The sequence below is a fragment of the Verrucomicrobiota bacterium genome (genome assembly GCA_016871495.1).
In the GTDB taxonomy this organism is placed as follows: Bacteria; Verrucomicrobiota; Verrucomicrobiia; order Limisphaerales; family VHDF01; genus VHDF01.
This window is the reverse complement of the sequence record VHDF01000024.1, coordinates 1-57,671: the sequence shown is the minus strand read 5'-3', so window position 1 is coordinate 57,671 and position 57,671 is coordinate 1. Positions and strand designations below refer to the sequence as shown.

Below are 57,671 nucleotides of genomic sequence, written 5' to 3'. Positions count from 1 at the left end.
CGCGTCCACCCGATCCAAGACTTGTCGAGTCCGCACCCGAAACAGCGCCGCGTTCAACGGTGCGTCAGCCCCTTTCGCCACACCTTCACGGAAAGCCCCTTCATCGGGCGCCGCGCCGAGACGCACACTGTGTCTCAAAACGCTGTGCTTCGCCAGCAGATCAAAGAGTTCTCCGGTCATGTAAGTTCGAAAATGCGTCACCCTTCCCGCTTCCACCCACAGGTGCTTTGAATGTGTGCCCGGCAGGACCAGAAGGGTGCTTTCGTTTGCCTTCCCCACACCTGTGAACGCCCATCCCACCGCCTGAGTCTCTTCTCCCCGCATCACCTCCTCGTCCGAGCACACACCGCCAATCAGAAATACTCCCGGTTCAACCTCGTGCCACGATACCCGGGTCCCATCGAGTGGGAACGGCAGTCCCGCATAGGGCAACTCCTTCCACCCGATCGAAGCACTCGCCATCCCCGAAATCACCACCGGCAAACCCGGAGGCGCGCCCACGCTTGCCATCCCCGCCGCCAACACCGACTTGAACCGTGCGGCCCTGTCTCCTCCTTCGGCGGCGATTTTGCCCGCGCCTTCCTCGGAATGGTAAACACGATGCATGCCGCGACCGGTCCAGCGCAGCCGGAAGTTGGAGGTCCCCCAATCGCAGCTCAAAAATTCCATGCCACTTCAATGCTTCAGGATGACCTGGGCCGGATTGATCGCGTGGTACTTGCCCTTGTTCGCCGTGATGGTGAAGGCCTCCGGAACTTTGTCCAATCCCTCCAACGCATGCGTGAGCGTCGGCTTGATTCGCACCCGACCGGTCGCGGCCAGCCTCACCGTGTGCTCCAAATGAGCCAGCGTGCTGATGTCGGGAAATACATAACGCAAACTCCGCTCGCGCATCCCATCGATATCCACCTCAAAGGGCGCTCCGAACCACGACACCCCCACCAGCTTCCCTCCCGACCGGACCGCCTGCATCGCCTGCCGCACGGTGGCCGTTCCAGCCAATCCCTGCTTCGGGCTTCCCCCGGCACACTCAAAAACCACATCCGCCCCATTCCCCTCGGTCAACTCGCGAATCGCCTCCACCACATCAACTTGTCGCGCGTTCAAAGCATGATCGGCTCCCAGTTCGACGGACATCCGGCAGGCCTCGTCCCTCACGTCCACCGTGATGATCCGCCCCGCGCCGCTCAGGCGCGCAATTTGGAGGCATTCCAAGCCCATGCTCCCCTGGCCGAAAATCGCCACCGTGTCGCCCATGGCCAGTGAGGCCGTTTCCACCGCCGCCACACTGTCACTCAACGATTGCAAACACGCCGCCTCCCGGTTGTCCAACCGGTCGTCCACTCGAACCAATGCCAACTCCGGCAGAGAGGCGACCTCCGCGAAACACCCGGGTAGATCGAATCCGATCACCGGGCCGCTCCGGCACCGGTTGCCCTGTTCGGACCGGCACATTCCACATTGGCCGCACGGCAGTTTTGCGCGGGCGGCAATGCGGTCGCCGCGCCGAAATCGCGTCACTCCAGGCCCGGTTTCCAACACTCGCGCACAGAATTCGTGTCCAAACAATGCAATCGGCGCTTCCGTCTCAAGGCGTCTCTTCACGCGCTCATACGCCAGCGTGGGAATGCCAAAGGCCAACTGCGCCTCCGTCACGCTCGGTTGCACGCACAACGGCTCCACCAGGACATGGCCCGGCTTCAACTCGGGCACAGCCACCTCATCCAGCCGCATGTCTCCAAACGCGTGAAATCTCCAGGCTTTCATAAACGAATGAACTTCTGCACCGCGTGGCATTGAGGGGAAACCATACCTCTCCTCCCTCCCGCCGACCAAGCGACCTCGACCACGTACAAATCACCCTTCGAATCCAAAGCCAGGTCGTGCGGTGCAAAGAAATCGCCCGGCGCCTCAGGCTCAGCCCCCCCACCCCAGCGGGACAACAGTCGGCCTCCTGGATCAAACACGCTCACCCGCCCTCCGGTCGCGCCCGGCTCAGCCTCTCCCGTCCCCGGCCATCGCCCCGCGAGGTAACCCAACTCCACCACCCACACGTTTCCTTCCGCGTCGAAGATCATCTGACTCGGCCGCGCCAGTTCATCCCAAATCTCCAGCACCTCGCCCTCAGGCGAGAACCATTGCAGCCGATCGTTCTCCCGATCCGCCACACAAATCCGCCCCCTCTGGTCCACCGCGATACCGTGCGGAACATGGAACTGCCCCGGGCCTGTTCCCGGCTCTCCCCACGACAGCTTCAATGCCCCGTCCGCGGAAAACCGGTGCACTCGCGCATTCCCATAGCCGTCGGCGACGAACAAATCCCCATCCGGCCCCACCGCCAAATTCGTCGGGTAGTGAAACGGCGGACCCGCCTGCCGGATGGTCCGATAATCCACACTGGTGGCCCCCGTCTCGCTGGGTTTTCCAGACACCCCCAGGGTCAACACCCAGTCCCCTCCGGCGTCGAACTTTTTCACCGTGTGATCCAAATCATCCACGTAATACCTCGAACCATCCGGACCGATCGTCAATCCATGCGCCCGGGCAAACGTTCCGCTTCCCCAAGCCTTCGCAAGGGTGCCGTCTGGCTCGAAAACCATGACTGGGGTTTCGCCACGGCAAAAAAGGTGAACTCGATCTTGCGCATCGCAGGCCACCCCGGGCACTTCCCGCCACGAAAGGCCCTCCGTCAAACGAGGCCACCCTGTCTCCACCCGAAAGCGAAATGCCCCTTGACCAACCACCTTCGGACTCGCCGCCGCGTCGGGCGCTGAATTCAAAATCATAGGCGGGCGGTGAGGTCTCAGCGTCGTGCCAAATGAGGATGAAACCCCAACACTTTGGTTCGAATCCGGTACAACCCCTTGTCGATCGTGACGTAAAGGGAATGCGCATCCTCACCGATGCCAAACTCCACGTTGCTTGGTATGCCCTTCCAATCCTCAAAGAGACCCGATTGGTTGCGCGGTCCCGTTTCGACAAAAGCCAGTTCCTGGCCCGTCGGGGAAACCACCATGATGCCCGGACGCGCCAGACTCCGGCACGTCAGATAAACATGGCCCGACATGTCCACCGTCATGCCATCGCAACCGTTCTCTTTTCCGAAATCCACCAGGGTCTTCCGCGAACCGCTTACCTTGCCGTCCGCACCCAAGGGAAAGGCATACACTTTCATGGCGCCCCGTTTGGGTTCGGGATCCGAGGGACTCAACCGGTTGCCCCCGTTGTTATGATCCCCCACGTACAACGTTCGCCCGTCAGGGCTCAAGACAAGGCCGTTCGGCTTCTCCACTTCCCGTGTGATTTCGATGACGCGTCCATCGGTCTCCAATCGATAGACCGCCTCGCGCTCGATCTCCCGCCGCTCCGTGCCACCATAGCGCGGATCCGAAAAATAGATGCGGCCCGCCGCGTCCACACAAAGGTCGTTCGGGGAATTGAAGCGCCTGCCTTCGAACCTGTCCACAAGGGTCAGCCCCTGCTTGGTGTTCAGATTCCACCGAATCAACCTGCGCCCGCCACCGTCGGCACCATCGCACGACACCATCGAACCATCGTGGAGAAAGGCCAGCCCATTCGATTTCCCGGAGTTCTCAGTGAAGACGGAAACCGCGCGCGTCTTCGGATCGAAAATCAAAATCATGCCGTTGTCCGGTCCAAACGGCATATCGGTGAAGTAGATGCGGCCATCCGCGGCGACCGCCGGCCCCTCGGTCAAGCCGCTGTTCAACTTTGCCTTGCGTGTGTGCAAATGCTCCAGTTTGGCGTCCGCGGGAAAAATGGGGTTTTCCGCGCCCCACCCCGGACCGAGGAGAACCGCGCAAAACAGGGCAGCGAGGGCGAACCAACGTGGCGATCGAATCTTCATGGCGAGTTGAATCCCACGAACCACGGCGGCGTGACAAACACGAAGCCAGACTCAGGGACACGCCATTCTTATCTCCGCGCCCCCCCGAAGGAAACCCCAAAAACTCCGGCGAGCAGGCTGGCAGCACGATCTGCTTCGCGGCCAGCGCCTGTTTCCGGACGTGCGCAGGGATCCTTGATTGTTCGATGCCAACCACCCCGGAGCCATCTGCGGAGCAGGTGTCCAGGTGTGGCCTGAAGGGCCACGATGTGATAGCCCAGGGCAAGCGAGCCCTCCGTCGAGCGCCGCCCTGGGTCAACGATTCCCAAGAACGTCGAAGCCCTGTCAGGGCGTCACGGACTCGCGGGGACGAGTTCGCTGGTGACAGAGATCTCGAATCATCTCCAGGTTTGCCGGTTATAGAGTGCCCTCGTTTCCTTTGCGGCCGTTGCGGACCTTGGGTGAGGCAACTTGCTTTTCCTCGCGCAGAGGCCGCGAAGGACGCAGAGAGGACGTTGAGGGTGGAAGTTCGCTGGGGACTGGGGGCAGCGATCTGGAGCCATCCGACCTCCCGGTCTGACCCAGCAGAGTGTAACTTCATTTACAGGCCGCTCTCAGAGCACGGGCATCACACCGTCTTCCCTCTCGCCCCGCGAGACACGAGTGGGGAGAGAGCCGGAGAGAGGGGCATGCTCAGCCTACCCCTCCTCGGTCCTCTCCCCGCTCATCCTTTGCAGGGAGAGGAAGCAGTTCATTGGAGACAGAGATCTCGATGATTGTTCCTCGGGAGCTCTGACCGTAGCGGTGCCGTTCCGGAAGAGGTCCTTCCGTGCTCCATGCAGGATTCGCTGGAACTCCCGCACCTTCCACGGGACAGGCTGTTCGCAGGCGAATGCGTTCATGCAACATCACTATCGAAGAGGCCGGAGGCCATAGCCGCTCAATCTGATGCGCGCACAGTGATCTCTCGGACACCCGCCTCGACATTTTTCGTGACCACTTTACCGCCAGGCCACCGAACCTGGATCTCCAAAGGCCTTGTCGGTGTCGCCATCACCTGCACAGGTGAGGACTGGGAAGCGTAACCACTTGGCCCGAGCACCTCTCGGAGCGGTCCCCATCCATGCTCGAATCGCAATCGAATAGAGGCACCGATCCCGTAAGGGTTCGCATCCGATCCACGAAGGCTCACTCTCACGCCCTCGCGAGCCGCTCGATTCAGGAAAAGATGAACCGGCCCGCCGTTCTCCGCCACAACGAGGTCCGTCCTTCCGTCCGAATCAAAATCGCCCGAGGCGCACCCTCGCTGCTCGCCGGACAGGCGAACGCCGCTTTGCACAGGTTTAACCGCAGTGAATCTCCCGCCCGGACCTCCTCGAAGCCAAAGTCCGAGGCCTGCATCGAGTCGTGTCGCTTCAGGCCTCACGCTGAAACAGTTCTGGGCCAGGAATGCATCCTCCCATCCATCACCATCTGCATCGGCCACGACGATGCCATAGACAGGGGCGTGTTGGGCTTCGGGAGGAAGTAGCCCGGGGACGAATCGGTTGCCTCGATTCAGCCACAGGCGGGTTTCAAGCGTTGTGACAGAGAGTTTTCGGCTGATCGAAGCCCAGGGCGCAAGGATCTCGCCCGCACTCATGGCCGAGTATTGTGCATGGGTTTGGATCCGATCTTGCAGCGAGGGAATGGCAGCCCGTAACAGAGTCAGGTCCCGCGCGGGAACTTCGAGTTTCCGTGCCGAATCGAAAAGGGTTTCCAAAATCTGAATGGTGCCGTCGCCGACCCAGTCACCGAAGTGGGCGTGGCGCGGGAGCGGGCTCCAGACCTGCTCGGGTCCATTCAAACCCCAGTTGCCCACCAGCAAGTCCATTCGGCCATCTGCATCCCAGTCACCGGCCACGACACCCGACCACCATCCGATGTCCTGTCCCAAGCCCCACTGATCCGTTACATCGTGGAGTGTTCCATTCTGAAAGCGAAGGACGCGCACCGCACCCCAATCGCACGCCACCACCAACTCGGAGGCTCCGTCATTATCCAGGTCGCTGAACACGGCTCCCGTCGCGCGTTCAATCGTTTTCAACGATCCACTCAACACCTCGTCGAACACCCACTGGTTGCCAGCGCGCCGATACAGAACCGAAGACACCGGTTCTGGATAACGGGTGGTCTTAAATGCGGCCCCGACGAAAAGTTCCAGAGAGCCATCGCCTTGAACATCGCCCATCGCGAAACAACCTGGAGTAGCCCCGTTCGGAAGCGGCGGCAGGGGGGCGGCAGGAACGGGCGAACCTTGGCCGAGCTTCCACGTTTGAGCAGCACCTCGCGCATCATCCCTGACTCGATGATTGGCCACTCCCACGATCAGGCCCGGAGTTCCGTCAGCGTCTGTCCATGCCGCGATGCAAGTCCCATCATCCGGCAAGGCTGCAAGCTCACCACGGATCGGAACAAAGCCGCCCCGCCCATCATTGAGCCTGATCGCAATCGGCTGGCCTGCCCCGCCGGCGATCGCGAGATCATCGTGGCCGTCGCGATTGAAATCCCAAGCGCAGATTCCCGGTCCCATCTGACTGAGCTTGCGGGGCAACAGGGGCTGGGCCGCAAAGTCGTCATGGGGCGTTTGAGAGTGAGAAACGCCCAGGGACGAAGTGGCATTTTCGAACCAAGGTGCAGCAACAGGTGTTGGAGTGCTTGGGGTCGAGGACCTGGAAGCCGATGTTTCGTCGATCTCGTAGGCTTGTCCGGGCATGGCGTTGGTGAGCACAGATTTTGCACCGCTTCTCCATCGCACCTCGATGGTCAGGTCCATCGGATTTGAACCGACGGCGAAGGAACGCATCGGTTCGCTACCGCTCAGATAATAACCGCCAGCCAGGATCTCCTGCTCCTGAACGGGAACGGCGCCTCCCAGCACCCGGATCCGTGCACCGATTCCCTGTGTGTTCGGCGCCTTCCCCTTCAATCGCACGGCCACCCGGGGCGCAGTGCTGTCGTTTCGATAAACCAAAGGAGCGGCGTTGATAGCGTTCATGACAACATCCATGTCACCATCATGGTCAAAGTCGATGAGCGCCATACCGTGCGCGATGTCTGTCGAGTTAAATCCCCAAGCATCGCCCACTTCTTCGAATCGCATCTGTCCCTTGTTCCGAAAAGCCCGCTTCGGGCTTTTCAGGGGCGGGTAGTCACCGAGGTTTGCCCGGGCATTCTTTTGCTGCGCCTTCATACGGGCATTGGCCTCACTCACGTCACGAGAATTGACATCAAATAAATTTCCGTTCGAGACCAGCAAATCCTCATAACCATCGAAATCCACGTCGAGAAAAACAGGCGTCCAGGACCAGTCAGACGCCGCAACTCCGCCGAAAAACCCCAGTTCGGCATAGGTCCCGTCCCCTCGATTTTGATACAGGCAGTTCCTGGGCATCTCCTCCCGTATCTCATGGCGTCCAGGAATCCGGCTCAACGGCTGTGTCGGACTCGACTGCCGCAAGTGCCAGCGATGATCCAGACTCAACATCTCGACGGTAATGAAGTCGAGATGACCGTCTCGATCCAGATCTGCGAAGTCCACTCCCATGGAGGCGTAGCTCATGTTTCTCAAGGCCTCACGGGGAATAAGTTGGAAGCGACCCTTGCCCTGATTGATCCAAAAGCGATCGTGCGTTTGAAAGTCATTGCAAACGTAGATGTCGGGAAGCCCATCCCCATTGGTGTCACGGATCTGGACGGCGAGGCCAAAATCGGGCTGAACCGAGTAGGGCCTGCCCTCCTCATCCAAAAACGATTCACCCCAGTTCGCCGCCGTGAATCGCCCGGAGCCGTCATTCCAATAAACTGCGTCCGGCTCGCCGAACTCCACGATATTGCCATCGACGATCTTGATCTTGGCAGCATACCTTCCGGTCACAACGGGTTTGCCGTTCTCCATCCGGGTGGAGATCTGCCCTCCATCCCGCAGGATTGAGAGAGTTCCGAAGTTGCACAGATACAGATCCAAGTCGCCGTCCCCATCCAGGTCGCTCATGGCCATCGAAGTGGAGCCCGTCCGACCGACAAGGCCGGCAGCAACCGTGGTATCCGTGAACTGACCGTCCGCCCCCTGCATCAACAACGCATTGGGTCCTCCAAACGAACTGATGAACAGATCCAGGCGCCCATCGCCATTGAGGTCCGCGAAGGCCGCGCCGCTGGAGATCTGGTTCGTGACCGCAGTCCTGGTCAGCGCGGTGACATTGGTAAAGCTCCCGGCCCCGGTGGCACGGAACAAGGCCGAGGGGCCGTCTTTGTTGCAAAAGAAAAGGTCGCACCAGCCATCTCCATCGAAATCTCCTGCCGCGACACCACACCCGTTCATGGTGTTTTGGAATCTGCGAACCCGGCTGTCGGAAAGATAATTTGTGAAATTGATCCCGAGTTGTTGAGCCGGAAGCTGGGTGAATCCGGGTTTACCGGAGCCTCTCGCGGGCAAGAGTGGAGTGGCGCGGTAACCCGCTGAGTGGGCCAGGGGCGTGACGGTGAGCACCGCGAGCAGTAATCTGCAGATCAGGTAGATTGCCGGCACCCAACCCTGCGGGGACGGAACCGGGCACAACGACTTCAATGGCCGGAGATGACTCCAGGATTCGAACATTCTTTGAGGTGCGGAAAAACCACAAATCGGCTGCAAGTTCCAGGTTAAAACTACGCCTGCGCGCCTCATTCCGGCAACGGCAATGGACCCGCATCGATCTCTCGTAAGATCGCGGCGGCAATGGCCTTTCTCAAGCTTGGATGGATCTTCTCGCGTCCGAAGGAGGTGAGCCTACCCGTCCGGAAAAGCTGGGCAACGAGAAAGCTTCTCTGAACCGGGTGTGGCAGGAGCCATCGTTGAATGGTGAGGTGTGACCCTTGGTCAAGGCTCGCTGCGAACTCGATAGAATCGTTGCGGATCGGAGGCCGGATCCTTGGCCGTCATTCGGCCCCCGTTTCCGTTGGTGCGAATCAACGAGGTCCAAACCGGAGGAAATTGCCTCGTGTATTCGACGAGGTGAACCAAGTTGGACTCCGCATTCCAACTGATCGACGCCCCCCCATCCGATCCCCGCTCAACCGCAACCTGCAGGAGTGTCACGTCGAAAAAGACCAGATCGCCAATCGTCGGCCTCGCCGAAGTGACAGGTAGTTCATTGAGCGGGGAGCCCAGGTTCACTCGAAACACATTGTTCGCGGGAGGCGCGGCCACGAACAAATTCAAGACGTTCGTGCCTCGAATCACCCTCCCAAAGACCGTAAAACCACCGTCCACGCCGTCCAATTCAACATTATGCTTGAGATTGAAAAACCACTGCGAGCTTGCGGAATTCGTCTGCCCCCCAACACGAGCCATCGCGAGGGTGCCGTAGGTGTTGCTGTAAGTCCTGCCCGCGGAGTATTCGTTCACAATCGGCGGCAGGGTTGGAACGAAGTCAAACACACTGTTCGTTGTTCCCCGATGGCGCACCATAAAACCGCCGCCTTGCACGACGAAGTTGGGGACCCAGCGATGAAAGAAAGAATCCCGATACCGCCCTTCCTGAACATACGTCAAAAAATTCCGCACCGTCACGGGCTTGTCCTCGTCCAGAAGCTCGACGTCCACATCGCCCAGGGGGGTTCGAAATCGCGCCAAAGTACCCGCCTCCGCGATCAAACCCATGCTCGCGATCACCCCGATCCACATCCATGACTTCATACATGACTCATCCGCTTTCAAGCATCCCAAGGCCAGTGGGGGGCCACCGCCCGTTCAATCGAGCTTCGCAAGGACCTGTTGCCCGCCAGGACACGATAGCCGTGATCGTTCGAGATCGGCTCCCGCCAAAACTCACCCCCGGCACATTCAACCAGCAATCCTCCCGCCGCGATGTCCCAAATCCGCACCCCACCCTCCAGGTAAGCGTCAAGCCGGCCGGTCGCAACGTAGGCCAGATCCAGAGCCGCCGCCCCCATCATCCGAATCTTCCGCACCCGCGGCAGCAGGCGCTGAAAAACCGGCAGCATCCTTTGAATTGCCGTGGTTCCCTTCGAAAATCCCATCGCGATCACGCACTCTCCCAGCTTCGTTCTCGAGCCGGCGCGGATCACGCGCCCATTCAACCGGGCAGGCCCTCCCCGGATGGCGGTCCACAACTCATCACAAAACGGATCGTAAACCAGCCCCGCCTGCGTCTGATATTCTCCCAACTGACCATTCGTCCCCGGTCGCCCCCGCACCCCACGAACTTCTCGCGGCCGATCCCACTTGCATTGTAAGGCGATCGAAACGCAGGCGTGGGGAATGCCATAAGTATAGTTGACCGTGCCGTCGATCGGGTCCACCACCCAACGCCAGTCCGTCTCGAGATCCCCATATGATTCCTCCTCGCCCAGGATCGCGGCCTCCGGCAAAGCCCGCCGCAAATGCCTTTCGATGAGTCGCTGGCACCGCACATCCAGTTCCAGCTTGATGTCGTGCTGCACCGCCGATTGGACCTTCTTCCCGGCCAGCAAATGCCTCCGCAGCAGGCTCCCCGCCGCCCGGGCGGCCGTTTCGGCCTCACGCAGGGCGGACTTCAGAAAACGAGCTTCATGGGCAGGACGGGAAGATGGATTCATGGGATCACCTCTTGGCGGTCGGAAAGCTCGCCGGCTTGGGCGGCCCTTCGCTCATCGAGCAGTCGATTGCGGGCGGCATCGATAATCTGCAGCAGGTCCGAAGCTTCAGTCAGGCGGGGAACACTCACGTAGCTGGCGCCGGAGGCGTAAAGTTTCGGCACGTCCTCAAACAACTCCGCATGCACCATGACGCGGGCCTGCGGGTTCAATTCGCGGATTTGCTGCAACAGCTTCAAATTCGTCGCCCCTTTCAGCACCGTATTGGGCAAGGTGCAAAGGATGATTTCGGCCGAGGCCAAGCCCGCATGCAACAGGGTGTCGCGCTGGGTGATGTCTCCGTAGATCACACGGATACGGCGTCGCCGCAATTGCTCATGCACGTGAGGATTGAAGTCGATCACACACAGGTCCCGTTCCCACTCCGGACGATGCCGGCGCATCTCCTCCAGCAGCGAACTTGCCGTCCACGAAAAGCCCAGCAAGTAAATCTTGCTGTCATGCCCCTGCTCCGAGGCATCCGGTCCCGGCTCGCCGAGATCCTTCCAGCCCAGCTTCTCAAGGGATGGAACGATCGCGCGCAGCAGACCGCCGGACTGATTCATCGCGTAGGTCGAGGCCACCGCCAGCGTGATGAAGGCGTAGGCGGCCACGCCAACCGTGGCGGGTTGGATGTGTCCGGCCTTCTCCCCCAAGGCCAGGATGACCAGGGACAGCTCGCTCAACTGGGACAAATGAATCGCGGGCAGGAGACTCGCACGATGTCCTAGCTTCAAGATCGACAGCACCGGAAACACGGTGAAAATTCGGCTCGCCACGAGAAATAAGGCCAGGAACGCCGCCCACCCCAATCCATCCCAAGTGGGTGAAGGAACCTTGGTCCCCAGCGCCACAAAGAAAAGCGTGACGAAAAAGTCGCGCAGCGTCGTCACCTTGGCCGAAACGTCCAGCGTGTAGGGAAACGTGGAAATCGCCACGCCCGCGATCAGCGCTCCCATTTCACGCGACAATCCCAGCACTCCCGCAAATCCCGCGATCAAAAAGCACCAGGCCAGCGCCCCGACCAGCACCAGTTCGGGCAAACGCGCCACCGAACGGAAAAGCGGCGGCAATGCGTAGCGGCTGGCGGCAAAGGCTACCGCCACCACCGCTAACACCTTCGCAAACGAGACCAATACCAACCCGACGGAGGGATCCTTGAGGTTCGGCTGAATCGCCAGGAACAGAATCGCAAACAAATCCTGCAACACCAGCACCCCCAGGGTGAGCCGTCCGGGCAAGGTGTCCAGTTCGCGCTTGTCGTAGAGAATCTTGACGACGATGACCGTGCTGCTGAGCGCCGAGGCAACGGCCAGATAAAGCGCGTCAAGCGAGCCTGATTTCAACGGGAATCCGGCCGCCGCAAATACACCGACTCCCAGGGCGCAGCCTCCTCCAATCTGCGCCAACCCCGTCCACGTGATGACCTTCCCCGCCCCCAACATCTTCTTCAAATCGATCTCCAGACCGATCATGAACAAGAGCAGAATCAACCCGAGCTCCGAGATCGTCTGGATCGAAGCCTGGTCGGAAACCAACTCGAATCCCAGCGGTCCCACGGCGAATCCCGCCACCAGATAAGAGAGAATTAACGGCTGCCTCAGCCATTGGGCAACGACCGCTAGAATCCATGCGACGACAATGCAAATGGCAATATCGTTGAGCAGGCCGTGTTCCAATCGCGGCGTAGCCTAGGGGAAAGCGCTCCCGGCTTGAAGAGGTTTTTCCATTCGCTTCGAGAAAAGTTCAATCGTACACTTCGAAGCCAGCGCCCTCTCGATCCCCAACACCCACCCTGCCCCCGCACTCCATGCATCGTCGTGATTTCCTCCTTCGCTCCGGCGCGCTCTCAGTCTCGCTCGCCGCAGGATGCCGCAACGCGTCCCACCTCAAACATCGATCCGTTCTCCGTCCATCCCTGCTTTTCACCTCCGCCGGGAAGACCTGCTGGGTCGATCCCCTCGACGCCCAGGTTCGCCCTCTTGAATTTCATCATCCCAATCAGGCCACTTGGCAGCCCGGACCCATGTTTCAAGACGGACGGCGCATGCTCGTGTTGAGCATGGAACCGCGACGAGACGGACCCGGGCGTCCCTTCGACGAATACTATACTCAGACTCCCACCCACCTCTGGGCTTACGATTGGTCCACCGGCACACTCGCTGAACTTGCCACCCAGGACAGAATGGCCGTGTTCTATACACCCCAGTTGCTGATCAACGACCGGCGCCTGCTCGTCCAGGTCGTCAAAGGTCGCGTCGGCCAAGTCTACAGCATGAACCTGGACGGCACGGAAGCTCTGCCCTTCACGAAGGCAGGCGAAGGGCTGCCCTATGGTTTCAGCCTCAGTCCTGATGGAGGGCGCGTCGCCTACCACATTGCGGGACCGCAGGGTTATCAGATCTGGACCTGCACTTCGGAGGGCGGAGATCGCCGGCTCATTCGAGCTCACCCGGACGCGCTTTACTTCGCCCCCATGTGGTCTCCGGACGGACGCTGGCTGGCTTATCAGGATTGTCGTTTCCGCCAGGATCCGGGCCATGACTGGTCTGATCTCTGGATCAGTCGTCCTGACGGCAGCGAGCATCGGCGGTTGACGGAGCGCCAGTCGCTGTGGTTTGCCGCGAGCTATGGAAACCCAGGCAACAAAGGCAGCGGATCCAATGTTCCAAGCTGGACCCGCCTGGGAACGCTGCTGGCTTCGCAACGACTTCCCGACTCCAAAGTACCATGGGAGTTTCAAGCGGGCCGGCCCGATACCGACCACTTCAACCGGGATTGGAAACCTGCAGAAGCACGCGGGGGAACTTTCTTATCTGAGATCGATCCGCTCAGCGGAAAGTCAACCGCCTTGACGAAGCAAGGCGATGCCGTTTGGGATTTCCGCGGGGTGGAATCTCCGGATGGCCAGTGGGTCGCCTTCTGCCGTTGCGGCCAGGGCGATCCTCCTTCCCTCTGGGTGCTGGACCGCGCTACCGGCACCGCGAGGAAGTTGACCCAAGGGCTCGAGGACCGTGGAGTGGATCATCCCCGATGGATCACGCTCCGACTTCCTCCGGTCTTTCCATCCTGACCAGCGGATCCCAGCATTTCTCATTCTGACTGGCAAAGGTAGGGCGCGCACTCCGCTGCGCGCCGAAACCGGTTGTTTCCAGGGGTGGCGCGAAAGGAGTAACGCCCTACTCAGCGAAATGTGGACCGCTGAGCGGATCCCCTCGTCAACTCAAGGGGCCGGTTTGAGGCCCGGGTATTGCAGCAGGAAGGCTCGGCGCTCATCCGCAAAGGTCTTGATGCTCATGACCGTGTTCGTGCCCCGAACCATGTCGCGTTCCACCAGGGTTTGAAACGCAGCGTAAGAGTCCAGCTTGCGAGTGTCCGCCTTCACGACGGCGTCGATCAGGGCCTGGTATTTTTGCGCGAGTGGACCCAGCGTTTTCCAATCGAGCCATTGGGTCGCCATGTCTCTGAGCAGAGTCAAGTACCTGTTCCTCAGTGCGGGCACCGCCAGCATGCGACTCAATAGCACTCGGTCCGGATCATCCGATCCCGCAAAAGGATCCAACTGGGTGCTTCGCGCCGCCCCGCCTCTCAAATGCGGAGGCAAATCATAGAAGACCTCGTTCCCGTCGTGAGGATAGATCACCATCCGCCCGTCAGAACGCAGGTACAAGTTGTAGTCGCTGGATCGGACCCAATAACCGTCGTCATTGATGAACGCGTTCTCGAGCGCCAGGAACTTGAGTGCCGCATCGATGTCAAAGACCGGCTCGAGCTCTCGTTCCAACCGGTCCAGTGGCGTCTCCGTCAGCACTTTGCAAAGCCGGATCAGCGCTTTCCACGCCTCGGGATTCTCTTTGCTGTGCAGTTCATAGTGCTTGCGATAGGCCTCCACATTCTCGCCAAGGTAATTCAATCCCGCCGTGGCCCAGGGAGAGCCGGGGGCTTTCCAGCGTGCCCCCTTTTTCGTCTTCCACCAGTCCTGGATGAAGTCTTTGTCCTCCTGCTGCACACACGGATAAACGCCCCAGTATTCGCCGTTGATCACCAGCCTGACGAAGCAGACCTTGGGGGCCGCCGTATAAGCGCGGGCCGCATGAAAGTAGAGGGCCGCTTTCAAAAGGGTGGGATCGCCATTCGAATTCAGCAGATTAAAGGTCCGGTATCCCCCGAAATGCTGGCCGCGTTGAACAAAATCCAGTTTCAGATTCAGGGCGCGCTTCCGCCCCTCCGCCACGAACAGAAAAGAAGAGGCGCCGCGGCAATGCACTCCCACGCGCTCAAAAACTTGACCGTCCACCCGCAACCTCGCCGGCACATCCACGTCCGTATACCGAAACTCGGTGAGCGCCCTTTCCCAATCCGGCTCCTCGAACTCGAGGAAAAAAGTGCGCAAAATCTCGGGGTCGAACGCCGGGCGACCCGGATAGGTCTCCACTTCGGACGGAGCCATCTTCGGACCCGGCCCGGTCGGCTCCGCACCGGCTCGAGGCGTGGGGCGCCCGGAAGGCGGACGAGCCGCCGCCTCCTCTCTCAGAGTCTTCCGGGCGGACATTCTTTCTTCAAGGTTGAGCCATCCGTTGCCATCGCGGTCAAAGCGTTGCTGCGCCTTTTCCTCAACGGAAAGACCCGCCACCCATGGGGGAGCCGGTCCGCGGCGAGAGACAGGTGAGCCCCCGGCCGGAGCAGCGTTGAGCATGGCGTGCCAGAGAATCGATCCAAGTAAAAGGAGGAAGGCCAGGAACTTCGGTGGCTGCATCGGCGCAGTCTTGGTGCGCCTCCCGCGGAGTCAAGAGCCTTATTCCAGCCTAAATCCGCGCGTAAGAATTCCGGCGGGGACGCGAAAGGTGGTTTGCGCGGCTGAAAGATGCGCGGATTTAGAAGTGCCCGCTGTCGCGGGCATGATCGATGGAATGTCGATGATGCGAACCTGTCCATCGCACCTCCAGGCGTAGTCAAACCGTGCGTTGCAGCGTATTACCCGTGGATTTGGGTCCAGGGTGCCGACGACAGGGCGCGTCCAAAGGTTGCCGGTGACCGGGTTGTCGTGGTAACGCAGACAGCCCTGTCTGCTGTGGCGCAGGCTGCCCAGCCTGCGGCGCGACGAAGGAAACTAGCCCGCCTATTCATGCACGGGACGCCCGGTGAGGACACCGGGCCTACAAACACAGAGGCAGGCGCGATGGTAGGCCGCGTGCCCTCACGCGGCACACTGTCGCGGATTCAAGCTCAGTATGAATTATCCGGGCTAGCGCGTGGAGAGCATGGCTGGGCCTCGTTCTTCACTCGCCGGGCAGACGGGCCGTCGGCGATACGGCAGGATGGGCAGCCTGCGCCACATTACCGAGAACGGATTCGGGATACACGGCCGACGACGGGGCGCACTGAGCTCAGTGCCTGAGATTTCTGTAGGACCGGATTGCGCGGGTAAGGTGAACTTCGATAAACTCCCCGCGAACCCATGTCTCTTGCACGCCGATCCTTCCTGGGCCACGCCACCGCGCTGGCAGGTTCTCTCGTCATGGCGCCATCCCTTCGCGCCGCGTCCAAATCTTCCCTCCGCAAACGCGTCGCATTCCTGGGCACCGAGGTGCGCACACATTCCCATTCCCAACATTTCCTCGATCGACTGACTTACGGTTATGGGTGGCGAGGCGGATGGCAGCATCCGCGCGTCGATGTGGCCTCGGTGTTCATCGATCAATTCCCGGAAGGAGACCTCACCCCCGGCCGAGTCCGGCGCCACGGACTCAAGCTCTTCCCATCCGTCACGGAGGCCCTCACTTTGGGCACCGGAAAGCTCGCGGTGGACGGCGTGGTCATTATCGCCGAGCACGGCAAGTATCCCAAGAGTCCGATGGGCCAGACGCTTTATCCGAGGTACGAATGGTTCAAGGAATGCGTCAAGGTTTTCGAGGCCAGCGGAAAGTCGGTGCCCATTTTCAATGACAAGCATCTCTCCACCACCTGGGAGCGATGCGCCGAAATGGTCGCCGATGCCCGGCGCCTCCGCATTCCCTTCCTGGCCGGTTCATCCCTGCCCGTCACACGGCGACTCCCCGCCATCGACATGCCTCACAATGTCCCGCTGAAGGAAAGCGTCTGCGTGGCCTATGGCGGGGTGGATAGTTATGATATCCATGGACTCGAGACCGCCCAGTGCATGTCCGAACGAAGGCGAGGCGGCGAAGTTGGCATCCGCAGCGTCCATGCGCTGAAGGGCGCGCCCATGTGGGAGCGCCTGGCTTCGTCCGACCATGCGGACACCCGGCGACTCGTGGTCGCCGCCCTGACCCGCAGCCACAATTTGCCGGTGGAAACCGGATTCTATACCGACCGCATCTCGTTCGAATGGGCGCGCCAAGCCATGCCGGAATGCATCGGCTACTTCATCGAACATCGCGATGGATTTCGCACCACGCTGGTCCTGGCTCCCATCCGGGACTTCAATTACGCCGGGCTGCGGGCCGACACCGGGGAGATCGTGTCCTGCCAAATGTACCTCCCCATGCCGGGCCATGGTTCAACCACCGCGGATTTTTTCCATCCCTTGATCCGTCACATCGAAGACTTGGTTCTCACAGGAAAGCCTGCCTATCCCCCGGAACGGACCCTGTTGACTTCTGGCATGACCCTCGCCGGAGTCGAGTCGCTGCATCGAGGCCAGATCAAAATCGAAACCCCTGCCATGGCCGTCCGTTACAAAGTCGGGCCCGAATCCACGTTCTGGCGCGACTAGCTTTCAAACAGGCGTCGTTCCCTTCCAACACCATTGCACTCGCTTCCGGGTGTTTCTCAGTGCATCCCCAGGTGGTCGTTGATGCGCGCAGCATCGCCGGGGCGCGGCGTTCACGCCGCTTCAAGGCGTGTCTTCAAAGGGGCATGGAGCTTCAACGGGCAAGGGTGCCGCCAGGGCGAAGGCATTCACCAAGAGCGGGCCATGAAGCGGGAGGAGATCGCCGCGGCAGGTTGGCGCGAGCGGAAGCGCCGTGAACGGCGCGCCCCGAAAACTTGCGGATGCACCGGATGTTTCTGGCTCCCTCCCCACTCACTGGATGCTGAAGTTACTCACCCTTCCGCACCCCGGCCCGGCGGAGTTCTAACGCTGGAAAACGCCTTGCTGCCGAACTCCCGTTCTGGCCTCATATCGGAGCCAACCACAGCTTATCCGCCATGCTGACGTTCCAAGATCACTTCCGTCAGGCGGGCCGCTGGCGTCGACGCCAGTTCCTGCGCGCGGGCGGGCTTGGGTTGGGTGGATTGACCTTGGGCGATTGGTTCGCCACCCGTGCGGCCACCGCCGCGGCGAAGACCTCCCCTCTCAAGGATCGCTCGGTCATCTTCCTCTTCATGCATGGCGGACCGTCCCAGTTCGAGACGTTCGATCCCAAGATGGACGCGCCCTCGACCATCCGCAGCGCCACGGGTGAGATCAAGACGACTCTCCCCGGCGTCACCTTTGGCAGCACCTTCACCCAACTGGCCCGGCTCGCACACAAGTTCAGCATCGTCCGCTCCTTCGTCACCGGCGACGGAAACCACGACATCAAACCGGTCCTCGGCGCGGACACACTGCGCGCCAACATGGGTTCGCTTTACTCCAGCATCGCCGGACTGTCGCGCCGCGACACCGCGATGCCGACGAACGTCACCCTGTTCCCGCGCTCCGTGGACCCGAAGGCGCAGGCGGCGGTGACCGAATTCGGCAACTTCGAGGGCACAGGCGAACTCAGCCGCACCTTGGCTCCGTTCGTGCCCGGCTCGGGCGCGGGACTGCAGGGGGACATGCGGCTGAATCTTCCGGAAGGCCGCTTCCACGACCGCCGCGCTTTGCTCGGCGCGCTCGACGACTGGAAGCGCTGGGCTGACGCCCGTGGCGCGGTCGAGGGCTTCAGCGCCTACCAGCAACAGGCCTTCGACGCCCTGCACCGCGGGGTGTCCGACGCCTTCGATTGGTCTCGCGAAGACCCGCGTCTCGTCGAACGTTACGACACCGCACCGCTCCTGCCGCGCGAGCGCATCAGCCCACAGTGGAAGAACATCGATCACTACGCCACGAACGCGCTCACGCTCGGCCGTCAGTTGCTCCTGGCCCGTCGGCTGTGCGAGCGCGGCGTGGGCTTCGTCACCGTCACCACCAGCTTCATCTGGGACATGCACGCCGATGAAAACAACGCTCCGATGACCGTGGGCATGGAGTATGTCGGCAGGCCGTTCGACCACGCGGTGTCGGCGTTCATCGAGGATGTCGAGGCGCGCGGCCTGAGCGAAAAAATCCTGCTGGTCTGTTGCGGCGAGATGGGCCGCACGCCGGCCATCAACAAGCACGGCGGACGCGATCACTGGGGCAATCTCGCTCCGCTCCTCCTCTACGGCGGCGGGTTGAAGATGGGCCGCGTCATCGGCCAGTCCTCGCGCGACGGCGGCGAACCGGCGTCGGACGCGGTGACGATGAAAGACTTGCTCGCCACCATCATGCACACGCTGCTGGACATCGGCGAGGTCCGGCTGATGCCGGGCATCCCCCAGCGCGTCGTCGAGGCGATGACGCGAGGAGAACCGATTCGGGGATTGGTGTGAGTCTGGTTTCCACCCCAAACGCAATCCATCACACGTGCCCGACGCGAAGCCGAAGCTCACCCGCATCTTTCACACTCAACGGGGTTGGGAAACGTCCCCCATCAAGTTTCAGCATTGCGGATTAGATCGAACCGCGCCCGGAAATTCCCGGTCGCGAAACAAGGATGAAATTTCCGGGCTAAGGTCGAGTCAACGGCTCCGGCAGGGCAAAGGCCACGAGATGACCGCCAGCCGGCCGTCCTGATTTGCCGCCACCCGCTGAAATCACGACAAACTGGCGTCCTTGGACCATGTAAGTGCTCGGCGTGGCGTTGCCACTAAACGGCAGTGACGCCTGCCAGAGAACGTTTCCTGTTCTGGTATCAAAGGCACGCATGGTTTCGTCGGCGCTGGCTCCGATGAACAGGAGCCCACCCGCGGTGACGACGGGACCCCCGTAGTTTTCCGTGCCCGTGGGCGGAATGCCACGCGCGGTGAGTTCGCGGTACTCGCCCAGCGGCACCTTCCATTTGATCTGGCCGGTATTCAGGTCCACGGCATTCAAGGTCCCCCACGGCGGTCGAATCGCGGGATATCCACTGGGATCAAGCCAGCGACGAAAACCGCCGAAGGCGTACTCCGGACCTTTCTTCTTCGCGGCCGCCGCCGCTTCGGCACCTTGAGGCGCCGGGGCGGGCGATTCGCCGAGGACGTAATCGAGAATCGCTTCACGCTGCAATTCCGGGATCATATCGAACGCAGGCATGCGCCCGGCGCCCTGTTTGGTGATCAAGGCGATTTGATCGCGAGGGCGTCGCTTGATCACATCGATGAGCGGCGGGAAACCACCTGCCAGATTGCCCGTCTTGTCCAGCCCATGACAGGCCGCACAATAAAGCATGTATTCCCGCTCCCCGCGTGCCAGCGGAGATCCATCCGCATGCCGGGTTTCGACCATTTGCAGGATCCAGGGCATTTCATTGATGTTGACGTAGTAGTTGCCCTCAGGGTCCGCCGCCCCGCCGCCCCATTCCATGCCGCCGTCGAAACCAGGAAACATGATGGTCTCGTTCAGACTCGGCGCCGGGAACGGTCCAAAATTCGGCGAAGCCCGAATCCGATCGCGCGTCATGATTTCGGTCTCAGGCGAGATATTCGACACCTCGGCCTCCGTGTATTGCTGCCGCATGAGCGGAGGGGGCATGGTCGGGAACGGCTGGGTCGGCCAGGACTGCTCGCCACGAAGCGTGGACTGCGGCACCGCGCGTTCCTCGACAGGCCAAAGCGGTTCTCCTGTCACGCGATTGAAAACAAAGAGCAGGCCGTGTTTCGTTCCTTGAGCCACCGCGTCGATTTTCCGGCCGCGATGCGTCACGGTCAGCAAAACAGGCGGACAAGGGAGATCCTTGTCGAGCAGGTCGTGATGGACGATTTGGAAGTGCCACAAGCGTTTTCCGGTGGCAGCGTCCAGCGCCACGAGGCAATTGGCGAAAAGATTCATGCCGTGGCGTTCCCCGCCGTAGAAATCGGGTTCAGCGGTCTTGGTGGCGACATAGACAATCCCTCGCTTCTCGTCGAGGGACTGGCCCGGCCACGGCATCAGGCCGGTGGCCGTCTTGTAAGCTTCCGGCGGCCAAGTGTCGTGGCCGAACTCGCCCGGGCGGGGAATCAGATGAAAGATCCAGCGCCGCTCGCCGGTGCGGACGTCCAGCGCCCGGACGGCTCCCGGTCCGCCCACGCCGCCCAGGATCAACAGATCCTTATGTATGATCCCGGGCGTGTTCAGACTGACGTTCGGTGGATTCTGGGGATCGATGGACGCCCCGAGTCGAACCGACCCATTCTGGCCGAAATCGCGGATCAGCGTGCCGGACTTCGGATCGAGAGCAAACAGATAGGGGCCTGCGGCAGTTAGCAGTCGCTGTTCGCCGCCGGATGCATTCTCCCAATAGACGAGGCCGCGTTGTCGCGCCCCGGCGCTGCCTGGTTTTTCCGAGGAAGGATTCCAAATCCAAAGCTCGCGGCCCGTGGCCGCCTCCAAAGCAATGATGCGCCGGCTTGGGGTCGCCGTGTAGAGCACGCCCCGAATGATGAGATTGTTCGCCTGATACTCGCCCTTCTCCCCGGTGTCATAGGTCCATGCGACCTTTAATTGAGCCACATTGGTTCGATGAATCTGCTGCAGAGTGGAATAGAGGCTTCGCTCCTTGTTCCCGAGATAAACGGGCCAGTCGGCGTCGCGCGATGCTTTGGAGGGTGGGGCACTGCCGGAATCCCCCGCGGCGACAACGCCAGGGATCGACGTCATCAGGATCCGACAGAGCAGCCCTAACGCCGCAGTCTTGGAAATCATCTGAAGCGAGAGTGGGTGCACCCCTGCCTTTTAGAGTCTGAGCGATCGTCTTGTCCATCGGATTGACTCGATTCAAAACCCCGGACAAGGGGATCAGAAATCCGGGTGATGACCGCTGAGGAGAGGATTTCGTCGATCGGTTCCCGAACCCGTCGCAGCACACGAACCGCTGCCAGCATCGCGGTCTCATCGCACCTGGTGGTTCGCGGGAGAGAAGTTCCCTGGGGACAGAGATCTCGAATCATCTCCAGGTTTGCCGGTTGGCGAGTGCCCTGGTTTCCTTTGCGGCCGTTGCGGATTTGGGGTGAGACATCTTGCTTTTCCTCACGCAAAGGACGCGAAGATAGCAGTGAACCCGTCGGAGCCGCTTCGGCCTCACGGTGGGCGCGAGAGACGGCGACGTTCGAGGAATCTCCGAGATGGAGGGTGAACCAATTGCATGTTCCGTACGGAACACACTTGTGACTCGGTCGCATTGGTTAGTATAGATGGTCCACGACCGCGCCAGACATGGAGACTCTCGGACGCTCTCGAGGCTTTCGTCGATCGATTCCCGAATCCGTCGCTGCACACGAACCGCTGCCCCCGATCCCCATTTCCCACGGCATCGTTAAGGCTTGGCGGCCACCGCATTCGTGGGCGGACGCGTCACGGCCAGCCACAATTGGTCCGTCGATTCCACCAGCATCGTATGGTAGCCATTGGGCACTCCATTGTTGATCCCGGTGGTCGTCATCCAATACCGAACCGGAAACCGTCGACCCCCGTCGAGTTCGACGGCTTCCAGCCTGATCGCCTCGCTTCGTAACGACGCCGTCAACTCCGGCACGAACTTCAACTCCATCTCTCCCCCATTTTCCGGCACGGCAACCGGAGCAACCTGCAAACCCTCTCTCCCACCCTCCCATCGCAACTCCACTTTGTTGGTAAACCCATAGAGCCTCGATGCGGTGACTCTTAATGAATTCGTCTTACCGACCTCCACCACCACCTGGTGCTCCGCGACCGAAAGCTTCAACCCGGGCTCCACGGGCTCCACACTGAGGCGGTAACGGCATTCCGACCCGCCCCTTTGGAGAAGTCCTCCCACGACAATCGCGTACTCGCCATCCTCCGGAACCACCCAATCCAGTTGGGCATCCAAACTGTCCGCGTCATCCGTGTGAGCCAACTGTTTCCCTGCGGCGTCGAACACTTTCAACCAGGGATCAAGCGGAAAACCGAATCGAGCGGATTGAGCCCGAAGCAACAAACGCTCGCCCTTGCCAGCCCGCAAGGGCCACCGGTCCTGCTCGCCGGGCTGAGTCAATTCGCCCGTGATCGCGAACGGCGCGCGTGGAGCCTCCCGCGGCAACGTGGTCTCCATCCACTCCGGCCCACGTCCCACAGGCACGGTCAGCGTATTCATTGCAAGAGGCAGATCCAGGTTGGCGTGCCCGTCCCGGCAGGACAGCCACATCGAAGGATCCACCTTGATCTTCGCGCCGCCGGGAGAAAAGTTCCAGCCGACCGCCACCACGTCCGCCGCCGCGCTGGCATTCACACCCAGGGGCAGCAAATGCTCCACCCAAACCCCATCCGTGATCTCCAATCGATACACACTCTTGGAGTCTCCCGAGAAACGCACCGAAGAATCCGCGGGATACTTGAAACCGAAAACCTGCACGAAGACGGTCTCGCTTCGGGAAGCCGTCCAACTCAAGAACGGATCCAGAGTCTTGCCGTCGTCGTGGTTGATGGCCAATTGAAACCCCTTTTCGTCGACCAACCTCAACACCGCATCCATCGATGATCCCAGGACGTAACCCTGCAGACGGGCGATCAAGGTGCGGCCCTTTTCCACCCGGACCCGGTAAACATCGACGTCGCCTTCTTTGTCCAACCGGCCCTGCAGCGCCGCGGGCAATGTGTCGATCGCCTGGGACCTGCGTCCATCATCGTTGGGCTCGCGTTCGAGCCAATGCTCCCGCGCCTCGACCAGCAACATGCGTGGAGCGCTCGCGCCTCCGGCGCTGCGGGCGCGGATGAGTCGCGGTCCGTTCGGGACGCCGGGCTGCACCGATACCTCGATCGATCCGGAATTCGTCAACGCGCGGATTTGAATGGCCGGATCCTGAGACCAAAACTCGACCGGCCAGGGATTGAACTTACCGATGGCTGTGACCGTCTGGGTCGAGCCCGGTCGCACCACGATGGGGAAAAAATGTTCCAGCTCAGGAAGCGCGGCCTCGATTGAAAAAGCCAGGGAGAGGGAACCCGCCGCCATCAGGGATGCGAGCCGCGTTCGAAGCAGAGTTTCCACGCGCGTCACCCGCGGGGCTCAGGTGAACAATTCCGGGATAACCCGCCCGTGCGTCACCAACTGAACCGGACGCCCCGTGTTGGTGTGTAACACAAGATTGGGGTCGATGCCCATCTTGGTGTAAATCGTCGCCGCCAAGTCTTCAGGCCGATAAACGCTTTCGGAAGCGTAGGCGCCCTTCGCGTCGGTCGCTCCCACGACGTGCCCGCGAGGAACGCCCGCGCCGGCGGCGAGCACCGACATGGCATGGGGCCAATGATCCCGTCCCGCGTCCTTGTTGACCTTCGGAGTGCGGCCAAATTCGCCGAGGACCAGGACCAGGGTGGAATCGAGCAACCCGCGCTCGTCGAGATCGCTCAAGAGCGCGGTCATGCCCTGGTCCAGGCGCTTGATCTTGTCGCCTTTGAAAGCCTCGAAGAGTTTCGTGTGATGATCCCAGCCGTCGTAATAGACCGTCACCCAGGAGACCCCGACTTCCACCAATCGGCGGGCCAGCAATAATCGTTGAGCCAGATCATTGCGCCCATACCGTTCACGCAGTTTCTCGTCCTCCCGGTTCAAATCGAAGGCCGCTTGCGCCTTGGGGGAAAGAACCAGATCGACCCCCTGCGCCAAGTACTGGTCGAACGTGACGGCAGGATCATCCGCGAGCTTGTCCGTGTAGCGCTTCATCCCGTCCAGGGCCGAGCGCAACTCGCGTCGACGGGCCGCCCGGCTCTCGCTGATGCCCGTCGGCAGCACGACGTCGCGCACTTGAAATTTCTTTTCGTTCGGATTGCCGTTGATCACGAAAGCCGAGTGCTTCCCTCCCAAGAAATTCGGACCTCCGCTGCGGGAAAGCTTCGGCATCGAAATGTAACCCGGGATCCCATCCCGCACGCCTCGCTGATAAGAGACCATCGACCCGAAGGAGGGATGAAACGTCACCGACGCCCCGCAAGCCACCGGCACCGGCGTGGGCATGCCGGTCATCAAATAATGATTGCCCCCGCCATGGTTTGGGTCGTTGTGGCAAATGGACCGCACGATCGTCAACTTGTCCGCCACGCCGGCGAGCTTGGGAAAAACTTCGCTGAAGTGCAGGCCCGGCACCCGGGTCGGGATCGACTTGAATTCTCCGCGGATCTCCGAAGGCGCTTCCGGCTTGGGATCGAAAGACTCGTGATGCGAAGGCCCTCCATCCAGCCACAGCATGATGCAGTTCACACGCGAACTTGATCCCGACGACAATGCGGTCTTGGCGGAAGCCGCTTGCAACCGAAGCAGGTCGGCCAAGCCCACTCCGAGCGCGCCACCCAAGCCCAGTTGAATAAAATCTCGCCGGGCCAATCCTGCACAGTTGGGAGTAAATCGGGACATCTAGGCTTCAAGAAGATTGTGGCAAAACCGGATACGCACGGCAAGCCTTGGTTCGCGTGCTACTGAAAAACTGGTGGATCCAGAGGTTGTTGGTAGGGCGGGCCTGTCCCAGCCCGCCGCCCACGGGATGCAAAACATCATGCTCCGACGGCGCGCCGGGACGGACGCGCCCTACCTGCATCACCGGCAACATCGGGATGCACGGCTGAAAGACCGGCTTACCCAAACGTCGGCACCCATTGGGTCGGGTGCGGAGGATGGCGCCCCACCACGCTTCCACACCCCTGGACGTTCGGTTTTCCAAATCCGGCGGTTGTACGCACGGGTCCTTTACACCTTGGACTCAAGATCTCATGGCATCCAGACTCCATGGTTTCTTGATCTTAACGACTCAGCGCCAGCCAGACGGCCCCCACCACCGCCACGACCCCTCCGGCGAGAGATCGGCGGCTCGGACGATCCCCCTCAAGCCATCGCGCGAGGGGTATCACCAGAATAGGTGTCGTCGCCACGATGGGCAGAACAATGCCGCTCGCCGTCGATTTCAATGCCCATTGAAAGAAACTGACCCCGAGGATCGGACCGGCCAGGCAGTTGCCCAAGACCCACGGCCAAACCCGGTCCAATCCCTTTTCATCCCGGGATTGAGCCCGGCCCCAATTCGATTGATACCGGGTCAACACCCAGGTGGCCACCATCGTGATTAGAAATCCGCCGAGGATGCGCTGAAACGCCGCCGTCCCGCCGTCCATGTTCCAGCCTTCGGCTCTGGCCAGTGCGAAAGCCTTGCGGCTCAGCACGGCGCCGATGCCCTGACTGACCGCCGCCAGGACCCCGAGCATAATCCCGTTCACCAAATCTTTCCCATGGGCCGGGGCGCCCTTCTCCGGCGCCAACGCCACCGCAACACCTCCCAAAATCAGCGCCGCCGCGCCGAGCTCAACTCCGCCCAATCGCGTGCCCAGCCAGATCCACTCCGACAGCGCGGCAAAAGGCGCCGCAAGGCAGTGCACAAGGACCATGCTCAAGCGGGAACCCAAGGTCGGCAGCGCAAGATAAAGCGCCATATCGCCCACACCATAACCGACACAACCGCTGACAAAGAAAAGCCATCGGGCCGGTCCATCAAAACCTCCTCCAAGAGTAAATGCCCAAACGCCAAGCAGAAGGGTCGAAATGGAAATGCGAATGACGTTCGCCTTGATTCCACCCAGAGCGCGCGTGGAACGGCTGGCACACACGATCGAAATCGCGAAGAGCCCGGTGGCCACGAAAGCTTCCGTCATGGAAACAACAGGTTCAGGAAGCCCCGCCGGCACCGGGCTCACTCCTGGACAAATGAACGGGGGGATACTCCCCTTCCCACCGTCCGACTACGGCCGTGGCCAGACAATTGCCAACCAGATTCACCGTCGTGCGGGCCATATCCATGAGTTCGTCCACGCCGATGATCAGCAACACCCCTTCCAGGGGCAGATCGAAGCTGACCAGGGTGCCGGCCAGAATGACCTGGGAGGCGCGAGGAATCCCCGCCATCCCCTTGCTCGTCAGCATCAGCATCAACATCATCGTCAATTGCTGTCCCAGCGAAAGTTCCACCCCGGCGGCCTGCGCTACAAACACGGAGGCGACAGCCAGGTAAAGGGTCGAGCCGTCCAGATTGAACGAATAACCCAGGGGCATGACAAACGACACGATCCGCCGGGGCACGCCGAATTCGGTCATTCGCTTCATCGCGTCCGGCATGGCCGCGTCCGACGAAGTGGTTGAAAACGCGAGCAAAGCGGGCTCCTTGATGGCTTTCAAGAAATCCAGGACGGGCACACGCGCCCACCGCGCCGCGGGCCAAAGCACCAGCACGCAAAAAACAATCAACGCGACGTAGAGGGTCAGGATCAACTTCGCGAGATTGGCGAGCACTCCCAGGCCGCTATGACCCACCGTGTAGGCCATGGCGGCTCCGATGCCGATCGGAGCAAACTTCATGACCAGCCCCGTAAACTTGAACATGACTTCCATGAGCGATTCGCAAAAGCGCAGCATGGGCTCCCGCGCCGCCTTGGGCACTTGCACCAGGGCAATGGCGAAAAGAATCGAGAAAAAGACGATTTGGAGCACGTCGTTGGCCGCCGCGGCTTCGAAGAAACTGCGCGGAACGACATGATCCAGAATTCCTGACAACGTCACCTTGGTCGCGGACACCTTGTCGCCGGCGCTTCCGGCTGCCGGCAAGGTCAGCCCTACTCCGGGTTTCGACAAATTGACGGCCGCCAACCCAATCACCAGGGCCAGTGTCGTCACAACCTCGAAGTAAAAAATCGAGCGAAACGCCAACCGTCCCACGGTCTTGAGATCATCGCAATGCCCGGCGATCCCCACGACCAGGGTGGCGAAAACCAAGGGCACCAGAATGCACTTGATCATCTTGAGGAAGAGGCTGGAAAGCACCTTGAGATGCTGGGATTCCGCGGGCAAGAGCCATCCCACCGCGACGCCGGCCACCATGGAAAACATGATCCACTGGGTCAATGACACGCGACGGAGCAGATTCCACATAAGTCCGTGCAGTGTGGCCGAAGGTTCGAGGGCAGGACAAGGATCGAAAGATTCCCACCCCGTTGAGGCCGGGGTCATCCGCAGGTTGTCGGGGATGCGTACCGCCTCGATCGGGGCAAAGACATGCTTTCGTGCCGATCCGTGAATCCGTGAGAGTCCACCGCGTTTAAGGATGGCCAAAATCCCGGGCCTTGCTATCGTCTCGGCATGGCACCCCCTGCGGCCAGGGACACATTGCCCGGGGTTTTCTCAACAACCCATTGGAGCGTGATTCTTTCGGTCGGATTGGATGGCTCTTCCACCGCCATGGCCGCGCTCGAACGTCTTTGCACTTCCTATTGCCCCCCCCTCTACGCCTACGTCCGTCGGTGCGGTCGGAGCCCCGAGGACGCGCGTGACCTCACTCAATCCTTCTTCCAACGGTTGCTGGAGAACAATCGCATCGCGCAGGCGGATCCGGCCCGGGGACGATTTCGCACGTTTCTGCTCGGTGCCATGCAGAATTTTCTGCGCAACGAACACGAGTTCCGGCAGGCGGCGAAGCGCGGGGGCGGCAAGGAAATCATCTCCCTCGAAGCACAACAGTCCGAGGAAGAAAGGTTGTTCGAAATTCCCGCCTCCGAGGAACCTCCCGACAAACTCTACGAACGGCGCTGGGCTTCCCGCCTCCATCGAAGTCGTCTTACACCGGCTGCGCGCCGAATTCCTGATTTCGGGCCGGACCGAATTGTTCGACGCGCTCGAACCGCACCTGTGGGGCGACCCGACCAGCATCCCCTACACCGACATCGCCCGGACCATGAACGTCATCGTCGTCGGCATCAAGTCCACCACCCATCGCCTGCGCCGGCGATTTCGCGAAATTCTCCGGTCCGAAATTGCCCAAACGGTCGAGAATCCGTCCCAAGTCGATGAAGAGGTTCTCCAGTTGATGCAAAAATTTTAGTTTTTTTTCCTGAATCGCGCAACCTTCCTCCGATTTTCCTGTAGCACTCCCCGATGAGTGCTCCATCGTCCAAAGGAATCTGCCCTCAATGCGGTGCCTCCTTCGACCGCATCTCCTCGGCCGTTCGCTGTCCTCGTTGAGCCCTCGCTGGCTTGCTTTCGGAAGATGATGATCCATCCAAAACAAATACTGAAAAGCCTGAAGACCAAAGTGTTGCATCGAAAGGAAGGATCTTTGGCGATTACGAATTGATCGAGGAAATCGCCCATGGGGGCATGGGCGTGGTCTGGCGCGCCCAGCAACTCAGCCTGCGTCGAACGGTCGCGGTCAAAATGCTGCTGTTAGGCCAATTCGCCAGCGAAAGCGCCATCGAACGGTTTAAGCGTGAAGCCGCCGCCGCCGCGTCGCTGCGCCACCCTGCCATTGTCACCATTCACGATGTGGGCGAGTTCGAAGGTCAACACTACTTCAGCATGGAGTTCGTCGAAGGCCGCACCCTCGCCGATGCCGTCGCTTACGCCCATCAACACGGCGTCATCCACCGCGACATCAAGCCCTCCAACATCCTTCTCGACATTGGCGGGGGCGACGGCCAACTGGCCATCTACGACGCGTCAACGGGCGAAGCGGCGATGGACGATTTTCCTCTGCATCCGTCCAGCCGCGCCGGCCTTTACCGCATCCAAGTCGATCCCACGGGCAATCGCGTGCTCGCCATGGGACGCAACGGCCTGGCGCGCGTCTATGAAATCGCCACCGCCAAACCAGTGACACCCTTCCTCGAACATCCTTTGGTTCAAGAGGAAAACACGCTTTACGGCGCGTTTTCCCCCAACGGAGAACGAGTTTTTTCGGGCGATGACCATGGCGTCGTCCGGGTGTGGTCCGTGCCCGAGGGCCGGCTGTTGCGGACATGGACCAACGCTCACAACGGTCCCGTCAATTTTGTCCTCAGCCACCCCAAAGCCAGATTCGTGGTCACGCTGGCCGCCGATGGTAGCGCCAAGCGATGGGACCCGGAAAAGATGGAGCCGCAGGACCATCCGCTTCAACTCGACGGTCCCGGCGGGCATGGAGCCATCTCACCGGATGGCAAGAAACTCATGGCCGCCTGTTGGAAAACCGGCGACCTCACTCTGTGGGACCTCGAAGACGGACGATTGCTCCATCGGTTCCCGCGCTTCGGAGAGGTTAGTTTCAGCGGATTCAGCCCCGACGGAACCCGCATGGTGACAGGTTGGATGGACGGTTTCGTCCGAGTATGGGACGTGGCCAGCGGCACCCTCTTACACGCAACCCCTTCCGGTGGACGCAACCCCCGCACTGGCTACAGTCTTGACGGTCGTTTCATCGCCGCGGCGGGATCGGAGGGCCTTTCCGTTCGGGACGCGGAGACAGGCGAGCCCGTCACCCCCACCCTTGTCCCCCAATGGGGGGAACGTTACATCAACGGCTTCGCTTTCTTGCCGAACGGAAGTGCGATCGTCGGCGGGGGCGGCTATGGAAAACTCTGGAACCTCGAGCCCATGGAAAGGTTGCCCGCGGAATGGACACGATTGGACCCACGCCTGTCGGTTCCCCGTCGCGATGACGCCGCCACCGCGAGGCAGATCGATCTCGAACCTTTCTACAACCAATTATTGAAGAGAGGCGGCCATGACTTTTCCAACGTGGATTTTTCGGAACTGCCCATGGGAACTCAAACCATCGAAGGCGTGACGTTCGATTTGCGCGGATTGATTCAGTTGAACAGCGCCCATTCGTACTATGTCCGAAGCTACCCTCCGAGCGTGACCGGCATCCCGATTCGTCAGGGCTGCCGCCGGTTGCACATGCTGCACGCGGCGCAATTCGCCGGAGGTGAGAAATCGAAACGCACATCCGTCGGCCGTTACGTGTTGCATTTTGCCGACGGGCAGCAGGCTGAGTTGCCCATGGTGATTGGCGAGGATCTCGATGAATGGTGGTTTACCAAGTCCGAACCGGACCGGTTGAAACACGCGACGCGCGCCTGGAAAAGCAAATCGCCCGTAGGAATGTCCGTCAGCCATCGTCTCAGCCTTTGGAAGCGAACCTACGAAAACCCGCGTCCCGGGGTGGAAATTGCTTCAATCGATTTCGTCAGCGCCATGAGAGTCGCAGCTCCGTTTCTGGTGGCCATCACGGTCGAGTAAACGGGTTTCGTCAAGCCAACGGTGGACAAGCATCGGCGGATGAGAGACTTGGGGTGAAGCTTCTCGTCCGGTGGAAAATGGGTCCGCCGTTGGCTTGGCGAAATCGAGCTTGCTCCGCCCCCGGACCGCGCCGTTCACGGCGCTTCCGCCCCCGCCAATCCGCACGCGCCGAGTCCCTCCCACCGTGCGGTCATGCTCCAAATCGTGGCCTTCGTCCTGCTCGCAAGAAGGACGCATTCGGAGCGCGGCTGTGCTGAAAGCCAGCCGCAGCGGGTCGCGCTTTCAACGCGGGAAGAACAATCGACGAGCTTATGCCAGGCAACGTTGCTGCGGCTGATCCTTCGGATACAGCCGCGCTCCTCCGCCGGACCGCGCCGTTCACGGCGCTTCAGCGTCGCTCAATCCCGCCCCGCCGAGTCCCTCTCGGCACGCCGCCCGCTATGGGTGCAATCGTTCCTCCTCGCACGAAACCAACCACCTCGAACGCGCCCTGCCCGCATGCACATACACCCGGATGCGACGTAAACGCCGCGCTCCGGCGGACAAATTGCCTACGCCCCCGAACGCTTGACCCGCGGGGTAGCTAAGCGTATGCAGCAGAGATGCATTCCCCCCCGACAAGGCGCGCGGGCTTCACCTTGATCGAGCTCCTGGTCGTGATCGCCATCATTGCCGTGCTGGCCGGCATGCTGCTCCCCGCGCTCAGCCGGTCCAAAGCCAAAGCCCAACAAACCAAGTGCGCCAATAACGTGAGGCAAATCGGACTCGGCTTTCAGATGTATGCCGACGATCACGAGGACACCTTTCCGGTCCATGCCGACTGGGCATCACTCGGCGGAAGGATTCAAGGCAACCAGGGGCCCTGGCCCTGGCGCTACGCCGACATCCGTTCCTCACCCGAAACGAATCGTCCTCTAAACGTTTACGTGCCGGCCGCCGAAGCGTTTCATTGTCCGGCGGACAAAGGCGATTCCTACTGGCCGCAAGCCAAGACTTGCTGGGACGGCTGGGGCAACAGCTACATGACGATGTGGGGTGTGCAGTGGTACCGGGTCAAACGGGTTACGGGCGATTCCCGCGCAGCCAAGGGAACCCCGGAGTCGCGCTCGTTGAAAGGGTCCGAACTTGCCGTCAGCCCCGCGAACAAGATACTGGCCGGGGACTGGCATTGGAATGGTTCTCGCGACGTCAACGACAAGAAAAGCATCTGGCACAATTACAAGGGCAAACGCTTTTACAACATGCTGTTCGGCGACGGCCACGTCGTCGCCTACATTTTCCCCAAGGAATACGTCAATTGGCAGCAGTCACCGCCTCCGGACTCGAATTACACCTGGTGGTAATCAAGGTTTCAGAAACATCCCTTCGATCCATCCTTGAAGCCAATCCCTCCGAGTTCAAGGTCCTCCAACGCGGATGGACCGCGCTGGCCGATCGACATCGTGACAGAAGATCTCCTGGAAGCAGAGCCCAAGTTTGGATTTTGGGCGAGTCTCTTCGACACTCGACGTGAGGTCCGATGTCTTTGACAGAGGCCTCGAAGCTTTCAAGTGCATGGTCCGTAAACTCCCAGTTTCGTAATCCTGCCCGGGTCCCACGGAGTTGAAGAACACCGCAGCCGCCGCAACAACACGCCCCTGCCCCCATGAATTCCCGTCCATTGCGCGATCTGCCCTCCGTGGACAAGTTGAAGAGCCAACTCGGCAGCCAGGACTTGCCCGCGGCGGTGGTCACTCGCTTCATCCGCGGAATCCTCGCGGAGAGCCGCCGTCAAAAGGTCATTCCTGATGCGGCCTCCATTCTGAACCAGGTGCGCGAAGCGTTGCGCCAGCATCGGGCGCGGCGCCTTCGACCGGTCATCAACGGAACCGGCATCCTGATTCACACGAACCTCGGACGAGCCCCTCTGGCCGAAAGCGCCGCCGAACGGGTTGCCACGGTCGCCCGCCACTACAACACTCTCGAACTCGACCTCGAAACCGGGGGGCGGGGAAACCGGGCTTCCTACTTGGAAACACACCTTGCCCTCGCCTGTGACGCCGAAGCGGCCACCGCGGTCAACAACGGCGCCGCCGCGCTCGTCCTTGCGGTCCGGCCCTGGATCCAGGGCGAACGGCGCGAAGTGTTGGTGTCACGGGGCGAGGCCATCCAAATCGGCGGCGGCTTCCGCATTCCTGAAATCCTGGAGAGCGCGGGGGCCACACTGCGGGACGTGGGCACAACCAATCGCACGACAGCAGGCGATTTCAGCCGCGCGATCTCGTCTCGCACCGCGTTGATCCTCAAAGTTCATCGCAGCAATTTCTTCATGGAAGGCTTTGTGGAGTCCCCCACGCTCACGGAGTTGAGCGCGCTGGCGAAGAAACGCAAGGTTCCGTTGGTCGAGGATCTCGGGAGCGGCGCCATGATGCGCACCGAACATCACGGTCTCGGCGAACATGAACCCCGCCCCTCCGAATCGATCGCAGCCGGGGTGGATGTGGTCTGCTTCAGCGGCGACAAGCTTTTTGGAGGTCCGCAAGCGGGACTCCTGGCCGGCAAGCGCCGCGCCATTGCCGCCATGAAGAAGGACCCCCTTTACCGTGCTTTTCGCTGCGATAAACTGGTCCTCGCCGCCTTGCAGGAAACGCTCGATCTGCATCTGTACGCGAGGGAGAAATCCTCCCAACCTGCCCCACCCATCCTCCCGCTCATCGAAATGCTCGACGTGTCCCTGGAGGACTTGAGGGCGCGCGGCGAACGCTTGCTCGCCGGGCTGCCACACCACGACAACGAAGCTTCGATCTCCGAATGCTCAGGCCAGGTCGGCGGTGGCAGCATGCCTCGTTCAAGGATCACTTCACTCGCGCTGAAGCTGCGTCCGTCCGCGTTCAGTGCCCAGACACTCTCCCAACGGCTGCGACACAGCGATCCGCCTGTCATCGGATTCCTGGCTGGAAATGCCTTGTGGCTGGATCTCCGCACCATCTTCCCCGCGCAAGATGAACAACTGCTCACGATCCTGAAGTCGGTCCTCACGACGGCATGAATTCGACTCCGCTTCCCACACGACCAGCGATCGTCGCCACGGCCGGTCACGTTGATCACGGCAAGAGTTCGATCGTCAAAGCGCTCACGGGCACGGACCCGGACCGGCTGCCGGAGGAAAAGGCGCGCGGCATCACGATCGAACTCGGATTTGCCCATGCTGTGATCGAAGATTCCATCGCACGATGGGAAGTGGGGTTCGTGGATGTGCCAGGCCACGAGGATTTCGTGAAAAACATGGTGGCGGGTGTCAGCACGATTCAGGCCGCTCTCCTGGTCGTCGCCGCCGACGATGGATGGATGCCCCAAACGGAGGAACATTTGCAGATCCTTGAGTACCTCGGAGCCACGGACGGCGTGGTGGCCTTGAGCAAAGCGGATTTGCTGGGCGAGGGAACAGCAGGGGCCATCGCCAGCCTCCGCGAAACACTCACCGGCACGTTTCTCGAAAAGGCGGAGATCATTCCGGTTTCGGCACCACAAGGGCGCGGCCTGGGCGACTTGCGAGGAGCATTGGCCATGGCCTTGGGGCGTTCGAAGCCCCCCCGCGATCTTGGCAAGCCTCGGTTGCCGATCGACCGGGCTTTTTTGGTGCGAGGGGCGGGTCTGGTCGTCACTGGCACATTGCAAGGCGGCGAGATTCGCCGGGGTCAATCGCTGATCAGCCAGCCTTTGGGCACGCGGTTCAAAGTGCGATCCGTTCAATCCGCTCATCGCGACATCGATTGCGCACGCCCCGGCATGCGGGCAGCCCTCCAGATCAACGCCGTGGAGGGCCCTTCGAAATCGGCGACGAGCGGTCCCGACGCGGCCAGAGGTCACGTGTTGACCTGGGAAGACTCGGGCGCATCCTCCAATCTCCTCGAAGTGGAATTATCGAGGTCCGTGCGTTTGGAAAACGGCCCTCCGGGAGCCCGCCGCCCGCTCAAGTCGGGGGCGTTGGTCCGGATGCATCTGGGCACCCGATCGTTTCCGGGGCGAATCGTGCTCGGAGGAAAGGGCCCGTTGCTTCCCGGTGGAAATCGCCTGGCTCGAATCCGGCTGCGCGAACGAGCGCACGCCGTTTGGGGAGATCGTTTTGTGATCCGCGATTGGAGCGAACGTCACACCCTGGGAGGCGGAATCGTGCTCGACGCCGCTCCAGGCATTCGCGGGTTTTCGACAGAGGCCAGGCAGGGATCCCTGCGGCAGATGCGGGAAGCCTTGGGCCACGCCGAGGCAAGTCTGCGCGCGCTACTCCACTCCAGGGTTCTGAAAAGCCGAAGCGCGCTCGTTGCCACTCTCCCTTTCACGCCGGATGAAATCACGCAATCCATTGCCAAAGCAGTGGCCGACGGTTGGGCGGTGCCCATCTCGGCGGGACTCATCGACGCCGAACCTTGGAGGCAGTTGTTGAGTCGCGCTGGAGAACAAGTTCGCTCTCACCACCAAACCAGACCTGATTCGCCCGGACTGAGTGTGGCCGAACTGCAATCTGCCCTCGCGCCGAATCTGCCTGACCCCAGCGTGTTCGAGGATTTGGTCCAGGCCATGACCCGGTTGGATTATGTTCGGACCGGGTCCCATTTGCGCCACCAGAGCCATCGTCCGGCCCTGCCGATGGCATTGGAGGCGGCGGGTCTTCGCATCCGTAAACTGCTGGGAGAACGTCCATTCGACCCACCCTCGCGCAAAGAGCTCGCTCCGGATCCAGCCTCCCTCCAAGCCTTGAAATATCTGGTGCATACTTCAGAGGCGGTGGAACTGGGCCCTGATGTGATTCTGCTCCAAACCGCGTGGCAGTCGGCAAAAACCAGGATTGTGGAGCATCTTCGCGCCAATGCCTCCGCGACCACGAGCGAGTTGCGGCAATTGCTTGCCTCAAGCCGGCGGGTCGTGATCCCTCTGCTTGAGCGGTTGGACAAGGAAGGTGTCACCCGCCGCCAAGCCGATGTGCGCTGCCTCGGTCCCAAATCGACATGAACCGCAATGAAGCCCTCCTCAACATGACCTCGGAATTCAACGTGAACCCTTTCACCTCCACTCCATGGCAGCGGCAATCCACTGTCGCGCGGTCTTCTCGCAGCGTACAGAGAGTATTCTTCCGCATGCTGGCGGTTCTTCTCCTTGAAAGTGGGGCCTTGACTGCGACCCTGGCCAACCCGCCTTCACTCACGGGCGCGGCCGGCGACTTTTCCGAAACGCGTCCCGGTCCAGCCAAGCCATCCCAGCTCACGCTGGACCGCATTTTCAAGTCGGGCGATTTCACGCCGGAGTCCGTTCCCTTCACCACCTGGAGCAAGAAAGGCAGTCACTACTTTCATTTGCGACCGGCGGGCGGGGGAGTAAAAGGAAAGGACCTGGTTCGAATCGAGATCGAAAGCGGTGCCATGCTAACGTTGGTTGATGCGGCAAGCCTCACGCCGCCGGGAGCAGAAAAGCCGCTCGATCCCGCTTCGTTCGAATTTTCCGAGGATGAATCCCAGTTGCTGCTGTTCACCGACACGCATCGAGTTTGGCGGCGAAACACGAGGGGCAACTACTGGCATCTCGACTTGAAGACTCGGGAATTGAAGAAACTCGGCGGCGAGGCGCCCGAGGGAACCCTGATGTTCGCCAAGTTCTCACCCGACGCCACTCGTGTCGCCTACGTGCAGGAGGCAAACCTCCATATGCAAGACCTGCAGTCGCTCGCCATCACCAAGGTAACCTCGGGCACGAATCATCTGATCCACGGCACGTCGGATTGGGTTTATGAGGAAGAACTCGACGTGCGCGACGCTTTCCGCTGGAGCCCGGATGGAAAACATCTCGCGTTCTGGCAGTTCGACACCTCGGGCGTGCCCGTGTTCCAACTCATCAACAACACCGATGAAAACTATCCCAAGCTGACGCCCATCCCGTATCCGAAGGCGGGCGAACAAAATGCCTCGGTGCGCCTCGGAGTCGTCGCCGTCGGCGGAGGCGCCATCACCTGGCTCGACCTGCCAGGCGATCCGCGACAACATTATCCCGCGCACCTGGAGTGGATTCCTGAAACCTCCCGCCTGCTCGTCCAGCAGTTCAATCGCGCGCAAAACACCAATCGTGTTTTCACCGCGGATGCAGCCACAGGAGCATGCCATGAAATCCTGGTGGAATCGGATCCCGCCTGGCTGGAAAACGACAATCCGGTCCGCTGCCTCCAAAAGGGCGCCCAGCTTCTTTGGTTGAGCGAGCGGGACGGCTGGCGTCGGGCTTACGTGGCTTCCACCAAGCGAGGCCTCGAGCATCCCGTCACGCGGGGCAGTTTCGATGTGATGCAGGTCGAAGCCATCGATGAAGCTCAGGGCTGGTTGTACTACGCGGCGTCGCCCGAGGAAGCCACGCGGCGCTATCTCTACCGATCCCCCCTCGCCGGCGGACCGCCCGAACGAGTCACGCCTCCACATTTCCAGGGCTGGAACACTTATTCCATTTCGCCCGACGCGCGCTGGGCATTGCACACGCACTCGAGTTTTGTGTCGCCTCCACGCGTGGAACTGATTCGCCTGACGAGTCATGAAAGGGTTCGCACCCTGGCCACCAACGACAAAATGCGTGGACACCTCGCCGCGTTGAAACGGCCTGACGTTCAATTCCACCGGGTGCCCATCGCCTCGGGGGTTGAACTGGATGCCTGGAGCATCCGTCCGCCCGGACGCCTGGGGTCGGGACGGCATCCGTTGCTTTTTTACGTCTATGGCGAACCTCACGGCCAGACCGTGCGCGATACGTGGCAGGGATCCCGCGGACTCTGGCATATGATGCTTGCCCAACAAGGTTGCATCGTGGCCAGTGTGGACAATCGGGGCACCCCGTCGCCTCGGGGACGCGAGTGGAGGCGGGCGCCCCACCTGAAGCTGGGCATCCTGCCGCCGCAAGAGCAGGCGGAGGCCGCCCGGGCGTTGCTTCAGCGGTGGAAATTCGTGGATCGTCAGCGCGTGGGCATCTGGGGGTGGAGCGGCGGAGGAAGCATGACGCTGAACGCGATCTTCAAGTATCCGGAACTCTATCAGGTCGGACTGGCGGTCGCGCCCGTGCCGGACATGCGCCTCTATGACACGATTTATCAGGAACGGTATATGGGATTGCCTGCCGCGAATGCCGAAGGCTACCGCGAGGGTTCCGCGGTTCATTTCGCCAAGGATCTGCGTGGACGGCTTTGGCTCGCCCACGGTACCGGCGATGACAACTGCCATTATCAAGGCATCGAGCGCCTGGCGAACGAACTCATCGCGCATCACAAACATTTCACGCTGCTCCCCTATCCAAACCGTTCGCACTCCATCTCCGAAAGCGCGAACACCACCCGGCACCTCCATGCATCGATGACGCGTTTTCTCGAGGACCACCTGCTTCGGAATCCATCCAGGGGTCGCTGATCCCAAGATTTCGTTGGCAAGTTCGTTGAACCTCAAGAATGATGACATTCGATGAAGCACTCGTCCCAGCCCCGCCTGTTCCTGCGCGCTTTGCTCGCCGGACCTGCTCTGGGTTGGACCACGCTCTTCGCCGCCTCCGAACCTTCCGTTTCTTTCAGCAGGGAAATCCTCCCGATTCTCTCGGATCATTGTTTCCCCTGCCACGGGCCTGACGAAAAGTCACGCAAGGCCAAGCTGCGGTTGGACACCAAGGAAGGGGCGCATCGGGTTCGCGATGGCGTCGCTTCCATCGTTCCGGGAAGCCCGGATCAAAGCGCTCTCTACCAGCGTCTGGTCACCTCCGATGCGGACGATGTCATGCCGCCGTCCGACGTGAATCGAAAGCTCTCCGCGGCCCAGATCGCGAAGATCCGTCTCTGGATTCAGCAAGGGGCGAGTTGGGGTGAGCATTGGGCGTTCGAAAAACCCAAACGCGTCACTCCTTCCGGTATCCCGGAATCGGAATCAGAGATCCACCCCGTCGACCGCATCGTCCACGCGCGTTTGATCAAGGAAGGACTCCAACCTTCACCCCCGGCGCCGCCCGCAGCCCTTCTTCGCCGAGTGTCGCTCGACCTCACCGGACTACCTCCGGATCCCGAGATCGCCGCAGCCTTCCTTCGGGACCCTTCTGTGCAACATTATCAATCTCTGGTGGAACGATGGCTGGCTTCGCCCGCCTACGGAGAACGCATGGCGTGGGATTGGATGGAAGCAGCGCGTTACGCCGATTCCAACGGTTACCAGGGAGACGGTGAACGGTCGATGTGGCCGTGGCGGGACTGGGTGGTGCGCGCTTTCAACCAGAACCTCCCCTACGACCAATTCACGCTTTGGCAAATCGCGGGTGACTTGCTTCCCCATCCGACACGGGATCAGCGGATGGCCACCGGATTCAACCGCAACCATCCCATCAACGGTGAAGGAGGACGCATCCCCGAGGAAAACCGCGTGGATTACGTCATGGACATGACCGAAACCGTGGGCACGGTCTGGCTCGGACTCACGTTCAACTGCTGCCGGTGTCACGATCACAAGTTCGATCCGCTCTCCCAGCGGGATTATTTCAGCCTTTCGGCGTTCTTCAATCAAACGCCGGTGGACGGGTCCGGGGGCGATCCTCAAACCAAGCCTTTTATCGAGCTCCCCAACCCGAAGCAATCCGCGCGATTACAGGATCTCCAGGCGAAGGTAAGCCGGCTCGCCCAAACCGTGGCGGAAGGGGAAAGGTTGGTCTTCCCAAGGGCCGAGGGCGAAGCCGCTTCCGACTCCGGTTACGCCACGCGAGAACCCGACGCCATTCGCGCCATCTTGCGCGCCGAGTCCGCCGCCCGCACCCGGTCCCAGATCAGCGAACTCGAAAAACACTTCGAAAGCCGCGCCCCGCTCTACATCGCAGGTCTCAAACAGCTCCGTGAATCGATGGAACTTCGAGACAACTTCAATCGTTCCATCCCGCGTGTCATGGTCATGGAGGACATGCCCAAACCCAGGAAAACCTTCATGCTGGAAGCCGGACTCTACGACCGTCGCCGCGAGGAAATCCCGGCCGCCCTGCCCGCACGCCTCTCCGCCGGGACCCCGGGGCAAGCGGTCAATCGACTCGATCTCGCAAGATGGATTGTTTCCCCCGATCACCCCCTCACCGCCCGCGTCGCGGTGAATCGCCTGTGGCAACAGTTCTTCGGAATCGGCTTGGTCAAGACTTCAGAAGACTTCGGCATTCAGGGCGAAAAGCCCATCTACCAGGATCTGCTCGACTTCCTTGCCTTGGAACTCATCGATTCCGGCTGGGATTGGAAACATCTCTGCCGGCTCATCGTCACCAGCGAAACTTACCGGCAAACCTCCGCGCAAGAAACCTCCCTCCGCCAGAAAGATCCTGAAAATCGCCTGTTGGCCCGCGGTCCCCGCTTCCGCATGCCATCCTGGATGATTCGAGACCAGGCGCTCGCCGCCGCCGGACTGCTCTCCACTCGAGTAGGAGGTCCTCCCGTCAAACCCTACCAGCCCACCGGCGTCTGGGAGGAAGCCACATTCGGAAACAAGCGGTACACGCCGGACCAGGGGGAAAGCCTCTACCGCCGCAGCCTCTATGTTTTTTGGCGGCGGATCATCGGTCCGACCATGTTTTTCGACACGGCTCCCCGCTCCGTTTGCTCGGTCAAACCGCTGCGCACCAACTCTCCGTTGCACGCCCTGGCCACCATGGACGATGAAACGTATGTCGAAGCCGCCCGGGTTTTGGCGGAGCGCGCTCTGCTTGAACCCAACCGCGACGATCCCCAGCGCCTCGAATCCATGATGCGCCGGTTGCTGGCGAGACCTCCTTCCCCCCAGGAACTCGACATCCTCCGGGCGAGCCTCGAACGATTGCGCCGGGAGTACCGAGCCGACCCCGATCAAGCCACGCGATTACTGGCCCACGGGGCTGCCCCTCGCGCTCAGGGTATCGATCCCGTGGAACATGCCGCCTACACCGCGCTTGCTTCGACGCTGCTCAATCTCGACGAAACGTTATCCAAGGAATGAACTCGTGAACCCCCTGGAGGAACGAAGACAATTGATTCACCGGCGCGCGTTCCTCGGTCGCGCCGGAACCGGCCTCGGCTTGGCCGCGCTCGCCCAACTCCTCTCGCAAGACCCTCTGAGGGCCGCCGCGTCGAAAAGAACCATCGGAGCCCTGCCCGGACTTCCCCAGTTCGCCCCCAAAGCCAAACACATCATTTATCTCTTTCAAAACGGGGCTCCCACCCACGTGGATTTGTTCGATTACAAACCGCTCCTCCAGTCCATGCACGGCAAACCCATGCCGGACGAATACATCGGGAAAAAGCGGTTCAGCACCATGACCGGGGACGCCAAGGGGAAAAAAGTGCTGGGTCCAGTCGAACCCTTCAAACAACACGGCCAGAGCGGCGCCTGGGTCAGCGCCCTCATGCCCCACACCGCCGCCATCGTGGACGAGCTGTGCTTCATCAAGAGCATGCGCACAGACGCGGTCAATCACGCGCCCGCCATCTCCTTCCTGCTGAGCGGAGCCCAACTGCCCGGACGCCCGACGCTCGGCGCCTGGCTCTCCTACGGGCTCGGCAGCGAGAACGAAAACCTCCCCACGTTCGTGGTCATGACCTCCGTGAGCAAAGGCACCACCTGCGGCCAGATCTTCTACGATTTCTACTGGGGCTCCGCCTTTCTCCCCACCCGTTTCCAAGGAGTCAAGTTTCGCGGGAGCGGCGACCCGGTCCTCTACCTCTCCAATCCGGACGGCATTTCTTCGAAAACCCGCCGCGGCATGCTCGACGATCTTGCCCGGATGAACGAGTTGAAGTTGCGCGAGTCGGGCGATCCCGAAATCGCCACGCGCATCTCCCAGTACGAAATGGCCTTCCGCATGCAATCAAGCGTGCCGGAGCTCACGGACCTCTCGCAAGAACCGGCGGAGGTTCTCGAAAGTTACGGCCCTCAAGTTCATGAACAAGGCACCTTCGCCCGCCATTGCCTGATGGCCCGCCGCCTCGTGGAACGAGGGGTTCGCAGCGTCCAGGTCATGCATGCCGGCTGGGACCAGCACAACAGCATCACCACCGAACTCTACACCCAGTGCCGGGACACAGACCAACCCTCCGCCGCCCTCGTCAAAGATCTCAAACGCCTGGGGCTGCTCAAAGATACCCTGGTCGTTTGGGGAGGCGAATTCGGGCGGACCCCCTTCATTCAAGGGAATCTGGACGACCGCAAACGATGGGGACGCGATCATCACCCGTATGCCTTTACCCTCTGGATGGCGGGTGGCGGGGTCAAGGCCGGTCACACCTTCGGCGAATCGGATGATCTCGCGATGAATGCCGTCGACAACCCCGTCCACGTCCACGACCTCCAAGCCACCCTGCTCCACCTGTTTGGCATCGATCACGAAAAACTCACCTACCGATTTCAAGGCCGCGACTTCCGGCTGACGGACGTCCACGGCGAATTGGTCAAAGGCATCCTCGCTTGAATGCTCAATCTCACCCCCCGCTCCTCCTGCCAGCCTTGCCCTCCCCCAATCGCCCCCCGCGAAGCCGCGCTGTCCGCGCCTGGCTGGATTGGTTCGTCCTCGCGTGGATCGCGCTGCCCCTCACGGCAGCGGAAACCGTGTCCCCATCCAATTCGGGCAATCGACTTTCCCTCCGTTTGGAAATTCAGAATGCCATGGACAAAGGGCTGGCTTGGATGGAATCCCAGCAAAGGAGCCAGGGTCATTGGTCCAACCCGGAACACCCGGCGCTCACGGGCTTGGCCCTGGTCGCGTTGCACAGTGATCCCGACTCGAACCGCGTGGCTCGCGCAACCCGCCGCCCCATCTTGGAACGAGGCTACGCTTTCCTGCTCTCTTGCGCCCAATCGAACGGCGGTATCTACGTGGACAAGAAGCTGGTGAATTACAACACGTCGGTGTCGCTCATGGCCTTGTTGTTGTCCGGGAACCCCCAACACGAACCCGTGCTGCGACGGGCCCGTCGATTCCTGGCCTCCAACCAAAATGACTTCGGAGACTCCGGCACGGTGGACGATTCCTTGGACGGCGGCTTCGGCTATGGCGACGGATCCAAACACGGGGACGCCGTCAACACCCTGCACGCCCTCGAAGCCCTCCATCATTCACGACGCCTCCTCCAGGACCAACCCTCCTCCGAGCTCAAGGACCTCAACTGGACCGCAGCCATCCAGTTCCTGCAAACATGCCAGCACCTCCCGGGAACCAACGCGCAAACCTGGGTGTCCGGAGATCCGGCCAACCGGGGCGGTTTCATTTACTCGCCCACCGAAAGCAAGGCGGGCGAGATGACCCTGCCGCAAGGCAAAGTCGCCCTGCGCGCATATGCCAGCATCAGTTACGCAGGCATGCTGAGTTACATCTATGCCGGCCTCACTCCCGACGATTCACGCGTCCAGGCCGTCCTCGATTGGGCCAAACAAAACTATACTCTGCAGGAAAATCCCGGCATGGGACCGCAAGGGTTGTACTTCTACTTCCACACCATGGCCAAGGCGTTGCGCGCCGCGGGCGTCGACCGGCTGGAAACGCCCGATGGCAAAAGGCACGATTGGCGACAGGACCTCAGCCTGAGGTTGTTCGATCTGCAAAAGCCGGATGGACGCTGGGAAAACGACAACGGACGCTGGTGGGAAAAGGACCCAGTGCTTTCGACAAGCTACAGCCTCATCGCCCTTGGCCTGATCCACCGGACGTTGTAGATCGACGCGTTCCGACTCACTTTGGAGCCCTCCGCCCGCAAGACCGATCGCCCGTCACTCTGCCTGGTCCTGCACGCGCACCTCCCCTGGGTCAAGCGGCTCGATCACGCGCGTTTTCTCGAAGAAAGCTGGCTGCACGAAGCCGTCTTCGAATGCTACCTTCCCTTGCTTCGTGTGCTCGACGGCTGGAAACGAGACCACATTCCCGCGCAAATCTGCTTTTCCATTTCACCCACACTGGCGGGCATGCTCGAGGATGAATTGTTGCGCCAAAGGCGACGCGCGAGGTTCCGAGCCTGGCTCGATCTGGCGGAACGGGAAATTCTCCGCGCCACTTTCGATCCCGCCCTGCGCTCGCTCGCCGAGTTCCAACGCGAACGACTGTGGGAAGCCCTGCGTCAACTGGATGCACTCGAGGAAAATCCGCTGTCCGGTTTCGCCCAACACCAGCGCGAAGGGCGCGTGGAACTCATCACGTCGAGCGCCACGCATGCCCTGCTCCCGTTGCTCACCCGGCATCCCCGGACACTCCACGCGCAAATCCATCTGGCCCTGCGCGAGCATCTGCGACGGTTCGCCTCGCCCGCCTCCGGATTCTGGCTGCCCGAGTGCGCTTGGTCCCCCGAACTCGAACCGATCCTGCGGGAAGCCGGGATTCGCTGGACCATTCTGGAATCGTCAAGCACGTCAAACCAAGTGGACTCGCCCTCGATATCGGTCACCCCACTTGGTTTGGTCTGCTGGCATCGCGACGCGTCCACGGCCGAACTCGTCTGGAGCCGCGAGTCGGGTTATCCCGGAGACCCGCGCTACCGCGATTTCTACCGCGACACCGGCTTTGACGCCGAGCGATCCTATCTCGAACCCGCCCTGCCATGCCCCGAACGCGCTGGATTCACCGGATTCAAGTACCACGCCATCCGATCAGAATCGGGAAACAAACAACGCTATGATCGACCGGCCGCCCTGAAAGCAGTCGAAGAGCACGGCTGGCACTTCATCGAAAGTCTCTCCCGCCGAGCCAGGTTCCAGAATGAACATGCCCCGTGCTCCCCAACCTTCGGTCCGTGGATCTGCCCCTACGATGCCGAACTGTTCGGTCATTGGTGGTTCGAAGGACCGGAGTTCTTGGACGCCGTCGCCCGTCACGCGTTTCACCACCCTCAGGGTCCTCGACTCACGACGCCGTCCGCGGCGCTGGATTTCCTGGCGGCATCCTCGAAACGGGAATCTCGGCCCTCCCCTCCAGCCTGGACCCCGCCCGCCTCAACGTGGGGGGAAGGGGGCGATCTCCGCGCCTGGATCCATCCCCACAACGCCTGGATGCGTCCGCGGATCGAATCACTCCAAACAAGAATGGAACAAGCCTCTTTCCTGTCCGCGCAGCCCAACCTCACTGCAACCGCCACGGATGACTCCACGGTCCTGATCAGGCGGGCCTGGAATCAATCCGTGCGCGAACTGCTGCTTGCCCAGGCCAGCGACTGGCCCTTCCAATTGCGGCACGATGCCCGCAGCCTCTTCCCGCGCCAACAGTTCGAACGCCACGCCCACGCTTGTGAAGTCTTGCTCGATCAACTCGAGAATCATTCCCTCGATGCCGCCTTCCTCTCGCGGCTGGAGCAGGAAGACAGCCTCTTTCCCTACGAGCCGGCGCAAAGTTTTCGCAACGATTCTTCGTCAAGGACTCGCACTCCCAGCTTTTGAGCCTTGTCGAGTTTCGATCCCGCCTCCTCCCCCGCCACCACAAAATCGGTCTTCTTGCTCACGCTCCCGGTGACCTTGCCGCCCGCGGCTTCGATCATCGCCGTGGCCTGATCCCGACTCAATCCGGGCAGAGTGCCCGTCAACACCAGGACCTTCCCGCGGAGCGCTCCTCCGCTGGATGAAGCCTGAAACAACGTGGACCTCATGGAAACGCCCGCTTTTCGCAGACGCTCCACGAGAGCCCGATTGCGCGCATCCTTGAACCACGAGGCCACGCTGCGGGCAATGACTTCCCCCACGTCGGGCACCGCCGTGAGCGCCTCGAAACTCGCGCCCGCCAAATCATCCATGCCCGCAAACCTCCGGGCCAACACCTTGGCAATGCCCGCGCCCACGTGAAAGATGCCCAAACCGAAAAGCACCCGCCACAGCTCGCGCTCCTTGCTGGCCTCGAGGCCCGCGATCAAATGGGCGGCCGACTTCTCCCCCATTCGCTCAAGCGAGGCCAACTCCGCTGCGGTCAACCGGTAAAGATCCGCGACGTCCAACACCAGCCCGCGTTCCACTAACTGGCGCACGAGAACCTCCCCGGCCCCCTCGACATCCATCGCGCCGCGCGAACACCAATGCTCGATCCTGCCCCGGACGCGCGCCGGACAATCCTCGTTCGGACAACGCCACACCACGCCGGATTCGCCTTCACCTCCTTCGCGGACCACCTGGGATCCGCACTCGGGACAGGTGGAGGGAAACGGAAACACCGATTCCTTTCCCGTCCGAAGGCTGAACTCCACCCGCACCACCGCGGGGATCACCTCACCCGCCTTCTCAATCACCACAACGTCCCCCACCCGAATGTCCTTGCGTTTCAACTCGTCCTCGTTGTGCAGCGTCGCACGGCTCACCGTGCTGCCCGAAACAAAAACCGGCTCGAGCTCGGCCACGGGTGTCAGCGCGCCCGAGCGCCCCACCTGAATGGTGATCGACCTGAGCCTCGTGGAAGCTTGCTCGGCGGCATACTTGTAAGCCATCGCCCAGCGGGGCGCTTTGGCCGTCGAACCCAGAAGCTCCCGCGTGCTCAAGTCATTCAGTTTGACGACCGCGCCATCCGTCTCATAGGCAAAGGTGCCGCGCAGTTCCGACAGTTCCCGGATCGACGCCAGCAAAGCCTCCTCCGAATCGCATTTCCACATTTTCTCGGAAGTCCGAAAGCCCAACCCACCCAGCCAGCGTCCCAATTCGAATTGTGTGACCGGGACCTCCCCGCCTCGCACCTCGCCCAGTCCGTACAGAATGATGTCCAGCGGACGCTCCGCCACCAGTTTCGGATCCAGTTGCTTGAGGGAACCCGCGGCCGCGTTGCGCGGGTTCACAAACTTGTCCTCACCCTGGGCTTCCCTTTCCGCATTCATGCGCTGGAAACCCGCCACCGGAAGGAACACTTCGCCGCGCACCTCCAATACCTCGGGAACATCCCGCCCCAGGAGCCGCAACGGCAGGCTTCGAATGGTGCGCAAATTTGAAGTGATGTCGTCGCCTCTGACGCCGTCGCCCCGCGTCGCACCCGCCACCAGCACACCCCGCTCGTATCGCAACGAAACCGCCAAACCGTCAATCTTCGGCTCCACCGTCCACTCCGGCTCCGCCCCACCCAAAAGCTTGCGCACCCGCGCCACAAATTCCCGCACTTCCGACTCCGAATACGTGTTCTCCAAACTCTGCATCGGCACCGCGTGAACCCATGGTCGGAAACCGTCCACCGGCGCTCCCCCCACCCGCTGCGACGGCGAATCCGGGGTCACCAAGGAAGGAAAAGCCTGCTCCAGATCAATCAGTTCCCGGTAAAGCCGGTCGTACTCGGGGTCGCTGATCACGGGACGCGCCAAGACATAATAGGCGTGATCGTGCCTCCCAATTTCGGACGCCAGCGTCCGGTGGCGATCCGCCGCTTCGTCCGGAGTCATTGATGAAAGATGCATGCCGGACGAATTCCATCCGGATTTCCCTCCAATTTCAACGACGCACGAACTCCTCGTGCAAGCGCGCGTAAGCCCCCCCGGCCGCCACCAACTCTTCATGACGTCCGCGCTCGACAACGGAGCCTCCGGACAAGACCAGGATTTGATCGGCGTGACGCACGGTCGAAAGGCGGTGCGCGATGACGAACGTCGTCCGGCCCGCGAACAACGTTTGCAACGCGTGTTGAATCACCCGCTCGGACTGCGGATCAACCGCGCTCGTCGCCTCATCCAGAATCAGAATCCTCGGCCTTGCCACCATGGCCCGCGTCAAACAAATCAACTGCCGCTCGCCCGCGCTCAAATTGGCCCCGCGCTCCCCCACCTTGGTCTCATAGCCGTCCTTCAATCCGCGAAACACGGCATCCGTCCCCAGGGCGGCGGCCTCCCGCACAACCTCCTCGTCGGATGCGTTCGGTCGCCCAAACTTCAGATTCTCCATCACGGTCCCCGTAAAAAGAAAATTGTCCTGCGTGACAATGCCCAATTGGCGGTGCAAGGACTGGGCCTGGGTCTCGCGGAGGTCCATCCCATCCACCCGAATCACCCCGAGCTGAGGTTCATAGAATCTCGCGAGCAGGCTGACGATCGTGGTTTTGCCGGAACCCGTCTCGCCCACCAACGCGATCGTCTGCCCCGCCTCCACGTCCAGACTCACGCCTTTCAAGATCCAGGTTCCTTCCGGAGTGGAATCGTAGCGAAAGTCCACCGAGTCGAATTCCACCCTCCCTTGCAACTCCGGAAGCGGACGGGCCCCTTCTCGGTCGCGCACCTGCGGCTGCGTGTCCAGCAACTGAAAGACGCGCTCCGCGCACGCCGCCGTCGAGAGCAGGGAGTTGTACAAATCCCCCATGGTGTGGATGGGCCCGAAAAACATGCCGAGATAAAGCACGAAAGCCGCCAGTTCGCCCACCGTCACTTCACGCTCCATGGCCAGCTTCCCGCCATAGCCCAGCACCACCGCCGTCGCCAAACCGGAAATCAAATACACAAACGGCATGTAAGTGTGAAACACGCGCGCCGCTACCAGGACCCGGTCTCCATACTCGTCGTGCAGCGTCCGAAAACTCGAAAGGTTCAGGTCCTCCCGCCCAAACGCCTGCACCACCCGGACCCCGCTGATGTTCTCCGCCACGGTCGAGGTCAGCCTCGAGGCCAGTTCACGCATTCTCCGATACGCCTCCATCCCGCGCCGGTGAAACTCCCGCGTCGCCAGCGCCAGCAACGGAATCACGAAACTCACCGCCAGGAACAACCGCGGATCGTAATCCAGCAACAGCACCACCACTCCCGCGAGGGTGATCACACTGGACAACAACTGATTCGCCCCCCAGGTCAGCACCCGGTCCAGGGCATCGATATCGGTATCCGCGCGGCTCAGGATTCGGCCTTGATGGGTTCGGTCGAAATAATTCAACGACAGGGTTTGAATGTGCTCAAACACCGCCATCCGCAAGTCGTTCATGGCGCCCTGCCCCACCGCGATGGCCGTCTTCACCTGGCCGGCGGACAACACCCAACCCGCCAACAAAAATGCGAAATAGACCGCGCTCACCGCGAGAATCCCGCGCGCCGCCGCCTCACTCGAACCGAACGAAGCCAGGTGCCGGTCAATCCCAATTTGAATGAGGCGGGGACCGGCCAGTTGTGCCGCTGTCGCCAGCAAAGTCAGCACAAGGTTCAGGATAAACAGCCGCCGGTACGGTCGCACATAGCGGTACAAACGGGCAAAGGTGGCCCGGCTCATCGGACGCTGCGCGAACTCCTCCTCAAGCGCGAGGGCCTGCTGATCGTGACTAGCCATGGGATGAAGGGGAGCTCTCCGCATCCACCCGGGATTGATGTTTCACCAGGTCCCGATAAAACGCGCACCGTTCCACCAAATCCTCGTGGCCGCCCTGATCGACAAGCTTGCCGCGGTCTAACACCAGAATGTGACGCGCCGCTTTCAAGGCGGACAGCCGGTGCGCAATCATCAGGCAGGTGCGGTCCTTCCGCCATGCTGCCAGCGCGGTCTGGATCGCGTGCTCGGTCGCGGGATCCACGCTCGCCGTCGCATCATCCAGAATCAAGATGCGCGGATTCATCAACAAGGCCCGCGCCAACGCGATGCGCTGCTTCTGCCCGCCACTCAAATTAACCCCGCGCTCCCCGATCATCGTTTCATAACCATGCTCGAGCCCCCGGATGAATTCATCCGCCTGCGCGGCGCGGGCGGCCGCCTCGATCTCCTCGCGACTTGCCTCGGGACGGCCCAGGGCAATGTTCTCCCAAACGCGAGCGCTGAACAGAAACGTTTCCTGAAACACCACGCCGATCTGCCGGCGCAACGCCTGCAAAGGCCAGTCCCGGGCATCCACCCCGCCCAGGATCACCCGGCCGTCACCGGGATCGCGAAAGCGCGGAATCAATTGCGCCAGGGTCGATTTCCCCGCCCCCGTGGGGCCCACCAGCGCCACCGTCATGCCCGACGGCACTGCAAAGCTGACATTGTCCAAAGCCGGGGCGGAGCCAGGATAACCAAACGTCACGTTTTCGAATCGAATGCTCCCGTCCACGTCAGCAGGTTCGCGCCCGCTCCCCTTCAACAAGTGGGGCTCGTCCAGGATTTCCAGGATCCGTTCCGCGCTCGCGCTGGCGTTCTGCACGATGCTGGTGAACTGGCCGATCGCACCCATGCGATGGCCGAGAGCCATCAGATAAAGCACCACCGCCGCCAGCTCGCCCAACGCCAGCTCCCCTCGAATGACCTGGCGGCCCCCGAGCGCCAGCGCCAGCGGCACGCTCAATCCAAAAATGAACTGCGCCATCGGCACGCGAATCGCCCACGCGTTCACGGTGTCCAACAAGGTCTTGAGAAATCGATCGCGATGGATCTGAAATTTTCCGACCTCCCGAGGTTCACCCGCGAAAGCCCTCACCACCCGCACGCCCGCGACGTTCTCCTGCACCACCGTGGTCATGGCCGAGTGGAGATCATGGACTTCGCGCCACTTGGGTTGCAATCGCGCCGCAAACACGGCCATCAGCCCCACGGTCGGCGCCAGGGTTCCCAACGCAACCCATCCGAGCGTCAGGCTGGCCTGAAAGATCAAAACCGTGATCACCACCAGCGCCACCAGAATGTCCACGCTCAAAAACAGAGTGGCGAAAAGGAAATCCTGCAGTCGCGACACATCCGTGGTCGATCGCGACACCAGCTCCCCCGTGTTCGAACGGTCATGAAAAGCGAAGCTTTGCCGTTGGACCGCGTCGAAAATGGCCGCTCGAATGTCCCCCAGCGTCCGCTGCACCAGCCGGTTCCGAACGGGGCCCAGCAACCACCCGTTCCCGGACCGGACCAGGACTAAAGACCCAAACAGCCAGACAAACACCATCGGATCGAAGGCCGCCCCCCATTCCATATGCCAGCCCAACTGCGTGATGGCGTCACCCAGGATTTGCGGCGACACCATCTCAATGGCGATGTTGACCAGCAGCAGGCCGATGGACAACGCCACCGCGCCCGGGTAAGCCCGCAGAAACGACAGGATGGCCAGCAGACTGCGCGCTCCCTTGGGGGAAGCGTTAGGCTTCGCGGTCACCGTCATGCGGAGATCCGACTCACCGCAGCCGCTCGGGATTCAACGCCCTGAGATCTTTCGGCACAAACAAGCCGTCCTTCCGTATCAATTCCCCGTCGAACCAGACTTCTCCCCCACCCCACTCCGGACGTTGAATCAGCACCATGTCCCAATGCACCGCCGACCGGTTGCCGTTGTCGCACACCTCGTAGGCCTGTCCCGGCGTGAAGTGAAGCGAACCCGCGATCTTCTCATCGAACAAAATATCGCACATGGGCGTGAGAATGTGCGGATTGAACCCCAGCGAGAATTCACCGATGTAGCGCGCCCCCGCGTCGGTGTCCAAAATCTCGTTCAACTTTTTCGTGTCGCTCGACGACGCCTCCACGATCTTCCCCTTCTTGAAAACCAGCCGCACTTTCTCGAAGCGCGATCCCGAATAGATCGTGGGGGTGTTGAAGGTAATCGTCCCCTCCACCGAATCCTTCACCGGACACGAAAAGACCTCGCCGTCAGGTATGTTCCGCAATCCGACGCAGGACTGCGCCCCGATCCCCAGAATGCTGAATCGAAGGTCCGTGCCCGGCCCCTTCAACTCCACGCGATCCGCGCGCGCCATGCGCTCGGACAACGGCTCGGACGCCCTCGCCATCTTGCGGTAATTCAGGGTGCAGACGCGGAAGTAGAAATCCTCGAAGGTCTCCGTGCTCATGCCCGCGGCCTGCGCCATGCTGGGCGTCGGCCAGCGCAACACACACCAGCGGGTCTTGTTGATCCGGTAGTCCATGACCGGACGCAGGGTCCTGGAGTAGAGCGACATCTTGTCCGCGGGCACATCAGCGGACTCGCTGGCGTTGGCCGAACCGCGCACCGCGAGGTAAGCTTGCATGCGCTTCATGCGCCCCATTTCCAAGTCCCGCAGCAACGCGGCCTGCGGCGGTTCCATGCCCAGGAGCAACTCGCGCGTGACACGCGGACGCCGGATTTCGACCAGCGGTATCGCGCCGAGGGCCCGGACGGACCGCACCAACTCCACCGCGAATTCGTCGGGCACATCGGAAAGATCCAGCAAAATGCGGTCTTCGGGTGTGAGTTCGACGGAGTAACGCGTGAGCAAGTCGGCCAGCACACGATAACGCGGATCGGTCATGGCGGCAGATTGTCCGTGCGCCGCCTCAGGTTGTCACTTCAGAAATGGACGGGCTGCCGGCAGGAAGGGAGAAATTTGTTGGACGACCGGGAAGCGCGCCGTCAGACTTTTACTTATGGGCATGCGGCGAGAAGCGCGCGAGCGCGCTGTCCAATTTCTATTCCAATTCGATGTGAACCCGACTGAGGACGTCGGCGCCGCGCTCACCCAGTTCTGGGAATCGCAGAGCGCTTCCGCCATCGCCGAGGAAAAGGCCTCGGCCCGATGGGGCGAAAAACCCTCCGCACCCCCTCCCAGCGCCGAAGAAACTTCCGTCCGCCTTTTCGCCGAACCCTTGATTCGCGGCGTGCTCCTGCACCGCCAGGACCTCGATGAAGCGATCAAAAGACTGGCCAAAAACTGGGACCTCAACCGCATGGCCGTGGTGGACCGCAATATCCTCCGCCTCGCCATGTTCGAAATGATGCATCGGGAGGATATCCCTCCCATCGTCAGCATCAATGAAGCGGTGGACATCGCCAAGAGATTTTCCACCCAGGAAAGCGGACGCTTCGTCAACGGCATCCTCGATAAATTCAAGAGCGAGGTCTTGCGTCCCGCCCGAGACGGCAAGTGAGCGCGCCCACTTCCGCCGGCCCTCACGCCACGCCGGCCTCCGCCATGTTCGCCGACCTCCACCTGCACACCTGCTTTTCGGACGGCACCTTCACCCCGGAGGAACTGGTCCGCACCGCCGCGGAACGCGGACTCTCCGCCATCGCCCTTTCCGACCACGACACCATGGCCGGATGTCCACGTGCCCGTGCCGCTTCCATCGAACACGGACTCGACTTCATTCCCGCATGCGAATTGACCGTGGATCATGAAGGACGGGAGCTGCATGTGCTGGGTTACGGACTCGATCCCGAGCAACCGGCCCTGGCCGCATTCCTGGCGTGTTGCCGCGAGGCGAGGCACGACCGCATCCGTGAAATGGCCCGCCGGCTCCTGGAGCGCGGGGTCGATATTCCTGCGGACTCGGTCGAGGCTCTGGCACATCTCGAATCGCCCGGCCGGCCCCATATCGGACAAGCCCTGGTCGATTCAGGCCATTGCACCAGCTTGGACGAAGCCTTTGAACGCTTCCTGAAAAAGGGACGCCCCGGCTGGGCTCCGAAGTGGCGGATTGCTTCCGCCGAGGCCATGACCCTGATTCATCGCGCGGGAGGGCTGGCCGTGCTCGCGCATCCAGGGCTCTATCGCCTCGACGACGCGATTCCATCCCTGTGCGAAGCCGGGCTCGACGGCCTCGAATGCTACCATTCCAAACATTCCCCCAGCGCCGCGATTTACTATCGCGAACTGGCGGATCGCCACCAACTGCTGGTCACGGGAGGCTCCGACTGCCACGGCTTCACCAAAGGCGCTCCTCTGATCGGAGGCGTGAAATTGGAATGGAACTTGTTCGACATTTTCCGCCAACGCCTCCTGCCGTCCGCCGCCACGCCCGCCATCACACCGCATCCAAACTGAACTTTGCCCATGGGTTTTTTCGACAAGATCAAAGCGGGTCTGCAAAAGACCCACAATAAGCTCGTCCACGAAATCAAGCGGATCATCACCCGCTCTCCACGGCTGACCGGCACTTCCGTCGAAGAACTCGAAGCCGCACTGCTCGGGGCGGACCTCGGTCTGGCGATGACCCAGCAAATCATCCAAGCCGTCCGGAAAGCCTACGAAACCCAGGGAAAGGACGGCGTGGACGTGTTTGGACTCGCTTGCCGCGAGGTCGAAACCTCCCTATCCGCAGGTGCTTCGCCCCTCAAACACGATCCGAAATCGCTCACCGTCGTTTCCATCGTCGGCGTCAATGGCACCGGAAAAACCACCACCTCGGCCAAACTGGCCCGCTTGGCGAACTCCCGCGGCGACGCCACGATGCTGGCGGCCTGCGACACCTTCCGCGCCGCCGCCATCGAGCAGCTCAAACTCTGGGGAACCCGCCTCAATGTTCCCGTGGTGGCCGGAGAGTATGGTTCGGACGCCGCCTCCGTCGCGCATGATGCCGTCTCCGCCGCACTCGCGAAACAGGCACGCTATCTTTTCGTCGACACCGCCGGACGCCTTCACACCAAACACAACCTGATGCTCGAGCTGCAAAAGGTGCATCGTGTCATGGGCAAAAAACTGGCCGGCGCTCCCCATGAAGTGCTGCTCGTGCTGGACGCCACGACCGGCATGAACGCCATCAACCAGGCTCGCGAATTCCATAAGGCCGTCCAACTGACAGGATTGGTCATCACCAAACTCGATGGCACCAGCAAGGGTGGCGTGGTGGTCGCCATCCAGCGTGAACTGGGGCTTCCCGTCAAATTCATCGGCGTCGGCGAGCAAGCCGATGACTTGCAGCCATTCGAACCCAAAGCGTTCGCGGAAGCCTTGTTCACCGAGAAAAGCTGAAACAACCCCGTCATCCCCCGCGCCCGTGGCCGCCTCCAACGACGAATACTGGATGCGCGAAGCCTTGAGTCTCGCCCGCCAAGGCCTGGGCCGCACCTCGCCCAATCCCGCCGTGGGCGCCGTGCTCGTCCGCCAAGGACGCTGCCTGGGACGCGGCTGGCATCGCCGCGCGGGCACAGCCCACGCCGAGATCGCCGCCCTGCAAAACGCTCAGGATCGAGGCCACTCCGTCTCCGGAGCCGACCTCTACGTCACACTCGAGCCCTGCTCCACGCACGGACGCACCCCGCCCTGCGTCGAGGCGATCCTCCACTCGGGCGTGCGGAGAGTCATCGTGGGCGCCATCGATCCCAACCCCTCCCATCGCGGCGCCGGGCTTCGATTCCTGGCCCGGAAAGGAATCGAGGTTCAAACCGGAATTCTCACGCTCCCCTGCCTCGAACTCAATGAGGCATTCAACCACCACATCGCGCGCCGCCGACCGTGGGTCGTAGTCAAGGCCGCCATGACGCTCGATGGAAAAATCGCCACTCGGGAAGGAGACTCGAAGTGGATCACCTCCGCCGCAGCCCGCGCGGACGGCATGCGTTTACGATGGGCCTCCGACGCTCTCGTGGCCGGCGTCGAAACGGTAAGACGAGATGACCCCGAACTTTCCCTGCGCGGAAAAGGTCCGGACTGGAAGCGGCGAACATGGCGCCGGTTCATTTTGGATACCCATGCCCGCATCCCTCTCGAGGCGCGGATTCTTGTGCCCGGAACTCCCGGTTCCACCACCATCGTCGTGGGCGAGACCGCGGATCCCCGGCGAATCGCGCGGCTCGAAAAACGAGCGCAAGTGTGGGTGCTGCCGGAAAAGGAGGGCCGCGTGGATGTGGATCGATTCCTCCAGCGCGCCGGCGCGCAGCAAATCATGCAAATCCTGGTGGAAGGCGGAGGGGAAGTCCAAGCCGCCTTCCTGCTGCCGGGGCTGGCCCACCGCGTGGCTTTTTACTATGCCACCGCCATTCTCGGTGGAAACCTCTCTCGCCGGGCCGTCGCGGGCGACGGGGCGACCCGGCGTTCGGAAGCCGTCGCACTCCACCGGGTGCAATGGCGGCGCCTCGGACCCGATTGGCGCATGACCGCCCTGACCCGGGCCGGTTTTCGCGCCCATCAAGCGGCTTGCCAAAGGCAATCGAATTGACGCTCTCGTATGTTCACCGGACTCATCCAAGCGACCGGCATTATCCACCAAGTCCAGGGATCGGCCTCGGGCGCCTCACTCGAAATCCACAGCCCGGCCTCATTCGCCAAAACTCGCGTCGGCGATAGCATCGCCGTCAATGGCTGCTGCCTTACCGCCGTCTCCGTCCAACGGGTTCGAAAGGCGGTCCGGATTCGCTTCGATCTGCTTCAGGAAACGTGGCGGCTGACCAACTTTCAACACTTGGCACCCGGTCAGCGGGTGAATCTTGAGCCGGCCTTATTGGCCGGCGATCGCTTGGGCGGACATTGGGTCAACGGCCATATCGACGGGCCTGGCGTCATCACTCGATGGGAACCGCACGGAAAAGACTACCGCCTGGAAATCGCAGTTCCCAAGCATCACATGCCCTTCCTGGTTCCCAAAGGGTGTGTCGCAGTGGATGGCATCAGCCTGACCGTCGCGGATGTCCAACGCGGTTCCTTCGGAGTCTGGATCATCCCGCACACGCGTACGGTGACCCAACTTTCGGACCGTCGAGTGGGCGACGTGGTTAACCTGGAATTCGACGCCACCGCCAAACTCGTGTCCACCATGGTGGAGCGATATCTCGCCGCTCATTCACGTTCACGCCCAATGCCTCGCCGTCGGAAGCATTGAGCCGAATCGACGGCCGGCAGAGCGCGAATCCATACAAAACCTCATCCACCATAGCGCCGGGTCGGGGGACCCGGCCTCTACCCCGGATATTTCATACTGAGCTTGAATCCGCGACAGTACGCCGCGTGCGGGCACACGGCCTACAATCGCGACTGCCTCCGTGTTTGTAGGCCCGGTGTCCTCACCGGGCGTCCCGTGCATGAAATATGCGGACTACGCGTTGGGAATTCTCATGGACCCCGCGCGGCGCAGATGGATGACGCTTTGTGTCGAGGGCGCATCTCAGTGGATTGCGCGAAGTTTCTAACGAGAAAGTGCAGGAGGTCTGAACACCCCATATAAAGTCACAAACCCCTAATTCCAACGACTTACATCCGACACCCGGCTTTTCCGAGGTTTAGTACCCCCCCAAAAGCCCCAAATGTGCAAAGGTTTGGTACGATTCTGGCACGTTGGAATGACGCTCGGGTAGGTCGAGGACCCTGAGGACTGATCCATCATGTTTTCCTCGCGGGAACGTGATCCAACTGACGTACGCTTCTTCCGTCCGCAGCGAGTAATGCTTCAGCCGGATGACCTCCCGGACTTGGTCGAGCAGTTTGGATTTGAGATTCGGGATGAACGAGACCCCTGTGCGCAGTTCAGCCTTTGCCGGTTCCATAGTTGACCTCCTTGTGCGCCCAAGTATTTGATCGACAACAACAAACGCAAGTTCATTCTATCACCGTGCCGTCTTTAAAGGCGCTATTTCGGCAGCCCACTCACTGTTCGGTGTAGAGCACGCACCGTGAGATATGCAGCCCAAGATCACATACAACGACGCCTGGGAAATGATTCCTCTGGAGTGTGTAGATGACGTTATCGAGTTCTTTAACCGCGAACTCCAACCGACCCATCCACTCCGCTCATTCAAGTTGTTCCCCGTCGCGAAATGTTGGCGACGGTACAAGTACTTGGTCGAGGAAGAGGAACCGAGCGACTTGCTATGGGTTTTGGACCTAGAGCGCAAGAAGCGGATCCGGGGCAAGACCTGTTATTGCTTCAAACGGCTGGAGACACAGGAGGCGCTTGATGCCATGCTGCGAGCCGATCACGAGGCATGGGTTCAATACATGAAGGACGAAGGAGCGTGGCACGGAAAGTAAAGAAATGACGGAGCCGAACCAGCCAGATGCAGTGAACCCGGCGATGACGCTCCGGTTTGCAGTCGACGATCACAGGCGCCGGGTCACTGATCTGGAGCGTTAGGTGACATCATGCAAAAGTGGCTGATCATCTGTGCTCTCCTGGGGATCGGTGTCATCGTTGCGATCGGCATTCCCAGCAGCTCGCAAATCTATCGATTTCGTAGCTCCAACGAGATAAGGACAATTGGTGCCAGCGGTCGAATCAAACGGACCCGTCCCCGGGTGTGAGGATTTAGGGTTTTGGAGGTTTGGATTTCAAGATTTGGTTGAGTAAAACTCGGACGCATCGCGAAGGATAGGGCTCTGCGGGAGCGCAACGCGA

Annotated in this window: 39 protein-coding genes (1 of these 39 running past the window's edge); 19 read left to right on the top strand and 20 right to left on the bottom strand. The window is 61.2% G+C overall.

Features of this window, described 5'->3' with window-relative positions; translation table 11 throughout:
- From FJ404_07630 to FJ404_07595, 8 genes are all read right to left on the bottom strand, one after another.
- Positions 1-669 carry the 5' portion of a 2-dehydro-3-deoxygalactonokinase gene (locus FJ404_07630; GenBank protein ID MBM3822738.1) on the bottom strand. Its footprint begins 276 nt before the window's first position, so only the first 669 of its 945 coding nucleotides appear in the window; the start codon lies at positions 667-669; its stop codon lies beyond the left edge, outside the window.
- Between the two features lie 6 nt (positions 670-675).
- On the bottom strand, positions 676-1,767 hold the full coding sequence (locus tag FJ404_07625; protein ID MBM3822737.1) for a zinc-binding dehydrogenase: 1,092 nt from the start codon (positions 1,765-1,767) through the stop codon (positions 676-678).
- Positions 1,764-2,786 (bottom strand): hypothetical protein, encoded by a 1,023-nt coding sequence (locus FJ404_07620; GenBank protein MBM3822736.1) that lies wholly within the window; start codon positions 2,784-2,786, stop codon positions 1,764-1,766. The genes FJ404_07625 and FJ404_07620 overlap by 4 nt, the downstream gene beginning before the upstream one ends.
- 17 nt (positions 2,787-2,803) lie before the next feature.
- Positions 2,804-3,868, bottom strand: a complete 1,065-nt coding sequence (locus FJ404_07615; GenBank protein ID MBM3822735.1) for an SMP-30/gluconolactonase/LRE family protein — start codon at positions 3,866-3,868, stop codon at positions 2,804-2,806.
- Positions 3,869-4,787: 919 nt separating this feature from the next.
- Complete coding sequence (locus FJ404_07610) at positions 4,788-8,555, bottom strand: hypothetical protein (GenBank protein MBM3822734.1); 3,768 nt, start codon at positions 8,553-8,555, stop codon at positions 4,788-4,790.
- A 192-nt stretch (positions 8,556-8,747) separates the two neighbouring features.
- Positions 8,748-9,566, bottom strand: a complete 819-nt coding sequence (locus tag FJ404_07605) for a hypothetical protein (protein MBM3822733.1) — start codon at positions 9,564-9,566, stop codon at positions 8,748-8,750.
- A gap of 17 nt (positions 9,567-9,583) precedes the next feature.
- A complete protein-coding gene (locus FJ404_07600; protein MBM3822732.1) occupies positions 9,584-10,468 on the bottom strand; it encodes an inositol monophosphatase in 885 nt (294 codons plus the stop codon).
- Positions 10,465-12,183, bottom strand: a complete 1,719-nt coding sequence (locus tag FJ404_07595) for a hypothetical protein (protein ID MBM3822731.1) — start codon at positions 12,181-12,183, stop codon at positions 10,465-10,467. The genes FJ404_07600 and FJ404_07595 overlap by 4 nt, the downstream gene beginning before the upstream one ends.
- A 131-nt stretch (positions 12,184-12,314) precedes the next feature.
- Between FJ404_07595 and FJ404_07590 the strand changes: the two genes are divergently transcribed.
- Entirely contained in the window at positions 12,315-13,577 is a 1,263-nt protein-coding gene (locus FJ404_07590) for a serine/threonine protein kinase (protein MBM3822730.1), read from the top strand.
- 150 nt (positions 13,578-13,727) lie between these two features.
- Here FJ404_07590 and FJ404_07585 read toward each other — a convergent pair whose 3' ends face one another.
- A complete protein-coding gene (locus FJ404_07585) occupies positions 13,728-15,260 on the bottom strand; it encodes a hypothetical protein (protein ID MBM3822729.1) in 1,533 nt (510 codons plus the stop codon).
- Positions 15,261-16,022: 762 nt separating this feature from the next.
- Between FJ404_07585 and FJ404_07580 the strand changes: the two genes are divergently transcribed.
- Complete coding sequence (locus tag FJ404_07580; GenBank protein MBM3822728.1) at positions 16,023-17,240, top strand: hypothetical protein; 1,218 nt, start codon at positions 16,023-16,025, stop codon at positions 17,238-17,240.
- A 434-nt stretch (positions 17,241-17,674) separates the two neighbouring features.
- Complete coding sequence (locus tag FJ404_07575; protein MBM3822727.1) at positions 17,675-19,081, top strand: DUF1501 domain-containing protein; 1,407 nt, start codon at positions 17,675-17,677, stop codon at positions 19,079-19,081.
- A 178-nt stretch (positions 19,082-19,259) separates the two neighbouring features.
- Here FJ404_07575 and FJ404_07570 read toward each other — a convergent pair whose 3' ends face one another.
- The 6 genes from FJ404_07570 to FJ404_07545 all read right to left on the bottom strand — a co-directional run bounded on the left by FJ404_07570 (position 19,260) and on the right by FJ404_07545 (position 27,630).
- The gene (locus tag FJ404_07570; protein MBM3822726.1) at positions 19,260-21,368 is read right to left on the bottom strand and encodes a c-type cytochrome; all 2,109 of its coding nucleotides are present in this window, start codon (positions 21,366-21,368) and stop codon (positions 19,260-19,262) included.
- A gap of 655 nt (positions 21,369-22,023) precedes the next feature.
- Positions 22,024-23,715 carry a hypothetical protein gene (locus FJ404_07565; protein ID MBM3822725.1) on the bottom strand — a complete coding sequence of 564 codons (1,692 nt, stop codon included), beginning with the start codon at positions 23,713-23,715 and terminating at the stop codon, positions 22,024-22,026.
- 18 nt (positions 23,716-23,733) lie between these two features.
- The gene (locus tag FJ404_07560; protein MBM3822724.1) at positions 23,734-25,074 is read right to left on the bottom strand and encodes a DUF1501 domain-containing protein; all 1,341 of its coding nucleotides are present in this window, start codon (positions 25,072-25,074) and stop codon (positions 23,734-23,736) included.
- A gap of 7 nt (positions 25,075-25,081) precedes the next feature.
- Entirely contained in the window at positions 25,082-25,267 is a 186-nt protein-coding gene (locus FJ404_07555; GenBank protein MBM3822723.1) for a hypothetical protein, read from the bottom strand.
- A 190-nt stretch (positions 25,268-25,457) separates the two neighbouring features.
- Positions 25,458-26,360: an EamA family transporter gene (locus FJ404_07550; GenBank protein ID MBM3822722.1), complete on the bottom strand. Its 903-nt coding sequence runs from the start codon at positions 26,358-26,360 to the stop codon at positions 25,458-25,460.
- Between the two features lie 13 nt (positions 26,361-26,373).
- Positions 26,374-27,630, bottom strand: a complete 1,257-nt coding sequence (locus FJ404_07545; protein ID MBM3822721.1) for a dicarboxylate/amino acid:cation symporter — start codon at positions 27,628-27,630, stop codon at positions 26,374-26,376.
- Between the two features lie 207 nt (positions 27,631-27,837).
- On the opposite strand from FJ404_07545, the gene FJ404_07540 reads away from it, so the two are divergent.
- From FJ404_07540 to FJ404_07495, 10 genes are all read left to right on the top strand, one after another.
- The gene (locus FJ404_07540; protein ID MBM3822720.1) at positions 27,838-28,545 is read left to right on the top strand and encodes a sigma-70 family RNA polymerase sigma factor; all 708 of its coding nucleotides are present in this window, start codon (positions 27,838-27,840) and stop codon (positions 28,543-28,545) included.
- Positions 28,546-28,728: 183 nt separating this feature from the next.
- Positions 28,729-30,750: a hypothetical protein gene (locus FJ404_07535; protein ID MBM3822719.1), complete on the top strand. Its 2,022-nt coding sequence runs from the start codon at positions 28,729-28,731 to the stop codon at positions 30,748-30,750.
- Between the two features lie 602 nt (positions 30,751-31,352).
- Positions 31,353-32,093, top strand: coding sequence for a type II secretion system protein (locus FJ404_07530; GenBank protein MBM3822718.1), 741 nt, complete (start codon positions 31,353-31,355; stop codon positions 32,091-32,093).
- 302 nt (positions 32,094-32,395) lie between these two features.
- A complete protein-coding gene (locus FJ404_07525; GenBank protein MBM3822717.1) occupies positions 32,396-33,778 on the top strand; it encodes an L-seryl-tRNA(Sec) selenium transferase in 1,383 nt (460 codons plus the stop codon).
- Entirely contained in the window at positions 33,775-35,739 is a 1,965-nt protein-coding gene (gene selB / locus FJ404_07520; protein MBM3822716.1) for a selenocysteine-specific translation elongation factor, read from the top strand. The genes FJ404_07525 and selB overlap by 4 nt, the downstream gene beginning before the upstream one ends.
- Positions 35,740-35,864: 125 nt before the next feature.
- Positions 35,865-38,159 carry a S9 family peptidase gene (locus FJ404_07515; protein ID MBM3822715.1) on the top strand — a complete coding sequence of 765 codons (2,295 nt, stop codon included), beginning with the start codon at positions 35,865-35,867 and terminating at the stop codon, positions 38,157-38,159.
- 51 nt (positions 38,160-38,210) lie between these two features.
- Positions 38,211-40,730 (top strand): DUF1553 domain-containing protein, encoded by a 2,520-nt coding sequence (locus FJ404_07510; protein ID MBM3822714.1) that lies wholly within the window; start codon positions 38,211-38,213, stop codon positions 40,728-40,730.
- The gene (locus FJ404_07505) at positions 40,666-42,198 is read left to right on the top strand and encodes a DUF1501 domain-containing protein (protein ID MBM3822713.1); all 1,533 of its coding nucleotides are present in this window, start codon (positions 40,666-40,668) and stop codon (positions 42,196-42,198) included. The genes FJ404_07510 and FJ404_07505 overlap by 65 nt, the downstream gene beginning before the upstream one ends.
- Before the next feature lie 35 nt (positions 42,199-42,233).
- Positions 42,234-43,439: a terpene cyclase/mutase family protein gene (locus FJ404_07500; protein MBM3822712.1), complete on the top strand. Its 1,206-nt coding sequence runs from the start codon at positions 42,234-42,236 to the stop codon at positions 43,437-43,439.
- A 21-nt stretch (positions 43,440-43,460) separates the two neighbouring features.
- A complete protein-coding gene (locus FJ404_07495; protein MBM3822711.1) occupies positions 43,461-45,146 on the top strand; it encodes a DUF1957 domain-containing protein in 1,686 nt (561 codons plus the stop codon).
- Here FJ404_07495 and ligA read toward each other — a convergent pair.
- The 4 genes from ligA to FJ404_07475 are packed head-to-tail and all read right to left on the bottom strand — an operon-like array spanning position 45,083 to position 51,877.
- Positions 45,083-47,110: an NAD-dependent DNA ligase LigA gene (ligA, locus tag FJ404_07490; GenBank protein MBM3822710.1), complete on the bottom strand. Its 2,028-nt coding sequence runs from the start codon at positions 47,108-47,110 to the stop codon at positions 45,083-45,085. The genes FJ404_07495 and ligA overlap by 64 nt on opposite strands.
- Positions 47,111-47,159: 49 nt before the next feature.
- Entirely contained in the window at positions 47,160-48,992 is a 1,833-nt protein-coding gene (locus FJ404_07485; protein ID MBM3822709.1) for an ABC transporter ATP-binding protein, read from the bottom strand.
- Positions 48,961-50,754: an ABC transporter ATP-binding protein gene (locus FJ404_07480; GenBank protein ID MBM3822708.1), complete on the bottom strand. Its 1,794-nt coding sequence runs from the start codon at positions 50,752-50,754 to the stop codon at positions 48,961-48,963. Before FJ404_07480 ends, FJ404_07485 begins: the two co-directional genes overlap by 32 nt.
- 13 nt (positions 50,755-50,767) lie before the next feature.
- Positions 50,768-51,877, bottom strand: a complete 1,110-nt coding sequence (locus FJ404_07475; GenBank protein MBM3822707.1) for an aminopeptidase — start codon at positions 51,875-51,877, stop codon at positions 50,768-50,770.
- Positions 51,878-51,992: 115 nt separating this feature from the next.
- Between FJ404_07475 and nusB the strand changes: the two genes are divergently transcribed.
- The 5 genes from nusB to FJ404_07450 are packed head-to-tail and all read left to right on the top strand — an operon-like array spanning position 51,993 to position 56,162.
- A complete protein-coding gene (gene nusB / locus FJ404_07470) occupies positions 51,993-52,493 on the top strand; it encodes a transcription antitermination factor NusB (GenBank protein MBM3822706.1) in 501 nt (166 codons plus the stop codon).
- Between the two features lie 44 nt (positions 52,494-52,537).
- Positions 52,538-53,389, top strand: coding sequence for a PHP domain-containing protein (locus tag FJ404_07465; GenBank protein MBM3822705.1), 852 nt, complete (start codon positions 52,538-52,540; stop codon positions 53,387-53,389).
- A 9-nt stretch (positions 53,390-53,398) separates the two neighbouring features.
- The gene (gene ftsY / locus FJ404_07460) at positions 53,399-54,316 is read left to right on the top strand and encodes a signal recognition particle-docking protein FtsY (protein ID MBM3822704.1); all 918 of its coding nucleotides are present in this window, start codon (positions 53,399-53,401) and stop codon (positions 54,314-54,316) included.
- Positions 54,255-55,502 (top strand): bifunctional diaminohydroxyphosphoribosylaminopyrimidine deaminase/5-amino-6-(5-phosphoribosylamino)uracil reductase RibD, encoded by a 1,248-nt coding sequence (ribD, locus tag FJ404_07455; GenBank protein ID MBM3822703.1) that lies wholly within the window; start codon positions 54,255-54,257, stop codon positions 55,500-55,502. The genes ftsY and ribD overlap by 62 nt, the downstream gene beginning before the upstream one ends.
- Before the next feature lie 9 nt (positions 55,503-55,511).
- A complete protein-coding gene (locus FJ404_07450; GenBank protein ID MBM3822702.1) occupies positions 55,512-56,162 on the top strand; it encodes a riboflavin synthase in 651 nt (216 codons plus the stop codon).
- A gap of 397 nt (positions 56,163-56,559) precedes the next feature.
- On the opposite strand, the gene FJ404_07445 is transcribed toward FJ404_07450, so the two are convergent.
- Positions 56,560-56,823 (bottom strand): hypothetical protein, encoded by a 264-nt coding sequence (locus FJ404_07445; GenBank protein MBM3822701.1) that lies wholly within the window; start codon positions 56,821-56,823, stop codon positions 56,560-56,562.
- Positions 56,824-56,956: 133 nt separating this feature from the next.
- Here FJ404_07445 and FJ404_07440 point away from each other — a divergent pair, with 133 nt between their 5' ends.
- Positions 56,957-57,307, top strand: a complete 351-nt coding sequence (locus FJ404_07440; GenBank protein MBM3822700.1) for a hypothetical protein — start codon at positions 56,957-56,959, stop codon at positions 57,305-57,307.
- Positions 57,308-57,671 lie beyond the last annotated feature (364 nt).

What these genes read in the sequence shown, in the direction of transcription:
- FJ404_07525 (MBM3822717.1), top strand. Translation starts at nt 32,396, where the DNA reads ATGAATTCCCGTCCATTGCGCGATCTGCCCTCCGTGGACAAGTTGAAG.
- FJ404_07575 (MBM3822727.1), top strand. Translation starts at nt 17,675, where the DNA reads ATGCTGACGTTCCAAGATCACTTCCGTCAGGCGGGCCGCTGGCGTCGA.
- FJ404_07605 (MBM3822733.1), bottom strand. Translation starts at nt 9,566, where the DNA reads ATGAAGTCATGGATGTGGATCGGGGTGATCGCGAGCATGGGTTTGATC.
- FJ404_07515 (MBM3822715.1), top strand. Translation starts at nt 35,865, where the DNA reads ATGCTGGCGGTTCTTCTCCTTGAAAGTGGGGCCTTGACTGCGACCCTG.
- FJ404_07615 (MBM3822735.1), bottom strand. Translation starts at nt 3,868, where the DNA reads ATGAAGATTCGATCGCCACGTTGGTTCGCCCTCGCTGCCCTGTTTTGC.
- FJ404_07610 (MBM3822734.1), bottom strand. Translation starts at nt 8,555, where the DNA reads ATGAGGCGCGCAGGCGTAGTTTTAACCTGGAACTTGCAGCCGATTTGT.
- FJ404_07530 (MBM3822718.1), top strand. Translation starts at nt 31,353, where the DNA reads ATGCATTCCCCCCCGACAAGGCGCGCGGGCTTCACCTTGATCGAGCTC.
- FJ404_07550 (MBM3822722.1), bottom strand. Translation starts at nt 26,360, where the DNA reads ATGACGGAAGCTTTCGTGGCCACCGGGCTCTTCGCGATTTCGATCGTG.
- ligA (MBM3822710.1), bottom strand. Translation starts at nt 47,110, where the DNA reads ATGACTCCGGACGAAGCGGCGGATCGCCACCGGACGCTGGCGTCCGAA.
- FJ404_07560 (MBM3822724.1), bottom strand. Translation starts at nt 25,074, where the DNA reads ATGTCCCGATTTACTCCCAACTGTGCAGGATTGGCCCGGCGAGATTTT.
- FJ404_07585 (MBM3822729.1), bottom strand. Translation starts at nt 15,260, where the DNA reads ATGCAGCCACCGAAGTTCCTGGCCTTCCTCCTTTTACTTGGATCGATT.
- FJ404_07440 (MBM3822700.1), top strand. Translation starts at nt 56,957, where the DNA reads ATGCAGCCCAAGATCACATACAACGACGCCTGGGAAATGATTCCTCTG.
- ribD (MBM3822703.1), top strand. Translation starts at nt 54,255, where the DNA reads ATGACTTGCAGCCATTCGAACCCAAAGCGTTCGCGGAAGCCTTGTTCA.
- FJ404_07600 (MBM3822732.1), bottom strand. Translation starts at nt 10,468, where the DNA reads ATGAATCCATCTTCCCGTCCTGCCCATGAAGCTCGTTTTCTGAAGTCC.
- FJ404_07590 (MBM3822730.1), top strand. Translation starts at nt 12,315, where the DNA reads ATGCATCGTCGTGATTTCCTCCTTCGCTCCGGCGCGCTCTCAGTCTCG.
- nusB (MBM3822706.1), top strand. Translation starts at nt 51,993, where the DNA reads ATGGGCATGCGGCGAGAAGCGCGCGAGCGCGCTGTCCAATTTCTATTC.
- FJ404_07555 (MBM3822723.1), bottom strand. Translation starts at nt 25,267, where the DNA reads ATGTTGCCGGTGATGCAGGTAGGGCGCGTCCGTCCCGGCGCGCCGTCG.
- FJ404_07580 (MBM3822728.1), top strand. Translation starts at nt 16,023, where the DNA reads ATGGCGCCATCCCTTCGCGCCGCGTCCAAATCTTCCCTCCGCAAACGC.
- FJ404_07450 (MBM3822702.1), top strand. Translation starts at nt 55,512, where the DNA reads ATGTTCACCGGACTCATCCAAGCGACCGGCATTATCCACCAAGTCCAG.
- FJ404_07545 (MBM3822721.1), bottom strand. Translation starts at nt 27,630, where the DNA reads ATGTGGAATCTGCTCCGTCGCGTGTCATTGACCCAGTGGATCATGTTT.
- FJ404_07480 (MBM3822708.1), bottom strand. Translation starts at nt 50,754, where the DNA reads ATGACGGTGACCGCGAAGCCTAACGCTTCCCCCAAGGGAGCGCGCAGT.
- FJ404_07540 (MBM3822720.1), top strand. Translation starts at nt 27,838, where the DNA reads ATGGCACCCCCTGCGGCCAGGGACACATTGCCCGGGGTTTTCTCAACA.
- ftsY (MBM3822704.1), top strand. Translation starts at nt 53,399, where the DNA reads ATGGGTTTTTTCGACAAGATCAAAGCGGGTCTGCAAAAGACCCACAAT.
- FJ404_07485 (MBM3822709.1), bottom strand. Translation starts at nt 48,992, where the DNA reads ATGCGGAGAGCTCCCCTTCATCCCATGGCTAGTCACGATCAGCAGGCC.
- FJ404_07620 (MBM3822736.1), bottom strand. Translation starts at nt 2,786, where the DNA reads ATGATTTTGAATTCAGCGCCCGACGCGGCGGCGAGTCCGAAGGTGGTT.
- FJ404_07465 (MBM3822705.1), top strand. Translation starts at nt 52,538, where the DNA reads ATGTTCGCCGACCTCCACCTGCACACCTGCTTTTCGGACGGCACCTTC.
- FJ404_07505 (MBM3822713.1), top strand. Translation starts at nt 40,666, where the DNA reads ATGCCGCCTACACCGCGCTTGCTTCGACGCTGCTCAATCTCGACGAAA.
- FJ404_07475 (MBM3822707.1), bottom strand. Translation starts at nt 51,877, where the DNA reads ATGACCGATCCGCGTTATCGTGTGCTGGCCGACTTGCTCACGCGTTAC.
- FJ404_07570 (MBM3822726.1), bottom strand. Translation starts at nt 21,368, where the DNA reads ATGACGTCGATCCCTGGCGTTGTCGCCGCGGGGGATTCCGGCAGTGCC.
- FJ404_07510 (MBM3822714.1), top strand. Translation starts at nt 38,211, where the DNA reads ATGAAGCACTCGTCCCAGCCCCGCCTGTTCCTGCGCGCTTTGCTCGCC.
- FJ404_07625 (MBM3822737.1), bottom strand. Translation starts at nt 1,767, where the DNA reads ATGAAAGCCTGGAGATTTCACGCGTTTGGAGACATGCGGCTGGATGAG.
- FJ404_07445 (MBM3822701.1), bottom strand. Translation starts at nt 56,823, where the DNA reads ATGGAACCGGCAAAGGCTGAACTGCGCACAGGGGTCTCGTTCATCCCG.
- selB (MBM3822716.1), top strand. Translation starts at nt 33,775, where the DNA reads ATGAATTCGACTCCGCTTCCCACACGACCAGCGATCGTCGCCACGGCC.